Here is a 45,287-nt window from a genome sequence, read left to right as displayed (position 1 = left end):
AGTAGGCAGTAGGCAGTAGGCAGTAGGCAGTAGGCAGTAGGCAGTAGGCAGTAGGCAGTAGGCAGTAGGCAGTAGGTCTATCTTCCCTATTGCCTACTGCCCAATCCCTACTGCCTATTTGAGCGCCTTGTAGACGGCGATGCCTGCGGCGAGATCCTCAAGTGCTGCGCCGACCGATTTGAACAGCGTGATCTCGCCGTCGGTTTGCCGGCCCTGTTTCTCGCCGCGGGCGAGCTCGTGCAGGTCGGCGACGATCGCTTCCGGCTTCAGCACGCCCGAGGCCAGCGGCTGGACGATGTCGCCGGCTTCCTTGGTGGCGCCGGCGCGGGTGTCGACATAGACGCGGGCGCGCTTGATCGCATCGTCATCGCTTTCGCGCATCGTCGGCGTGAAGCCGCCGACGAGATCGACATGGGCGCCCGGTTTCAGCAGCGCGCCCTTGACCAGCGGCGTGTTCGAGATGGTCGCGGAAGCGACGATATCGGCCTCGGCGAGCTCCGCGTCGAGATCGCCGGCGGCATTTGCCGGAAGGCCTTTGGCGCGCAAGGCGGCGGCCACCTTTTCGGCATTGGCCGGCGTGCGGTTCCAGATGCGGATGGATGTGATCGGCCTGACCGCAGAATGCGCCTTGGCAAGGAAGGGTGACAGCGCGCCGGCGCCGATCACCAGAAGCCGCGAGGCGTCCTTGCGCGCGAGATAGGAGGCGGCGAGCGCGGAGGCGCAGGCGGTGCGCCACTGGGTCAGTCGTTGGCCGTCGATCAGCGCTTGCGGCTCGCCGGTGACGCCGTCGAGCAAAAGATAAAGGCCCATGACCGCCGGCTTGCCGATGGCATTGTTGTCCGGCGACACGGTGACGATCTTGACGCCGATATGGCCTCCCTCGGAGGTGCCCGCGGCGTTGAAGTCGGTCCAGGCCGGCATCAAAAGCAAGGTCGAGGCGGCGCCGTCCGGCCGTTCGACGCCATGATGGTGGCGAACCGGCTGCACGGCGCCATCGCGAAAAGCCGTGTGCAATGTCTCGACAAGGCCGGGAAAGGTCAGCGCGCGGTCGACCTCGGCGGCCGAAATGGTCAACATTGAAAGCTCCGTGGTGTCGAAATGACGCTCGATTATCTTCTACGCAATTCCGGACGGAAAACCGCTACGCACTTTGCCTGGAATTGCTAAAGCGCGTCGTGCTGAACAGATTTCAGGCGACGCGCTTTAAGTCTTTGTTTTGATGCATGTCGTTGTCCCAGAACCGCGGCGCACTTCTGGGCGACATGCATTAGCTCGTCGGGCTGGGCAGCGCCGGTCCCTTGGGCGCCACGGGCGTGCGGCCCACCGCCTGGCGCAGGTTTTCCGCCTCGAGGCCGCGCTGGCGCGCGAGCTTGCGATAGCGCCCCTGCTTCACCCAGGTGGCCAGGCTTCCGACGACCATGCCGATGGCCAAAGCCAGGAACAGGAAGATGAAAAGCGGCAGGTTCAGCGTCAGCGCGGGATTGCCGGGATGAAATGGATCGAGCGTGAAGGCGACAGGGCCGCGATTGGCGACGGCGAGCGCGATCAGGATGACGGCCAGCGGCACGAAGACCACGACGAGGATGAAGCGATTGAACATCAAATCTCCATGGAGAGGCTTCTTGAAGCGCGCATGTCCTTGTCCTGAAACCGGTCTCCACTTTCGGGAGACATGCCTTTAGGCGCCAAGATGCCGTTTCGACCCGCCGCCCGGCGCCTATTTGCCGCCGTTCAGCCTTTCGCGCAACTCCTTGCCGGTCTTGAAGAACGGCACCCATTTCTCCTCGACCTCGACGGATTCGCCGGTGCGCGGGTTGCGGCCGGTGCGGGCCGGACGGTTCTTCACCGAAAAGGCGCCGAAACCGCGCAACTCGACCCGGTTGCCCTCCGCAAGCGCATCGGTGATCTCGTCAAAGATCGCGCCGACGATGTTTTCGACATCGCGCAGGAAAAGGTGCGGGTTGCGTGCAGCAATGATCTGCACAAGTTCGGATTTGATCATAGAACATTCCCCGTAAAACCACTGCAACCGATTATCAGGATGATTTTATTGCTTTTTCGGCTCGTCCCAACGGCACCTTAAGGGTGCCAGACCGAAACGAGACCGTCAAGAAACAAGCGGTCGGCGCCGAGTTCGTGAATGATATCGCCGCCGGCATCCGGCAGGCCGAGCGCCTTGGCCGCCACTTTTGCCATCGACTGGGAAAACAAGAAACCGCCACGCCTGTCCTTGTCCTTCCACTCGACGACCTTGAGCTTGCTGTCCACGCCCTTCGTCGCCAGCCAGTCGATCGCCTCCTGCTCGCCGCCGACGGCGTCGACCAGGTGGTTGGCCAAAGCCTGGCGACCGGTGAAGATCGAACCGTCGGCCAGCGCCAGCGCCTGCTCATGCGTCATTTTGCGGCGGTCTGCGACAATGCCGACGAACCAGTCGTAACTGTCGAGAATCAACTTGCGCACCATGGCGCGCTCATCGTCATTGGTCGGCTTGAAGGGCGAGGGCGAAGCCTTGAGCGGCGACGATTTCACCTCCTCCAGCTTTATGCCGAGCTTGTCCATGAGACCGCTGACGTCAGGATACTGGATCAGTACGCCGATCGAGCCGACGATCGATGTCTTGCGGGCGACGATGTGGTCGGCAGCGCTCGCGATCATATAGCCGGCCGATGCCGCCAGCGTGCCGACTTCGGCCACCACCGGCTTGTCGCCGGCAAGCTTGCGCACGGCGTCGAATGTGGACTCGCCGCCGACCGTGGTGCCTCCCGGCGAATCGATCGACAGGATGACGCCCTTTACCTCCGGCGACTTGCGGATCGCTTCCAGCCTTTTGAGCAGCTCCTCGTCCTCGGTGATGGTGCCCTCGATCTTGACTTTGGCGATGTGGGGGAGCGCCCGGCCGGTAAAATTGTCGTCATAGACCCAGGTCGAGAAGGCGATGATCGCTGCCGCCAGAACCAGAAACGCGACCACGCGCCAGAACGTCAGCTTGCGGCGCAAGCGGCGGCGGTCGATCAGGTCGTCGGCTCTCATTGCCATTGTCAGCCTCATGGGTGGTGGGAAAGCACGCTTTTAAAGCAAGCTTCTACACACGGCTACCGTTTCCTGGCGCGGGTCATCCGCTTCACAGAACGGTGACCCCTCTACTTTCTTGTCCTGATGCAATTCCTGTCGGAAACCGCTCGCAGCTTTCCCGGAACTGTTCCGAAAGGCCCCGGCTTCGGGCCTCCGGCGTTGACGCCGGGCTCACGAAAAATTAACGCAAGCAGTCCGTATCTGCTATGAAGTACAGGCCGTCTCGCCGAATTCCTTTCGATTTTGCGGGCGGCAGCTGTCACATTTTTGCAGTTTTCCTCCGCTTGTGCTTGCTTGTAGGTGCCGGCATACCACCTATAGGCGGTGTTTGGGCGGGCAAAGGTCCATTAGAAAAGTCATGTTGGCGCGATCTGACGAAACGAGCGATGCCGGTGAGGCATCGGCTCCCGCGAACCAAGGCGGCACGCGTGGCGATGCGTTCAACCGCGCCCAGCGGCACTCGCGCCGCGTCCGCGTGCTGAAATTCGCGGTGCCGCTGCTCGCGGTCGCGATCGCCGTCGCCTTTCCGGTCTATTCCTATCTCAAGGCGCCCGTGTCCGTATCGGTGCAGGCCGACGGCACGGCGTTTTCCAACGGCAAGCTGGTGATGGCCAATCCGAAGCTCAACGGCTTCACCAAGCAGAAGCTGCCATATTCGCTGACGGCGACAAGGGCGACGCAGGATGTGGGCCAGCAGGCCGTCATCGACCTCGAAGGCATCAACGCCAAACTGCCGGTGGCCACCGACAACATCGTGTCGGTCGATGCCGCGCACGGTATCTACAATCGCGACGCCAACACGATGGATCTGACCAGCGACGTCAGCGTGACGACGACGGACGGCCTGGTGGCGAAGTTCAAATCGATCTTCCTAGACATGGGCAAAGGCTCTATGAAGACGAGCAATCCGGTCGACGTCAGCCGTGGCGGGTCGCGCATCACCGCGGACGCGATGTCGGTCGAGGACAATGGCAGGCTCGTGGTCTTCGAGAACCGGGTTCGCGTCAACATAGATCCTGCTGCGCTGAAGGCAGCGGGGGTAAACGGTGGAGAACAGAATGCGTCGCAGTAAATCCGCATGGCTTCCGGGCGCTGCTTCCGCATTGCTGTTTTTGGCAACGGCGCATTCTCTCGCGCAGTCGAGCGCGACCAGCCAGATTCCCGGGCTCAAGCTGTCGGGCGACCAGCCGATCCAGATCGAAAGCGACAAGCTCGAGGTTCGCCAGGCCGACAGCATGGCCGTATTCAGCGGCAATGTGACCGTGAATCAGGGGCCGACCCTGCTCAAGGCCGGCAAGATGACGGTCTACTATGTCAAGGATGCCAATGCCGGCAAAAGCGCCGCGGCCGGCGCGTCGGCGATGACGGGCTCCGCCAATATCGACCACCTCGAGGTCGAGAACAAAGTCTACATCAAATCGAACGACCAGATCGCTACCGGCGACACCGGCAAATTCGACATGAAGACACAGGTGCTGGTGCTTTCCGGCAAGGAAGTGGTGCTCTCGCAGGGCGACAATGTGCTCAAGGGCTGCAAGCTCACCGTGCAGATGAAGAGCGGCCTCGGCAATGTCGAAGGCTGTCCTCGCGTCATCATGATGTTCAAGCCGCAGAAACAGGACGCGCAGCAGCAGGGAGCGTCGAGCAAGTAATGGCCGGTGTGACTTCGCTGCTGGCCCGCCTTCCGGGACGGGCAGCCGCACAACCCGCTGCGCCGGCGACGGTCAGCGCCGACAAGGCGAAGTTCAAGGGCACCCTGATCGCCAAGGGGCTGACCAAGAGCTACAAGGGCCGCAAGGTGGTGAGCGGGGTGACGCTGGGCGTGCGCGCCGGTGAGGCCGTCGGCCTGCTCGGCCCCAACGGCGCTGGCAAGACCACCTGTTTCTACATGGTCACCGGCCTTGTTCCCGTCGACGAAGGTTCGATCGAGATCGACGGCTTCGATGTCACCTCGATGCCGATGTACCGGCGGGCCCGCCTCGGCATAGGCTATCTGCCGCAGGAAGCGTCGATCTTCCGCGGCCTGAATGTCGAGCAGAACATCCGGGCCGTGCTGGAGGTGGTGGAAAAGAGCCGCAAGGAACGCGAGCGCACGCTCGACGAACTGCTCGAGGAGTTCCACATCAGCCATCTGCGCAAGGCGCCGTCGATGTCGCTGTCGGGCGGCGAACGGCGCCGCCTCGAAATCGCGCGGGCGCTGGCGACGCGGCCTGCCTATATGCTGCTCGACGAGCCTTTCGCCGGCATCGACCCGATCGCCGTCGCTGACATCCAGCAGCTCGTTCGCCATCTCACGGCGCGCGGCATCGGCGTCTTGATCACCGACCACAATGTGCGCGAGACGCTCGGCCTGATCGACCGCGCCTACATCATCCATGCCGGTCAGGTGCTGACGCATGGCCGCGCCGACGAGATCGTCGCCAACGCCGATGTGCGGCGTCTCTATCTCGGCGAGGGTTTCACGCTCTGACCGCGGATTTCGACGCGGTTTCGATGGCCTCGTCACGGCTTTCGGTTATTTTAGCGATCGATAACGCTCCGGTAAGCCGCAGCTGATAGCGTTTTGCTTGACAAGCAAAAGCCGGGCCAGTTTCTATGCCCGACCGAAAAACAGTCGACGCGTAGACGAGGCGTTTGAATTCCATCATGGCGCTGGCAGCCAAACTGCAGCTCAGACAATCCCAGTCGCTGGTGATGACGCCGCAGCTGATGCAGTCGATCCGGCTGCTGCAGCTCACTCATATCGAGCTCGAGCGCTTCATCGACGAGGAGATCGAGCGCAACCCGCTGCTGGAACGGGCCGAACCGCAGGACGACGCCGCCGGCGATCTATCCCAGAAAAGCGAGGCGTCGCCGGAAAAGGACACCGAAGGCGACTGGTTCGCGGGCGAGATGGAGTGGAGCGCGGAAGCGATCTCGCAAAAGCTCGATTCTTCCCTGGAGAACCTGTTTCCCGACGATCCAGGCACCAGCGAGAGGCTGGGGCCGGATCTCACGGCGCAATGGAAGTCGGCCGCCGGGGGCGGCGCGGGCGCGGCATCGTCCGAGGGGTTCGACGTCGGCGACATGGCCGCGGCCGCCATCACGCTGCGCGACCATGTCGGCGAGCAGATCGCGCTTGCCTCCCTGCGCCCCGGCGAACGCCTTATCGCGGGTGAGCTGGCCGAAGGGCTCGACGAAGCCGGGTACCTGCGCACCGAACTCGACGAGATCGCGGTCCGGCTCGGCACGGATGGCGCGACGGTGGCGCGGGTGCTTGGCGTCTGCCAGACCTTCGAGCCGGCAGGACTTTTCGCGCGCGACCTTGCCGAGTGCCTGTCGTTGCAACTGTCGGTACGCGACCGGCTCGATCCGGCGATGGAGGCGCTGGTCGCCAACCTCGAGCTTCTGGCGCGGCGGGATTTCCAGATGCTGAAACGCATCTGCGGCGTCGATGAGGAGGACCTGCTCGACATGCTGGCCGAGATCCGCGCGCTCGATCCGCGGCCCGGCCTGGCGTTTTCGGGCGGCGCGAGCGATGCGATTGTCGCCGATGTCGAGGTGCGCGCCGCCAATGACGGCAGCTGGGCGGTCGAGCTCAATGCCGATACGCTGCCGCGCGTGCTGGTGGACAATGTCTATTTCGCCCGCATTTCGAGCCACGCCAAGGACCAGGCGGAAAAAGAGTTTCTCGCCGAATGCCTGCAGAACGCCAACTGGCTGACGCGCAGTCTCGACCAACGGGCCAAGACCATCCTCAAGGTGGCGTCCGAGATCGTGCGACAACAGGACGCTTTCCTCGTCCATGGCGTGCGTCACCTCAAGCCGCTCAACCTGCGTACGGTGGCCGACGCCATCGGCATGCATGAATCGACGGTCAGCCGCGTCACCGCCAACAAATATATGCTGACGCCGCGCGGCGTCTTCGAGCTGCGCTATTTCTTCACTGCGTCGATTGCCTCCGCGGAAGGCGGCGAAGCGCATTCGTCGGAGGCCGTGCGCGACCGCATCAAGCAGATGATCGACGAGGAAAAGCCCATCGACGTGCTTTCCGATGACGCCATTGTCGACATGCTCAAGGAAAGCGGGGTCGACATCGCGCGCCGCACCGTCGCGAAATATCGCGAGGGCATGAACATCCCATCGTCGGTGCAGCGGCGGCGGGAAAAGCGGGCGCTCGCGAACGCCGGCCGCTAGGCCTGGTCCGAATCCCGGCAAGCCCTGGCCGGTGCGGCAAGTGCTGATTTTCCACAATTCCCAAGTTTCATTGACAAGCCGCAATGAAGTGTCTAGAAGCCCGCCCGCATGGAGCAGGGCGGTAATGCCCGCTTGCGAATGGGTCCGTCAGACACGGCCATGGACGGCCAAGAAGGCGACTTGTGATCAACCGGAAAGTTCGGGTCTAAAATCGGCGCGCATGCCGCTGCAAAGCTTGTGCGCGCGCACCACGGGTATAAACTCGGGAACAGTTTGAAGCCTGAGCAAGGAAGGTCAGTTTTCAGATGAATCTACGCATTTCGGGAAAACACATGGACATCGGCGATGCGTTCCGCACACGCATCAATGACCGGGTCGGCGAGGCGATCGAGAAATATTTCGATCGGGGTTTTTCAGGACATGTCACGGTCATCAAATCGGGGTCGCGTTTCTCCGCCGACTGCATGGTCCGGCTCGATTCCGGCGCTTCTTTGCAGGCGACCGGCGACGCCCAGGACCCGACGCTTGCCTTCGAGGCGGCGGCCGACCGCCTGGAAACGCGGCTGCGGCGCTACAAGCGCCGACTGAAGTCGCGCAACACCGGCAACGGCAATGGCGAAGAGCCGACCGACATCGCCTACACCGTGATGGCTCCCCTCGCCGACGACGAGGAAGACATTCCGGAGGACTTCGCTCCGGTCATCGTCGCCGAATCAAGCGTGACGCTGCGGACCATGTCGGTGGCTTCGGCAGTCATCGAGCTCGACAACAGCGACAGCCCGGTCTTCCTGTTCCGCAACGCCGGAACCGACCATCTCAACATCGTCTACCGCCGGCCGGATGGCAACATCGGCTGGATCGATCCATCGACGACCAAAGTCGCGCAAGGATAAAAAGCCAGCCGCGCAAGGGGGCGACGACTGGCGCGGCAGGCGAGCAAGGGATTTTTCAAGCATGGATCTCAGCGATCTCATCAGCGTTCCGGCGATCATGCCGGCGTTGAAGGCGAATTCCAAAAAGCAGCTTCTGCAATTGCTGTCGGAGAGGGCGGCGGCGATTTCGGGGATTCCGGAGCGGGAGGTGTTCGACACCATCCTGCAGCGCGAGCGGCTGGGCTCGACCGGCGTCGGCAACGGCATTGCCATTCCGCATGGCAAGCTCGCCGGCGTGAAGCGGATCGCCGGCGTCTTCGCCCGGCTGGAGACGCCGGTCGATTTCGAGGCGCTGGACGATCAGCCGGTCGACCTGGTGTTCCTGCTGCTTGCGCCGGAAGGTGCCGGCGCCGACCATCTCAAGGCGCTGTCGCGCATCGCGCGCGTGCTGCGCGATGCCGACACGGTGGCCAAGATCAGGGGCACGCGCGACGCGGTGGCGATCCACGCGTTGTTGTCGGATGCGCAGGCCTCGCACGCGGCCTGACGTTTTTCGGTTCTTGGCTTAAATCTCTCGAGAGCCGCCGGGGGCGGCCCTTTCGATTCCAGACATCACAGTCGCTATTTCAATCGACATTTCCCGAAAACAGGTTCCCACCTTCGGGATCATCGTCTGATTAGTGGATCGCGACGGTGGTGAGGTCGTTCTCCAGCGCGCCCGCCAGTGCCCGGTCGCGGGCGTCGGAAAGCAGGATCGGCTGGCCGTTGGCGGCAAACAGCGCCCACAGCTCCAGGCCGGGCGCGATCTCGCCAAGGCCGGGGAAGCGGCCGCGCAGGTCGTCACTCGACACTTTCCTGAGATAAGCGACCGAACCTTCGCCGAGATGGGCGAGTTCGCCGCTGGTCATGGTGATCGTTTCGTCAGTTCTGGTCATTTCAAGCCTCCTTGGCGCGAGGACGCCAGGATCGGCCGCCTCGCATAGAGCCATCGGCAAAGGTCAGTCTTTCACCGATATGTTTATTTTCCGTACCATCCGCTCGGACTCCGGCCGATCGAGATCGATCGACAGCAGACCGTTCTTCAGTTCCGCCGCGATCACCCGCATGCCGTCGGCCAGCACGAAGCAGCGCTGGAACTGGCGCGCGGCGATGCCACGGTGCAGGAATTCGCGCTCGGTGTCGTCGGTCTGGCGACCGCGCACGATCAGCTGGTTTTCCTCCGTGGTGACATCGAGGTCGCTTTCTGCAAAACCGGCAACGGCCAGCGTGATGCGCAGCCTTTCGGCCTTGCCGTCGGCGGCATTGAGGCGCTCGATGTTATACGGAGGGTAGCTGTCGCCGGACTTCGCCAGACGCTCAAGCGTCTTTTCCATGGCATCAAAACCCAGGAGAAGCGGGCTGGAGAAAGGCGTCATTCGACTCATTGTTACACTGTCCTCTGAAGAGCGACACAAACTGGAAAAACCCGGATGGCATTTTTCCCGATGGTCTTGATATGGTCCGTCGCGCGATCAAGTTCAAGCCGCCAAACCAGGATGACGTTTCGTCGAACCGTCATCTTCATCCAGCCTTTCATTGGAGCATGATTTCGTCCGAAAACCGGTTCCCACTTTTTGGGAACCATGCTCTAAAACCCGCCCAAAAAGACTTCCCAAAAGGAATTGAAATGCCCCAGTCCAGAAAGATCATCATCGACACGGATCCCGGCCAGGACGATGCCGTCGCCATATTGCTGGCGCTCGGCAGTTCCGAGCTGGAGATCGTCGGCATCACCGCTGTTGCCGGCAACGTGCCGCTGAATCTGACCCAGAACAACGCCCGCAAGATATGCGAGCTGGCCGGCCGCCCAGACGTCAAGGTCTATGCCGGTGCCATCCGGCCGCTGGCGCGCGAACTCGTCACCGCCGAGGAAGTGCACGGCAAGACCGGCCTGAACGGCCCGCAACTGCCCGAGCCGACGATGCCGTTGCAGGAACAATATGCCGTCGATTTCATCGTCGAGACGCTGATGCGCGAGGAAAGCGGCACCATCACGCTCTGCCCGCTTGGACCGCTCACCAACATCGCGCTGGCGCTGATCCGAGAGCCCAGGATCGCGCCGCGCATCAAGGAAATCGTGTTGATGGGCGGCGGCTTCTTCGAGGGCGGCAACGTCACGCCGGCGGCCGAATTCAACGTCTATGTCGACCCGCAGGCCGCCGACCTGGTGTTCAAATCAGGCATTCCGATCGTGATGATGCCGCTCGACGTCACCCACAAGGCGCTGACCACGTCCCAGCGCATCCAGGCCTTCCGCAAGCTCGGCACCAAGGTCGGCACAGCGACCGCCGAGATGCTGGAGTTCTTCGAGCGCTATGACGAGGAAAAATACGGCACCGATGGCGGGCCGCTGCACGATCCGTGCGTTATCGCCTATCTGATCAAGCCGGAACTGTTCAAGGGCCGCCGCTGCAATGTCAGCGTCGAAACCGTGTCGGAGCTCACCATGGGCATGACGGTGATCGACTGGTGGGGCGTCACCAAGCGCACAAAGAACGCCATGGTGATGCGCGACATCGACCATGACGGCTTCTTCGCACTGCTGGTGGAGCGGCTGGGACGGCTTTAGCGCCTCTCCTTCCCCCCTTGTGGGGGAAGGTGGCCGAGCGAAGCTCGGTCGGATGAGGGGTGTTCCAGGGTAAGCCGGCGCCTCGCTCCGCTGGAACACCCCTCATCCGTCTCGGCGCTATCGCGCCGATCCACCTTCTCCCACAAGGGGAGAAGGGAGAGGTGCTATTTCGCCTTCGAGAACGCCAGCCACAGTCCGCCGCCGACCAGGAAGCTGCCGCTGATGCGCGACATCAGCTTGACGCGGCTGGCCGACAGAACGCGCCCGGCGCGGCCTGCGGCAAGGGCATAGGTCGAGTCCGACATGGCGGCGAAGATCATGGCAGTGAGGCCCATCACGACGATCTGCAGCGTATAATTGCCCTGCGGCGCGATGAACTGCGGGAAGAAAGCGCCGAAAAAGACCAAGGTCTTCGGATTTGAGATCGCCACCAGAAAACCCTGCAGGAAGAAGCCGCCGCGCGGCTTTTTGGCCGAGCCGTCGGGGTTCAGCGTACCCTTGGCGCGGAACATCTGCACGCCCATCCAGATCAGATAAGCGGCGCCGATCAGCCGCACCCATTCGAACCAGTGGCCCATGCCGGCGATCAGCGTGTTGAGGCCGATGCCGACGATGGCGATCATGATGGCAAGGCCGGCCTGAGTGCCGGCGACGTTGGCCAATCCCGCGCGCGAGCCGTGGCGGATGCTGTTGGCGATGATCAGCGTGACCGTGGGTCCCGGCACCAGGATAATGACGATGCAGGCGACGACATAGGTGGCGTAGAGTTCCAGCGACATCATTTCCCTCGAACAGGACAGCGCCGACTTGGGCGGACCGCGATCAATGCACGGGATCGACGCCGGCGCAAGCTGGTCGGGCAGGGCGGTCACGCAGCCCCCGCCGCCCAAGGCAGTGTCGCCTCGTAGGCTGCGCCGGCCTTGAGCACGGCGAGGTCGCCGCGCGGGCGGCCGATCAACTGCATGCCCATCGGCCGGCCCCTCTCGTCGAAGCCGGCCGGCACGTTGAGCGCCGGGCAGCCGCCCAGCGTGGCGAAGGCGGAGACCTGCATCCAGCGGTGATAGCTGTCCATGGTCCGCCCCGCGACCTCGCGCGGCCAGTGGGTGGTCACGTCGAAGGGGAAGACCTGGGCGGTGGGCAGCGCAATCAGGTCGAAGCGCTCGAACAGCGCAAGCAGCGCCCTGTGCCAGGAGGTGCGCAGGACGGTCGCGGCATGGATCTGCGGAGCGGTCAGGCGCATCGCCTGCTCCACTTCCCAGATAGCCTCAGGCTTCAGAAGCCCGCGTTTTGCCGGTTCGTCGTAGTGCGCCTTCAGCCCGCAGCCGCTGCTCGCCTGGCGCAAGGTGACAAAAGCCTGCCACAGCGCCTCGAAGTCGACATCCGGCACCAAGGCCTCGCTGTGGAAGGAAGCATCGGCGAAGCGGGCAAGCGCGGCCTCGCAAAGGCCGAGCACGCCGGGCTCCGTCGGCAGGCGGCCGCCGAGGTCGCCCAGCCAGGCGATGCGGCCGCCTGACGCTTTGGTCCGCAAACCTTCAAGGAACGAGCCCGCCTTGTCGTGCGAAAGCGGTGCATGCGGGTGATAGCCGGCCTGTTCGTCGAGCAGCAGTGCGATGTCGCGAATGTTGCGGCCCATCGGCCCCTCGACGCCCATCTGCGAATGGAAGACATCGACGTCCGGGCCTGCAGGCACAAGACCCTGCGAGGGACGGAAGCCGTAGACATTGTTATAGGCCGCCGGATTGCGCAGCGAACCGCCGAAATCGCTGCCGTCGGCGACCGGCACCATGTCGAGCGCCAGCGCCACAGCCGCGCCGCCGCTCGAGCCGCCGGCGGTCAGCGCCGGGTCGAAGGCGTTGAGTGTCGGCCCGAAAACCGGATTGTAGGTGTTGGAGCCGAGCCCGAATTCCGGGACATTGGTCTTGCCGATGATGATGGCGCCGGCCTTGCGGATGCGCTCGACGAAGAAGTCGTCCGTGTCGGGAATGAAATCGGCAAAGATCGGCGAGCCGAAGGTGGTTCTGAGCCCCTTGGTCAGGGCAAGGTCCTTGATGGCGATGGGCAGGCCGTACAGCGATCCGGCCTCGCCGCTTTGCGCCAGATCGGCATCGGCCCTGTCGGCCTCGGCAAGGACATCGGCGCGCTCGCGCAGCGAGACGATGGCGTTGACCAGCGGGTTCACCGCCTCGATGCGGTCTAGGAAGGCGCCGGCCACCTCGCGCACCGACAAACGGCGCTGCCTGATCTCGCCCGCGAGCTCGACGGCGGAGAGGCGGCAGATATCGCCGGCCGGCGGCACTGCATGCTTCGTTATCGGACGCATGGCCGCTACCGCGCCGCCGCCAAGGCGGCGTCGACATCCTTTGCCAACGGAATCGCCGGCTGCGCGCCGGGTTTCAGACAGGCGAGCGAGCCGGCTACGGCGGCGCGGGCAAGCGCTTCCTCAAGCGACTGGCCGGACGACAGGCCGGCGCCGAAATAGCCGCAGAATGTGTCGCCGGCACCGACCGTGTCGACCGGCGTGATCTTCAGCGCGGGGATTGCAAGGAAATCGCCCGGCGTGGCGGCCAGCACTCCGTCGCCACCGAGCGTGACGACGATGATGCGGCCCGTCTTTTTGGCATAGTCGCGCATGCGGGCCGGGCGGTCGCGTCCCGAAAGCGACAGCGCCTCGCCATAGAGATCGAACTCGGTTTCGTTGGCGACCGCATAGTCGGCCTTGCCGAGGAGGCCGGCGGCTTCGGCACGGAAGGGGGCGGTGTTGAGCACGCTGACGGCGCCCGCCGCGCGCGCCGCGTCGAGTGTGGCCTCGACCGTCTGCAACGGGATCTCGTGTTGCAAGAGAACGACGTCGCCTTTCTTGAGATAGGCCTTTGCGACATCGCCCGGCACCACCGAATCATTGGCGCCCGGCACGACGGCGATGACGTTTTCCCCGTCGGCGCCGACCAGGATCAACGCCGTGCCGGTGGAGGCGAAGCTCTGGCCGACACCGGACAGATCGACATTGCCGGCCTTGAGAAGGGCGAGCGCCTCGGCGGCAAAACTATCCTTGCCGACCGCGCCCACCATGCGCACTTGCGCGCCGGCGCGCGCCGCGGCCAGCGCCTGGTTGGCGCCCTTGCCGCCGGGCGCGGTGGCGAAGCCGGAGCCGCGCACCGTCTCGCCGGGTTCCGGCAAGCGGTCGACATTGGCGATGAGGTCGAGGTTGATCGAGCCGACAACGATAATCAAAAAACTGCCTCCCGGTGAAGCGGTCAGCCCGTGCTGAAAGGCGGACCTGCTCCAAGACTTCTGCTTTTTTGCGCAATTCCAGGGGAAAATACATGGAGTGTTTTCCCCGGAATTGCGGGCTGGGCGCGAAGCTAGCCGCAAAGCCCGCCGGTTGCCAGATCATGTCGTCGTTGGCGCGGTCTGGCCCACAGCATCATTCGCAACGCACAGTGACCTCCGCCTGGTAACTGCCCGCCGGGAAGATGCCCGGCGACTTCGTGGCGGTCAGATCGACCTGGATCGTATGGGTGCCGTTGGTCAGCTTTTGCGGCGAGCTGCCCGGGTTATCCAATCCCGAGCCGTCGAGGCGGAAGACGGAGGCGAAAGAGACGTCGGTGTCGCCGCCGCTCGGAGCCGAGGTGAAGGCGATCGGAGCCGGCGCGGAGACGGTATAGCAGTCTAGCAGGTTCAGGATCGAACACAGCGTCGAGTTCGCGATGATGGTGGCGCCGGCGCTCGACCCGCCCGCCTGCCTGGAACCGAATATGTTGATAGAGGGGTTCGACTTCATCATTCCCGAGGCACCGATCATGATGGTGCAGGTGCCGATGATCGCCGCCTGTGCCGGGAGACAGAAGCCGGCAAGCGCTGCCATCGTAAGCAGCGCGCGGCTATTTCCGCTTCTTTTTCGTTTCATTGCCGGTTGTGCCTCTGATGCTCCAGCCTTCGTTGGCCCATCCTGCCGATGCGGCCGAGCGAGCCGTAGGAGCCTCGGAAGCCGTGGCAGCGGTGCTCGTCGTGCTCCCCGTTGTCTGACCATCGGCGCCAAGGCCCATTTTCAGGAGCTTCAATTCAAGCTGCAGGCGCTCGACTTCCAGCTCGTAGAGGCGGCTGCAATCGACGCGTTTCGGCGTCCGCCCGATCGGGATCACCACGCGGCCGTATGTGGCGATGTCGCTATTGGCCTGGTTGCTGCTGTTGTTGCCCCGGATGATACCGAGGTCGAGATAGGCGCCGCTGCCGGAGACGGCTGAGCGGCAGGTCGTGCCGTCGCTGGCATGAACCTCGTCCTGGCCCTGAGGCAGGCTGACGCCGGGCAGGCTGAAACCGGTCTGGTTCTGATTCAGGTTCAGGATGTCCTCGGCAAGCCCCTGACTTACGACAGCCAAGGCGGACAGCAGGGACAAGGTCAGAACCTGCGATGCCCGAAAAACTTTCCGCATATCTGTGCCTTTATCTGGGTCTGCTCGCTTGGAAAGGGGATACTCTCGGTACAGATACGCACTTTACGCTCGTTCGCGCCGTCGAACGGGACGACCACCAGAACCGGACGCGACGCCTGGCCGGCCAGAAGGAAGGCGCTTGGCGTGATCTTGGCGTCGACCGGCTGGAAATCCTGGTCATAGACATGAACCTCGACACGTATGCGCTGGTTATATGGGTTGCCTGGGAAGACACGAACGGCGAAGGCATCCGCGAAGGATCGCACCTCGCCCCGCATCGGCGTCATCGACTGGCTGGTCGCGGCGATGGGAAACAGCACGGCAGTCAGACCCGCCGCCAGAATTGCAATCGTTCTCAAGGATCACTCCTTTCGCGACAAGACTATTCACAGCGCAGCGTCACCGTTGCTTGGTAGTTGCCGGCGGAGAAGCGGTTCGTGCCGCTCTTGGTGCCGGCAAGATTGACGGCGACCGTGGATGTGCCTGGCACCGTCAGGGCCGTCGCAGTGCCGGTTTCGGCAATCGTCTGAGCGCCGGAAGTGGCGAAGGTGGGGGTCCATGTCGTCGCCGTAACGTCCGAGGCCGGCACGGTCGTGGTGGTTACCGGGTCTACGCTGAGCGAGACGCCGCCCGTGGTATCGACCTGAGCGCTACCGGCTGAGCCGCCGGCATTATGCGAGCTCAGCGACTGAAGATTGCTGCTGACGGTCATCGTGCCGTTGGAGTTGATCGTGACCGTGCAGGTCGCGGTGATCGTACCATTGAACAGCACATTTCCGGTGGTGGCCGCCGATGCTGCCTGGCCGGCGCAGGCGGCGAGCACGCTCGCAGCCATGACGGCGCGAAAGAACTTCATTGAGACCCCGCTTTCGAGCCGGATAATGCGGCTCAATGTGGGGTTATCTTCTCTTTATCGTGGTTAATTTAGCGTTAAGTGAAATAACAACGGAAAGCAACTTCAAAGCAAGCCGGCAATAACCAGAGGTTGTCGCCGGTTGCATTTCATGAACAAGGCTGTTTATTTGTTTGGCTTGTGCCGCTTTATATTTTGATACGCGGTTTTTCGCAAGGGGGCGCGAAAAAATCGATTGTTTTCAGGATGTCACTTGTCCCGCTTCCCAACCGAGGATGGCGCGCTTGCGCGTCAGGCCCCAGTGATAGCCGGTGAGCGCGCCGGACTTGCCCAACGCCCGGTGGCAGGGCACCACGAACGACATCGGGTTGGCGCCCACCGCCGCGCCCACGGCCCGGCTCGCGCTTGGCGCGCCGATGCTTGCCGCGATCGAGGAATAGGTACAGGCCCTGCCCATCGGGATGCGCAGCAGCGCTTCCCAGACGCGCAGCTGGAAATCGGTGCCGATCATCACCACGCGCAGCGGCTGGTCGGCGCGCCATTGCGTCGGGTCGAAGACCCGCGCGGCATAAGCCTGGGTGGCGGACATGTCCTCGACATAGGTCGCGTTTGGCCAGCGGCCGGACATGTCGGCGAAGGCAGCCCGCTCGCCGCCGGCGTCACAGAAGGCGAGGCCGGCGAGGCCCCGGTCGGTGACCATGATCAGCGCGATGCCGAAAGGCGAGATGTGATAGCCGTAGCGGATGGTGAGACCCGCGCCCCGGGTTTTATAGTCGCCGGGCGACATCGCCTCATGGGTGACGAAGAGGTCGTGCAGCCGGCCGGGACCGGACATGCCGAGCTCGAACGAGGTCTCCAGGAGCGGCATGCCTGAATCCAGCAGCCTGCGCGCGTGGTCGAGCGTCACCGCCTGCAGGAAGGCTTTGGGCGACAGTCCGGCCCAGCGCGTGAACAGTTTCTGCAGGCCGGTCGGCGTCTCGCCGACTTCCTCGGCCAGGACCTCGAGCGAGGGCTGGTCGCGATAGTCGAGGCTGATCTTCTCGATGGCGCGGCGCACGACGTCATAGTCGCTGCCTTCCGGCGTGATGTCGTTCTCAAGGATCGCGGTTGGTTTCATCCGCGTATTCATGGTCATCTGGGCGTTCATGGCAATATCTCCTTGATCGCGAATATCGGTCCTCCAGAGCTTTGCCACCACCCGAAACTTGCCTTCCCGCCATCCGCACCCAGATAGAGTCAGCTTCGCGCCGAAGAGGACGATCATGGCCGTCGAAAAGGTTGATCTGACCGGGGCAAGGGAGACCTTGCTGATGACACTCTACGGCAAGGCGTTGGAGAGCCGGCTGCCCAATTCGCTGCTCCAGGATCACTTCGCCGACGAGGCGGTGCGCAGGATCGACTATGATTTCTCAAGGCTCAAGGTCGACGGCAATCTCGGGCTGGGATTTGCAATCAGGGCGAAGACACTGGACGTCCGCGTCCGCGATTTCCTTGCGCGATATCCGGATGCGATCGTGCTGCATCTGGGATGCGGGCTCGATACGCGGATCTTCCGGGTCGATCCACTGCCAGGCGTCGATTGGTTCGACGTCGATTATCCCGACGTCGTCGCGCTTAGGCGCAGGCTTTATCCGTATAGGGACCAGTATCATCTGATCGCTTCGTCGGTTACCGAACCGGGCTGGCTGGCCGAGGTGCCGCGCAATCGCCCGGCAATGATCGTGGCCGAGGGGCTGACGCCGTATCTCGCCGCCGACGAGGGGCCGCGGCTGTTTGCGCGCCTTGTCTCGCATCTGGCCGGCGGCGAGTTGATGTTCGACGCCTACAGCCATTTCGGACTGAAGCTGATGCGTCTCAGCCCTGCCTTGAAGGCAACGGGCGCAGAAGTCCATTGGGCCATTGAGGATCCGCGCGAACTGGAGCGAGCCATCCCGAAACTTCGCTTCATCGGCGAGGTTCCGTCCTACAAGCCGGAGCAAGGGGCGCGCCTGGGCTGGTCCGCGCGTCTGTTCGTTGGCCTCTGGAGGCTTATTCCCGCGATGCGCAAGGTCGGCAGGCTGCTGCGCTACCGGTTCTGAAACGCTTACGCATCAGCGCGTCTTGGCGGTCGCCAGCGCGCGCGAAAAGGCGGTAGCAAAACTTTCGCGGTCGTCGGGATTGAGGAAGCCGCCAATCGCGACACTCTTGCCTTGCGCCTCGACGGCCATCTTGGTGATGCCGATCTCGCTGTGGCGGGCGATCGAGAACCGCGTCCAGAACGGGTTGAAGCGATGGTTTTCCGAGCGGCCGGAAGGCGCTGTCTTGCGAATGTCGAGACTGGTGCGCGAGACCGAGATTTCCTCGCGGGCGCGCGCAGCCCGGTAATTGGCGCGGAAAGCGATGTAGACGGCGACCACGTCGAGGCCGAAGAAGCCGAACACCGGCCATGCGCCATGCGCCAGGAAGAAAGCGCCGGTGACCGCCCAGCCGAACAGAAGCGCTCCCATCAGGATCAGGAAGCCGGTGCGGCCGAGCGAGCGGTGCGGCGTCAGCAAGGCCTGGAAAAATGGCTCGTCGGCCTGGAACGAGGCGTTTGTGTCGCTCATGAGGGAATATTATAGGAGGGAAATGGCGCCTCCCAAGTCGAAAAAATCCGCAGCTGTCAAAAAACCTCGGCCCACTATCCCGGGCGGCGGCCGGGCGCCTGGCCGACGGCCGCGAAAAGCCGCCACGCGGTCGCTCTACAGTCCCGCCGAGGTGCATGAGATCTTCCGGCGCTTTTCCGTGCAGCGGCCTGAGCCGAAAGGCGAGCTCGACTATGTCAACGCCTTCACTCTGCTGGTCGCAGTGGTGCTGTCGGCGCAAGCGACGGACGCCGGCGTCAACAAGGCGACGAAGCCGCTGTTCGCCGCGGCCGACACGCCGGCCAAGATGCTGGCATTGGGCGAGGCCAAGGTCGGCGACTATATCCGCACCATCGGTCTGTGGCGCAACAAGGCCAAGAACGTGATCGCGCTGTCGAAGGCGTTGATCGAAGACCATGCGGGCGAGGTGCCGCAGGATCGCGACGAGTTGGTGAAGCTGCCGGGCGTCGGGCGCAAGACCGCCAATGTCGTGCTCAACGTCGCCTTCGGCCAGCATACGATGGCGGTCGACACGCATATCTTTCGTATCGGCAACCGGATCGGGCTGGCGCCCGGCAAGACGCCGGAACAGGTCGAGCAGGGGCTGCTCAAGGTCATCCCCGCCGACTATATGCGCCATGCGCATCATTGGCTGATCCTGCATGGCCGCTATGTCTGCAAGGCGCGCAAGCCCGATTGCCCGGCTTGCGTCATCGCCGACATCTGCAAGTCAAAGGAAAAGACCACCGACGTGCCCGCCCCGCTGGTGCCGATCGCGCCGCTGGATGAGACGTTTCCGGTCGAGGCCGTCTGACTCAGTAAAGTTTTAATATCCGTAGCCGCGCGCCATGGCCGCTGCGAAAACCGGAATGAGCAGGAAGATAAAGCCCTCGGCGCGGACATAGTTCTTCACCGAGGCCAGTTCCGCCGCCGGCACCGCGAAAGACGGATTGCCGCTCGCCTGCCTGTTCCAGGAGAGGAAGCGCATGGTCGGCACAATCGACAGCAGGCCGACGATGACGAAGGCCGCCATCTTTGCCCAGAACACCCAATTGTAGACGTAGAATTCCCAGCCTTTCAGACCGAAGAACACCCGGCAGATGCCGACGATGACGATCAGCGCGGCGATGATGCCGTAGTGGCGGTCGATGCCGGCAAGGCGCTTCAGCGTCGCCGCTGCCAGATCGCCGCGCACAAGCACGAACTCGGCGCCGATGATGCCGGCCAGCGAGAACACCAGAAGGTGATGCGCGATCGCCAGCAACAGGTCTGTGGTGTCCATGGTTCTTCCTTCGGTCGATTTGCGTTTCTGGTCGGCTTCGCGCGCAAACTAGCATCGCCGGGCGAAAAGCCCATAGCGATGCAGCCGTGCCATGGCCGTTATGGCTGGAAGAGCCAACGCATTGGCCTGGCTCTTGATCGAGCGTGCTGTTTTGCTAAGCGCTGTCGCGTCGATGGAGGGCAATGCCATGAGCATCAAGACGGAAGCCGGCGTGCCGCTTCTCGAAACGGCGCGCACCGTTTTACGGCCGCACAGGCTGGACGATTTTGAAACCTATGCCGCCATGTGGGCGGAGCCCGCCGTCACCCGTTTCATCGGCGGCAAGCCGCGCACGCGCGAGGAGAGCTGGATGCGCTTCCTGCGCCATGCCGGCCTATGGTCGCTGATCGGCTATGGATTCTGGGCGATCGAGGGCAAGGCGACGGGGCGCTTCATCGGCGAGGCCGGCTTCCACGACCTGAAGCGCGAGATCGTGCCGTCTCTCGAAGGCGTGCCGGAGGCCGGCTGGGCGCTGGCCTCGGAGGCGCATGGCCAAGGGCTTGCGAGCGAAGTCGTGGGGCGGATCGTCGCCTGGAGCGACGAGACGTTCGGACAGGCAAGAACGGTCTGCATCATCGATCCGGAAAACGGCGCTTCGCAGAAGGTGGCCGAAAGGAACGGCTACAAAGAGATTTTGCGGACCACCTATCACGAGAAGCCGACGATCCTGTTGGAACGGCGGGCCGGATCCGGAAAAGGAAGCGCTTAACCCGCCTTGCGGCGCAACGCCCCTGACACTCCGTTCCACGCGTCCGCCTTTGCACCTGGACGGCCGCCCAGCACCGTCGTCGCATCGAATGGCTGGGGCCTCGCTATGGCATAGCCCTGCGCATAATCGACGCCGATCGCCTTCAAGGCTTCGACGATGCCATCGCTTTCGACGAATTCGGCGATGGTGCGTTTTCCCGTCACCTTGCCGATGTGATGGATCATCTCGACCATCGCGCGGTCGATGCGGTCGTCGAGCATGTCCTTGACGAAGCCGCCGTCGATCTTGAGGTAGTCGACCGGCAGATGCTTCAGATAGGCGAAGGACGACATGCCGGAGCCGAAATCGTCGAGCGCGAAGCGGCAGCCCAATCCGCGCAGGTCGGCAATGAAGCGCATGGCGTCGGTCAGATTGGCGATGGCGCTGGTCTCGGTGATCTCCAGGCAGATCGTCTCGGGCGCAATGGCGTGCGCGGCGAACTGCTCGCGCATGAAGCCGAGAAATGTCTCGTCGCCGAAAGTGGCGCCGGAGAGATTGATCGCGCAGGTGGATATCGGCGTCGCGCGCGGATCGGTGCGTCGCGACGCCAATATGGCGAAGGCGTTGCGTATCACCCAGCGGTCGATCGCCGGCATCAGTCCATAGCGCTCCGCCGCCGGGATGAAGCTCTGCGGGGTGACGAAGCTGCCGTCCTCGTCGGTCAGCCTGAGCAGGATTTCGACATGCGCGCCCGGCTCGGCAGCATCGTCCCGCAGCGGCGCGATTTCCTGCGCATGCAGCCGGAAGCGGTTCTCATCCAGCGCGGCATGCAGGCGCTGCACCCAGGCCATCTCGCCGAAGCGCTCGCGCAGCGCCCTGTCGCCGTCGCTGTGGAGCTGGACGCGGTTGCGGCCCTTTTCCTTGGCCATGTAGCAGGCGACGTCTGCGGCGCGCAGCACTTCCTCCAGCGTCATGCCGACATTGGCGACCTCGACCATGCCGATGCTGACGCTGATGTTGAAGGGACGTCCTTCCCAGGAAAAGTGCAGATCCTGGACCGTGGCGCGCAACCGTTCGGCGGTGGCGGCGGCGCAATCGGCATCGCAATCAAAGAGCAGCACGCCGAACTCGTCGCCGCCCAGTCTCGCCAGGATGTCGCCGGGCGGCAGCTCGTTGGCGAGCAGCGTCGAGATCTGGCGCAGCAGCTGGTCGCCGGCGGCATGGCCGCAGGTATCGTTGACCAGCTTGAACTGATCGAGGTCGAGATACATCAGCGCGTGCCGGCGCGACCTTTCCGGCGCTTCGGAGATCGCGCTCGCCAGACGTTTCTCGAAGTCGCGGCGGTTGACGAGACCGGTCAGCGCATCATGCGATGCCTGCCACGACAGGCGCTCGATATAGTCCTGCTCGCGCGTCATGTCGTGCAAGGCCAGGACGCAACCCAGGATCGAGCCGGAAACGATCAGCGGAGCGCCGTTCAGCGCCACCGGCACGACCGAACCGTCGGGGCGCTCCAGAAGCTGCGGGCGAACATTGGAGCGGCGCGGCTCGCCCGCCAGCAGGCGCGGGATCAGATCGGTCTCCTCGACGCCGCTGTCCTTGTCGACGAGCCGGAACAACGAGGCGACCGACCTGCCTTTGGCGGCGGCTAAAGAGCAGGCAAGCAGCCTTTCCGCCCCGGCATTCATATAGTCCAGCCGCCCCTCGGCATCGGTGCTGATGACGGCCTGGCCGATCGAGGCCAATGTGATCTGAGCCCGCTCGCGCTCGGCGCTGAGGGCTGTCTGAAATGCCTGGCGCTGTTTCATCAGCTTTCGCGTGCGCCAGACGGCGAGCAGGATAAGCAGCGCGGCTGTCGCGAGATTGGCCGCCGTCAGCGCCGTCTTGATGAAGCGCGACCCCTCGCCGAGACTGTCGGAGAAGGCCTTGGCGAGCGGCCCGATCTGGTGGTCGATCTGGTGGATTTGTACTTTCCAGAGAGCGATCTCGGCTGACGATGGCGGCCCTTTTTCGAGCCTGCGATGCATGTCGTCGCCAAGCCTTTCGATGGCGAGGATCATCACGTCGGCATCCGTCCAGTGGCGGATCGCGGTGTCGAGATAGCTGACTCCGCGGAAATTCCGGAACAGCCAGATCAGGCCGGGGACATCGTCGGGATGATTGTTGCCGCCGAGAAAGCCGAGCCTGGCCGCATTCGTGTCGGGCTCAGCCTGTTCGAGCGCAAGCCGCGCGGCTCGATCGGCCAGCGGCACGGCGATGGCCTGACGATATTCGCTGAAATACTCCTCCCGGCCGGTGTCGGCATAAAGGCTGAGGAAATAGATGGCGTGCTTCTGCCCCTTCGACCATTGGCTTTCGCCGCCGACATAGGCGCGGACAGCTGACAACGTGTGGAGGCTGAGGGTCGCAACCAGCGCCTGGATCAGCACGACCGCGACGAAGGGCCAGACCAGCCCGATGAGGCGCGGGGCAGCATCGGTCGATGAGAGCTTCATCCCATTCCCATGGCGCGTGCGCAGGCCCCCTCGGTGTCTGTCCGACTGGCTCATCCGCCGGTTGAGACGATGTTCTTCCCCACATGCCGTCCGGTTACTGGCGACATAAATCCAAATAACGTGCCTGGATTAACAGTCGATAAATTTGCCCAGTATTTGTTTCATGAGTTATTGCGCAGCAACAGAAGGACGCTTACGCGCTTGGTGCCGATATTTCGTGCATAATATCGATTTACGGTGCGAGGGCGCGGAAGAAAAAGCCGGCAACATCAATCCGATAGCGCCGCGCGACAGTCGCGTCTCAGCGCTTGGTCTTGGATTTGTTGAGGGCCACGGCCTCGCGGACGAGCGACTTCAGGGCGTCGGCGTCGATGTTGTCGCCTTCCTTGAAATCGATGGCGCGCCGGGTGTTGCCTTCTAGGCTGGAGTTGAAGAGCTTCTTGGGATCTGGCAGCGCCGCGCCTTTGGCGAAGGTCAGCTTGACGACAGCCTTGTAAGTCTCGCCGGTGCAGATCATGCCGGCATCCTCCCAGACCGGCACGCCGCGCCATTTCCATGTCTCGACGACTTCGGGCGCTGCCTCCCTGATAAGAGCGCGGAGCCGGGCAAGCGTCTCGCCCCGCCAATCGCCCAGCTCCTTGATTCGTCCGTCGATCAGTTCGGACGCAGACTTGCCGTCCTGTATGTCGCCTTGTTGCATGTCCGGTTCTCCTCGATGCTGGATAGAGATCGCCACCTTGGCCCTTTCGGGGGAGACGGCGCTTGATTTTTCGTGCGCTTACATCCGTTCGCCGGGCAGCTGGCTCGCCTGCTTCACCCAAGAAACGAATTGCTCCTCGTCGAACCGGTCGTTCTCGTGGATGTGGAAATAGCGTGTGTCCTTGCTCTTGGATTCGACAGGCGGCACGGGCTTCAGCGACAGGCCGCGGAAGAACGCCACCTTGATATATTTGGCGAAGCAGTGAATGCCGAGGAACCAGCCTTCGCCTTCCATGCCGTAGAAGGGAGAGTTCCATTTGACGGCCTTTTGCACCCCAGGGACGGCCTGCATGATGAGCTGGTCGAGCCGGCGTCCGACCTCGCTCTTCCAGCCCGGCATCGCCGCGATATAGGCCTGCACCGGAGCATCGCCGTAGCCCTTGGCGATCTGCGGGTTGCCGCCTGAAAGCAGGACAGGTTTGGCGTCCGCGGATCCGGCAGCCTTCGATTTCGTCTTTGCCATCAGGCCGATCCCGCGCGCTCGCCCGCCGGCTCCCCGCGCCATCTGGCGGCATAGGGCAGCACGAACATATAGAGGCCGCTGAACAGCAGCAGGAAAAGCGGAATCAACGGCGAATAGACGATCCAGGCGGGCGGCGGGCCCATGGCCATGGCAGCGAAATTGGCAATGACGGTGACGGTGAAGATGATCGAAAGCCAGCGGTGAAGCTGCCTGATCCACTTGCTCCAGTTCAATATAACCTCCCTTGCAAATGACGATACGGATCGAGTTGCCTACCAGCGCGCCAGCTGCGAAAGCTGAATGAGGTTGCCGCAGGTGTCGTTGAGCTGCGCGATGGTCGCGCCGGTCACCGCGGTCGGCGCCATGGCAAAACTGCCGCCATTCGCCTTGATGCGCTCATGATCGCTCTTGATGTCGTCGGTGAACAACATCAGCGCCGGCTGGCCTTGCTTGAAGATGGCCTGCTGATAAGTCTTTGCCGCCGGATTGTCGTTGAGGGCCAGCTGCAGTTCGGTGCCGTCCGGATCGTCAGGCGAGACGACAGTCAGCCAGCGAAACGGCCCATTGGTGAAGTCGGCCTTTTTGGTGAAGCCCAGAATTTCGGTATAGAAGCCAAGAGCCTTTTCCTGGTCGTCGACATAGATGCTGGTCAGCTTGATCTTCATTTTCGTGCCTCCATTGCTTACGCTCGCGTTTTGCCGCCCCGCCGGGACCGTGTCTGTGTTTTGAGGCTTCGGCGGACGTCAATCGATCCGCGAAAGCAGCTGCTCCAGGGCCGTGAAGTTGCGCTTCCAGCCCACCGTGGCGCCGCGGTAATACGGCTCCTGGTCGGTGCGGAAGCCGACCTGCTCCATGCGCAAATGCGTGCCCTTGCCCGTCGGGGTGAGCGTCCAGGTGACCACGCTCTCGAGATCCTTGGTGTCCCAGCTGTAGGACAGGGTCCGGTTGGGCTCGACCGTCCGCACCTGGCAGTCGACGCCGCCCCATTCGGCGCTCATATTGAAGCGATGGTCCACGACCGGCTTGAAGCTGTTCTTCATCAGCCACTCCTCGATGAGATGCGGTTGGGTGAGCGCGCGCCAGATCTTTTCCGGCGGAAAAGGTATCTCGCGCTCGACGATGACGGAGCGCGTTGCGGCCTCATTCATTGATCCATCCTTTTGAGCAGGTCTTCCAGATCGTCGAAGCGGCTTTCCCAAAACCCCGCCATGTGGCGCGTCCAGTCCATCAGCGGCGCGAGCGCCTTGAGCTGGGCGCTGTAATGGGTCTGGCGGCCCTCATGGCGGTCGCGCACCAGTCCCGCCTCCTTGAGGACGCCCAGATGCTTCGACACCGCCGGCTGCGACACCCCGGCCTGGGCGGTCAGGGCTCCGACCGTCTGCTCGCCCTGGCGGCAGAGCCGTTCGAAGATGGCGCGTCGCGTCGGATCGGCGAGCGTCCTGAACAGCATATCATGCGCGGTCGTCATTTCTAACCGATAACCCGTTGGCTATTGATTGACGTATAACCATTGGGATATGCATGAGTCAAGCAGCGAATGAGGTCGCGCATCCGAAGCCGCGGCCGTGGGCCGGCACGGCCGGACGCTACTGAATAGATGGTTGCTTATGCTGCGTTTGCTGACGGAACGGTCAAATCCCTCAGCAGCGTGGAAAGGTCCGGTTCGTCAATGAGCAGGGCGGCGTCGTCCGCCGGAAGCCATGCGCGCTGCCGGTTCGCGGCTTCCTGCCACTCGACAAGCTCCTCGGCGACCTCGAGCAGATAGACCACAACGTCGACGCGAATGAAGCCGTCGGGCATGCGTTTCCAATAGGAATAGGTGCCGGCAGGCTGCTTCAGCGTCCTGCCGAGCACGCCGGCTTCCTCACGGGCTTCGATCGTTGCCGCCCTGCGCCCGCTCTTGCCCTTCATCGGCCAGCCTTTTGGCACGATGAAGCGCCGCGTGGTGCGTGAGGTGACCAGCAACACTTCGAGATTGCCGTCTTCTCGCACCCGATACGGAATGGCCGCCACCTGGCGGATCCGTTGGCCTTTCCTGGCTCTGCGGACTGCTTTCTTCTTGGTTGTTGCCATCCCAAATTCCGGTCAGACCAGCATCCCTGCCATACGCTATCCGCGTAGGCAAAAACCTGTTCTCCTGCAAACCCTGGAGCGTTTCACCGTTTCACGGAAACGGCGACCCGCTTTATCTCTTTTTGACGCAATTCCCGACGGAAAACCGTGTCACACTTTTCCTGGAATTGCCCAGAACCACCGCCCTTGCAATCCGGCATTTTGCCAGTAAGTAAGTCGGCTAATAAACTGAAAAGAATAAAATGTCAGCGGCAAACCCTGGAAATAATGTTGCCGACCGATTCCATCCGACAGGTGTTGCCATATACCGGCACATCAGGTTGGCGCCTGGGCGGGGCCGGCCGGTCGAGCTCGCGATAGATTTGCTGCTGCTGCTGGTATTGCTGCCGCTGCAAGCGGTTCTGCAACTGCTGCAGCTCATTCTGCTGCACCAATGCGTTGCGATTCGTCGGGACGACGATCTGCGCATAAGACGGCGTAATCAGACAAACCGAGGCGGCCAGCACGGCGCCTGCCAGAACAACCGGTCGAAGCATCCGCAAGGCTCCCATACGAAAAACCATGCGTTTCATATAGTGCGGATGGCCAATAACGCTATGGGCAACTGCGAAACGTGATGCGGCTCACGCAAGCCGCGCGATAGACTATGGCGCGACGCCGGCGCTGGAGATCGGGGCCGACATCCCGGTCAGCGCCATCGCCAGTTCCCGCATCTACGGAAAGGCCGGCGTCGAGTTCTCCACCAAGCAGTGGGAGATCGAGGGGCGTTTCGCCGCCGCCGAGAATCTGCCCGGCAATCCGGCATTGCACTTGACGGAAGCCATCGATTCGCCGCTCTATCGGGTCGGCGCCGGGCTGGAGCTCGATGGCGTCAACGGCGTCGGGTTGGCTGTCAGGTACAACGACGCCTTTCGGCAAACGGTCAAGCAGAATGCGGTCAGCGCGTCTCTGAAGGTCAGCTTTTAGCTGACGCGGGCGGCGGCTAAGAAGGGATCTCATGAGGACGAAATACGCGTATCTCGCGGCGATGATGGCAACCGCCTGCATCGCCGGTGTGCCGGCGGCGGGACTTGCCGCGCAGAATAAGACCGACAAGGTGGCTCCAGCGGCCCAGCCCACCGGCGCGGCGGCCAAGCCGCAACTGCCGGGCGGCGCCTCGGCGCTGTCGGAAACGCATGGCGACTGGACGGTCAACTGCCAGGTCACCGGCACCAACAAGGTCTGCAGCCTGTCGCATCAGCAGTTCAACAAGCAGAGCGGCCAGCGGCTGCTGGCGATCGAATTGACGACCAAGACCGGCCAGGACGCCGCCGGCACGCTGGCGCTGCCCTTCGGGCTCGCCTTGGCCAACGGGATCTCGTTCGAAATCGACGACAAGAAGCTGGACGGCACGTTGCAGTTCAACACCTGCCAGGCGGTAGGTTGCCTGGTACCGGTGACGTTCGATGCCAATATCACGCCGTTGCTGCAGAACGGCACCACGCTGAAGGTCAACGCCACGGCGGCCGACACTGCGCAGCCGATCTCCTTCACCATCTCGCTCAACGGTTTTGGCAGTGCGCTCGCCCGGACGGCGGACCTGTCGGCGGACTAGCTGTGGGGATCGCTGCTGTGTGTGAGCGTGCGCGCATGCAGGGATTTCACTCAAACGCCCGTCGCGATCGTCATCCTATGGCGGAGCAAGGAGCGAAGCGACGCGCGCAGACCATAGGATCCATGCCGTGACCTCGAAGCGCTGTAACGGTGCAGGTTCTGCTCCGCAGCACTCCTTGGCCGGCGTAACGGCATGGATCCTCGGGTCTACGCGTCCGCTTCGCTCCCGCTCCGCCCGTGGATGACGACCCTGAGATGCTTCGGCCAACCACCACGGCTTGCCTCAGCTACTCCACCTCGCGCAACCGATAGCCGACGCCGGTCTCGGTGATGATGTAGCGCGGCTGGTCCGGCGTTTTCTCGATTTTTTGCCGCAGCTGGCGCACATAGACCCTGAGATACTGGACGTCGGTCGAGTCGTTCCAGATCTGCTTCATCAGGAACTGATGGGTCAGCACCTTGCCGGCATACTGCACGAGCATGCGCAGGATGTCATATTCCTTGGGCGACAGTTTCACTTCCTTGTCCTCGACCTTGACGATACGCTTCACAAGGTCGACCGAAAGGTCGCCGGTGTGGAACACCGGCTTCTCGCCCTGTTGCTGGAATTTGTGGCGCAGCGCCACGCGGATGCGCGCGACCAGCTCGTTCATGCCGAAGGGCTTGGTCAAATAGTCGTCGGCGCCGAGCTCGAGCGCTGCGACGATACCGGCCTCGTCGGTGCGGCTGGAGAGGATGACGACCGGAACGTCGAGCCCGTCGGCCCGCCATTTGCCGAGCAGCTCGAGGCCGCTCACGCCGGGCAGTCCGAGATCGAGCAGGATAAGGTCGGGTCGTTCGGCCTCGACGAGTTCGAGGGCCGCCTTGGCATTCGGCGCCTCGGAGACCGCATAGCCCTGGCTGCCGAGGCCGACGCGCAGCAATTTTCGGATCGGTGGCTCGTCGTCGACGACCAGAATGGAGACGGTCTGATTTGTCATGCCGCATCGTCTGTAAGGGGTGCGCCGAGCGCCGGCAACTCAGCCGGCACCGGCATGCGGATGGTGAAGATCGCGCCTGGACGGTCGGTGCGGTTGGCCGCCGCGACCGTGCCGCCCATCGCCTCGATGAAGCCGCGACTGATCGACAGTCCGAGACCCGTGCCGGCGCGCACCTGGTCGCGCTTGCGCACGCGGTAGAAGGTATCGAATATCCGCTCCAGATCGTCCGGCGGGATGCCCGGCCCCTCATCCATCACCTGCAGGATGACGGCGCCGCTGTCCACCCAGGCCTGCAGCCGGATGGCCGAGCCCGGCAAGGCGTATTTGGCGGCATTGTCGAGCAGGTTGAACAATGCCTGCTCGAACAGAACCGGATCGAGCCGCAGCATCGGCAGGTCGGCCGGGATGTCGGTCTCTATTTTGTGCTCGGCGGTGATCTTCTGCGCCCGGTTCAACGCTGAGCCGACGACATCGCCGATATAATTGAGCGCATAATTCGGTTCCATCGCGCCCGACTCGATCCTGGTCATGTCGAGCAGATTGGCGATGAAGCGGTTCAGCCGCTCGGACTCGCTGACGACGGTCGCCAGAAGCTCCGCGCGATCCTGTTCCGGCAGCGCCGGCGCGAATTCCTTCAGCGTGCCGGCCGCGCCCATGATCGCGGCAAGCGGCGTCTTCAGGTCATGCGAGATCGAGGTGAGCAGCGCCGAGCGCAGCCGGTCCGCTTCCGCGGCCAGCCTGGCGCGGTCGACATCGGCGACGAGCTGGACGCGTTCGATGGCGACGGCGGCCTGGTCGGCCAAGGCGTCGAGCAAACGTTGCTGCTCGGGCGTCAGCAGCGGGCCCTGCTTGTCATTATCGAGACCGACCACGCCGATCGCTGTCCGTCCGGTGCGCAAGGGGAGATAGAGACGTTTTGCGCCGGGCAAGGTGTCGGCGCCGCGGCCGGCCGGCCGATTGTGCTCCCAGGCCCAGCGCGCGGCGGCGATATCGGCTTCGGCCAAGGTGTCGTCCGGCGGATAGCCGGCCTTCACGGTGATGGTGCCGTTTTCCGGCAAAAGCAGCACGACACGGACCTTCAGCATCGAAGCGATCTGGAAGGCGGTGGCCCATAAGACGTCGTCGAGCGTGCCGGCGCCGGCGAGCTTCCTGGAAAAGGAATAGATGTCCCCGGTGGCGCGCGCCCGCGAGCGGGCGGCGACGGCCTGGCGCTGCACGCGTGCCGTCAGATTGCTGGCGATCACGGCGACGACGAGGAAAACGGTAAAGGCAACGATGCTCTCCGGGTCCCTGATCGTCAGCGTGTAACGCGGCTCGAGGAAGAAGAAATTGAAGGCAAGCGCGCAGAGGAAACAGGCATAGAGCGCCGGCCAGAGCCCGAAGGTCACGGCCGAGGTCAGCACGGCCAGAAGCAGGACGCTGGCGAGATTGCGCACGTCGAAGAACTGGTCGAGGATCGAGCTGGCGGCCAGCGCCCCGGCGACATAGGCCGTCGAAAACAAATAGGGCCAGATCTGGAAAGGCTTCTGCTCGGGCGCGGCTTTCACCCGCGCCGACGGCGCGTCGCCATCGCGCCCGGCGCCCGAAATGACATGGACGCTGATGTCGCCGGCATTGCGGATCAGATCATAGGTGAGCGAGCCCTCGATCAGCTCGCGCCAGCGCGAGCGGGTCGGCCGGCCGACGACGATATGGGTGAAGTTGTTCGCCGTCGCGTGACGCACGATGTCCTGGGCGACGTTCTGGCCGGGAATGGTGGCGATCTCGGCGCCGAGCTGCTCGGCAAGACGCAGGTTCCTGGCCAGGCGGTCCTTGTCTTCCTCGGACAGTCCGGCGAGCCGTGGCGTGTCGACATGCAGCGCCGTCCAGGGCGCGCGCAGCCGGTCGGCGAGCCTGCGTGCGTAGCGGATGCGGGCCGCTCCGCCAGGCTGTGAGTCGACGCAGACGAGCACCCGCTCGCCGGCCGCCCACGGCCCCGGAATGGCGTGCGACTGCATGTGATTGAGCAGTTGCTCATCGACGCGCTGGGCGGTACGGCGCAGCGCCAGCTCGCGCAGCGCCGTCAGATTGCCCGGCGAAAAATAATTCTCGATCGCGCGCTGCGCGGTATTCGGGAAATAGACCTTGCCGTCCTGCAGCCTCTTGATCAGATCGTCGGGCGTGAGGTCGATGATCTCGATGTCGTCGGCCTCGTCGATGATCGAATCGGGAACAGTCTCGCGCACCCTGACCCGTGTGATCTGGGCCACGACGTCGTTCAGGCTTTCGACATGCTGGATGTTGAGCGTGGTGTAGACGTCGATGCCTTGCGCCAGGATCTCCTGCACGTCGAGATAGCGTTTGGGATGCCGGCTGCCGGGCGCGTTGGTATGGGCAAGCTCATCGACCAGGACCAGCGCAGGGCGCCGCTTCAGGATAGCGTCGATGTCCATCTCGTCGAGGATCTGGCCGCGATAGTCGACCAGGCGGCGCGGTATCACCTCATAGTTGTCGACCAAGGCCTGAGTTTCCTTGCGGCCGTGCGTCTCGACGATGCCGATCACGACGTCGATGCCGTCGGCGTGGCGGGCGCGGCCGGCCATCAACATCTCGTAGGTCTTGCCGACGCCGGGCGCGGCGCCGAGGAATATGCGCAGCCGGCCACGGCCCTCGCGCTCGGCATGCTCCAGCAGCGCGTCGGGGGAGGGTCGGTTCTTGGGGTTGGTCCTGTCGTCCGGCATCAGGTCCAATCATGAATTGCGCCGGGGATCGTGTCGATCCCCGGGCGCGGGCGGGTTACTTCAGGCCGTCCAGCGCCAGGTTCAGCGCCAGCACGTTGACCACCGGCTCGCCGAGGACGCCGAGCTCGCGCTCCTCGACATGGCTGTCGACGAGCGCCTTCACCTTGGCCTCGTCCACGCCGCGGGCCCTGGCGACGCGCGGCACCTGGAAATAGGCGGCGTCCGGGCTGATGTCGGGATCGAGACCGCTGCCCGAGGTGGTGACGAGGTTCATCGGCACCGGCGCATTCGGGTTTTCGGCCTTGAGCTTCTCGGCGTCGCCCTTGACGCGCTCGATGAGCTTGGGATTGGTCGGACCGAGATTCGAGCCGCCGGAGGCGGCGTCGTCGTAGCCTTCACCGGCTGCCGACGGCCGGCCGCGGAAATAGCGGTCGGCGGCGAAAGCCTGGCCGATCAGGCTGGAGCCGATGACCTTGCCGTCTTTTTCGACAAGGCTGCCATTGGCCTGGTTCGGAAACAGCGCCTGGGCGATGCCGGTCATCCCGATCGGATAGATGAGACCGGTTAGCACCGTGAAGAAGACGATCATGACCAAAGCGGGTCTGAGTTGCTTGAACATCGAGGCAAATCCTTATGCGAGGCCGAGGGCCATGACGATCAGGTCGATCGCCTTGATGCCGACGAACGGCACGACGATGCCGCCGAGGCCGTAGATGAGCAGGTTGCGAGTGAGCAGCGAACCGGCGCCGATGGCTCGGTACTTCACGCCCTTCAGCGACAGCGGGATCAGCGCGATGATGATCAGCGCGTTGAAGATGATGGCCGACAAAATGGCGCTCTGCGGCGTCGCCAGATGCATGATGTTGAGCGCCTGCAGCGGACCGCTGGGCTGGCCGGGCGCGACGTAGAAGACCGCGAACATCGCCGGGATGATCGCGAAATACTTGGCCACGTCATTGGCGATCGAGAAGGTGGTCAGCGAACCGCGCGTCATCAGGAGCGCCTTGCCGATCTCGACGATCTCGATCAGCTTGGTCGGGTCGCTGTCGAGGTCGACCATGTTGCCGGCCTCGCGCGCGGCGACGGTGCCGGTGTTCATGGCGACGCCGACATCGGCCTGGGCCAGCGCCGGCGCGTCGTTGGTGCCGTCGCCGCACATGGCGACCAGCTTGCCCTTGGCCTGCTCCTCGCGGATCAGCGACAGCTTGTTCTCCGGCGTTGCCTGGGCGAGGAAGTCGTCGACGCCGGCTTCGGCGGCAATTGCCGCGGCGGTAAGCGGATTGTCGCCGGTGATCATCACCGTGCGGATGCCCATCTTGCGCAGCTCGGCGAAACGCTCGCGGATGCCGCCCTTGACGATGTCCTTGAGGTGGACGACGCCAAGCAGGCGGCCGTCGCGCTCGACCGCCAGCGGCGTTCCGCCGGCCTTGGCGATCTCGTCGGCGATCGCCTGCAGGTCGCGGATGGTTTCGGTCATCGGGCGCGCGCCGTGGGTGGCGACGGTCGACCGGTTCACGTGATTAAGCACCGCATCGACCGCGCCCTTGCGCACCGACGAGCCGTCGATGTCGACGCCGCTCATGCGGGTCTGCGCGGTGAATGGCACGAAGGTCGCGTGCAAGGTTGCCATGTCGCGGGCGCGGATGGCGTATTTCTCCTTGGCCAGTACGACGATCGAGCGGCCTTCCGGGGTCTCGTCGGCCAGCGATGCAAGCTGGGCCGCGTCGGCCAGCTCCTGCTCGGTGACGCCCTTGACCGGGCGGAACTCGGTGGCCTGGCGGTTGCCGAGCGTGATGGTGCCGGTCTTGTCGAGCAGCAGCGTGTCGACGTCGCCGGCGGCCTCGACGGCGCGGCCGGACATGGCAAGCACGTTGAAGCGCACCAGGCGGTCCATGCCTGCAATGCCGATGGCCGACAGCAGCGCGCCGATCGTGGTCGGGATCAGCGTCACGAACAGCGCGACGAGGATCGTCACCGGGATATAGCCGCCCGAATAGGAAGCGAAGCTCGGGATGGTCGCGGTCGCCAGCACGAAGATCAGCGTCATGCCGACGAGCAGGATGTTGAGTGCGATCTCGTTCGGCGTCTTCTGGCGCTCGGCTCCTTCGACCAGCGAGATCATGCGGTCGAGGAAGGTCTGGCCGGAAGCGGCGGAAATGCGCACGCGGATCCAGTCGGACAGCACCTGCGTGCCGCCGGTGACGGCCGAACGGTCGCCGCCGGATTCGCGGATGACGGGCGCGGATTCGCCGGTGATCGCGGCTTCGTTGACGGAGGCCACGCCCTCGATCACCTCACCGTCGGAAGGGATGATGTCGCCGGCCTCGACCAGCACGACATCGCCGACCTTCAGGCTGGTGCCGGGAACCAGCTTGAATTTCGAGCGGTCCTCGCCGTTGGTGAGCAGCTTGGCCTGGGTCTCGGTGCGCGCCTTGCGCAGCGAGTCGGCTTGCGCCTTGCCGCGGCCTTCGGCGACGGCCTCGGCGAAATTGGCGAACAGCACGGTGAACCAGAGCCAGATGATGATCTGCAGCGTGAAGCCGAGATCGCCGCCGCCGACAATCAGGTCGCGGATGAAAAGCACGGTGGTGAGAGCCGAGACGACCGCGACGACGAACATCACCGGGTTCCTGGCCAGCGTGCGCGGATCAAGCTTGCGCAAGGCGCCGCCGAGGGCAGGCACCAGGATGCGCGCATCCATGATAACAGCGGATTTGGACTGGCTCATTTTTGGGTTCCGGTGTCGGTTACGTTGGACGGCGCCGGGTGTTCGGTCTTCGGGAGCAGGTGCGGCAGGCCGGTGGCCAGCAGCCACAACACGAACAGCGCGGCCGCCATGCCGAGAAAGGTTGAAAGCGTCGGGAAAGGACGAGGCTTCTCCTCCCTTCCGTCGTCGGGCGCTCCGTCACCGGTCGGGGGACGGTCGTTGCGTCGTATGTCGTTGAAGCGGGGCATGGGTCACCTCAGAAGGTCTGTCCATGAATCATCGCCAGATGCTCGACGATCGGACCGACGGCGAGCGCCGGGAAGAAGGTGAGGCCGCCGACGATGACGATAACGCCCACCAGGAGGCCGACGAACAGCGTGCCGTCGGTCGGGAAGGTGCCGGCGGAGGCGGGCACGGTCTTCTTCGCGGCCAGCGAGCCCGCGATGGCCAAAGCCGGGATGATGACCAGGAAGCGGCCTATCAATATGCCGATGCCGATGGTGATGTTGTACCAGGGCGTGTTGCCGGTGAGGCCGCCGAAGGCCGAGCCGTTGTTCGCGGCCGCCGAGGTATAGGCATAAAGCACCTCGGTGAAGCCGTGCGGGCCGCCATTGGCCATCGAGGCCACGGCGCTCGGCAGAACCACGGCGATGGCCGTGAAGATCAGCATCGCCAGCGGCAGGCACAGGATCGCCAGCATCGCCATCTTGACCTCCTTGGCCTCTATCTTCTTGCCGAGATATTCGGGCGTGCGGCCGACCATCAGGCCGGCGACAAAGACGGCGAGCACGACGAACATCAGGATGCCGTAGAAGCCGGCGCCGACACCGCCGACAATGACTTCGCCGAGCTGCATGTTGATCAGCGGGATCATGCCGCCGAGCGCGGTGAAGCTATCATGCATGGCGTTGACGGCACCGCAGGAGGCGGCCGTGGTGATCACGGCGAAGAGAGCCGACAAGGCGATGCCGAAGCGCGTCTCCTTGCCTTCCATGTTGCCGCCGTCGATGCCGAGCGCATGGACGAGCGGGTTGCCGGCGGCTTCCGCCCAGTAGCAGACGGCAACGCCAACGACGAACAGCACGCCCATCGAGGCAAGGATCGCCCAGCCCTGGCGCTCACTGCCGACCATGCGGCCGAAGACGTTGGTGAGACCGGCGCCGAGCGCGAAGATCGACAGCATCTGTATCAGGTTGGAGATCGCGCCCGGGTTCTCGAACGGATGCGCCGAGTTGGCATTGAAGAAGCCGCCGCCATTGGTGCCGAGCATCTTTATGGCGAGCTGCGAGGCCACCGGGCCGAGCGCGATCGTCTGCTTGGCGCCTTCCAGCGTGGTGGCGTCGACATAGGCGCCGAGCGTTTGCGGCACGCCCAGCCAGACATAGGCAAGCGTCAGCACGATACAGATCGGCAGGAGCACGTAGAGCGTGCAGCGGGTGAGGTCGACCCAGAAATTGCCGATCGACTTGCCGGACGCGCGGGCGAAGCCGCGGATCAAGGCAATGGCGATGGCAATGCCGGTGGCGGCCGAGACGAAATTCTGAACGGTGAGGCCGGCCATCTGCACGAGGTAGGACATCGTGCTTTCGCCGCCGTAATTCTGCCAGTTGGTGTTGGTGATGAAGCTGGCGGCGGTGTTGAAGGCAAGCTCAGGGTCGACCGCGGTCATCCCGGCCGGATTGTAGGGCAGGGCGCCCTGCAGCCGCTGCAGCGCATAAAGGACGATGAAGCCAGCGAGGTTGAAGAGCAGCATGCCGGTCGCATAGACGGCCCAATGCTGTTCTTCCTTTTCGCTCGTTCCGGCGAGGCGATAGAGCCCGCGCTCGATCGGCACGAGCAGTGGCGACAGCAACGTGCGGTCGCCGCTGAAGACGCGTTGCATATAGAAGCCGAGCGGCTTCACGAGCAAAGCCAGGATCCCGCAATAGACGAGGATCTGTATCCAGCCATTTATAGTCATGATGGGCTCTCCGCGTGCCGGTCAGAAGCGCTCTGGGCGGATGAGCGCATAGGTAAGGTAGGCAAGCAGGAACAAGGTCACCGCGCCGCCGAGGATGTAGTCGAAAAGCATGGTACGGTCCCTTGCTCAGATTCTGTCGCAGGCTTTGACGTAGGCTAAGGACAAGGCGAAGAATAAAATCCCGATCCCGAGAACTATGAGGTCCATGGCAGGCGTTCCTTGTTTTCCACCTTGCGCTTCCGGCTCGCAGTGGCGGGCTCAAAACTATACGCGGACGCACGTCGCCTTGTCGGCGATGGCGGTTCGCAGCGTTTTTTCGAAGGAGAATATGGGCCCGATCGCCATAAAGGTTCGAGACGGAGCGGGTGGGAAAGATATAGGAATTCTATAGGGATTTTGACTTGGCGCGCTTTGGGCGCGGGAGCGCGCTATGCGTTGCCGGAGCCCCGTCTGGCCGCGAAAATCCGCCTGTAACCATGCAAAAAAGGAACGAAGAAAAATGCTCGACATCGCACCATCGCAACAGGCGGCAACCTGGCTAGGCTCATTCGGCCGGGCGCTAGCGGCCGGCGATATCGAGGCGGCGACGAACCTCTTCGCGCAGGATTGCTACTGGCGCGATCTCTTGACCTTCACCTGGAACATCAAAACCATGGAAGGACAGGCGGCGATCCGCGACATGCTGGAGGCCACGCAGCCATCGGCGCAGCCATCGCACTGGCGGATGTCCGGGGAGCCCAGGGTCGACGACGGCACCGTCGAAGCCTGGTTCACATTCGAGACGGCGGTGGCGCGCGGCGAGGGGATCCTGCGGCTCAAGGGCGGCCGCTGCCGCACGCTGTTCACGGCGATGAGCGAGCTCAAGGGGTTCGAGGAGCGGAAGGGGCCGGCGCGGCCGCTCGGCATCCGCCACAAGGCCGATCCCGGGCGCGAGACCTGGGCGGAAGCACGGGCGCGCGAGGCGCGCGATCTCGGCGTGCACGAGCAGCCCTACTGCCTGGTGATCGGCGGCGGGCAGGGCGGCATCATGCTGGGCGCCCGGCTGCGCCAGCTCGGCGTTCCGACGCTGATCATCGAGAAGAACGCGCGCGCCGGCGATTCCTGGCGCAACCGCTACCGCTCGCTCGTGCTGCACGACCCGGTCTGGTACGATCATCTGCCCTATGTTCCGTTCCCGGAAAACTGGCCGGTCTTCACGCCCAAGGACAAGATGGGCGACTGGCTGGAGATGTATACACGCGTCATGGAGCTGAACTATTGGGTCGCAACCAAATGCATCAACGCCGCCTATGACGAGGCCGAGAAGGCCTGGACCGTCGTAGTCGACCGGGTCGGCCAGCGTGTCACGCTGAAGCCCAAGCACATCGTCTTCGCCACCGGCGCATACGGGCCGCCGCGGCGGATCGAATTGCCCGGCGCCGACAGCTTCAAGGGCGAGCTTTTGCATTCCAGCCAGTATTCGACCGGCGAGAAATTCCGCGGCAAGCGCGTCGCGGTGATAGGTGCTGCAAGCTCAGGCCACGATGTCAGCGTCGATCTGTGGGAAGCGGGCGCCAAGGTCACCATGGTGCAGCGCTCGCCGACGACGGTGGTGAAGTCCGACACGCTGATGGATGTCGGCTTCGAGATATTCTCGGAGAAGGCGCTGGCGCGCGGCATCACCACCGACAAGGCCGACATGATCGTCGCCTCCACGCCCTTCGCGCTGGTGCCGGAGGGCCAGCGCGCGCTCTATGATGTGATCCGGGCGCGCGACGCGGATTTCTACCAGCGCCTCAGCGACAGCGGCTTTGCCATCGACTTCGGCGACGACGAAACCGGGCTGTTGATGAAGGCCTACCGGACAGGCTCCGGCTACTATATCGATGTCGGCGCCTGCGAGCTGATCCTGAACGGCGAGATCAAGGTGAAAAGCGGCGTCGGCATCAAGTCGCTGACGCCGGACGGCATTCTGTTCGAGGACTGCAGCGAGCTCGCCGTCGACGCGATCGTCTGCTGCACCGGCTACCAGTCGATGAACGAGACGGTTGCGGGCATCGTCTCGCGCGAGGTCGCCGACAAGGTCGGCCCGTGCTGGGGCCTGGGCTCCGGCGTGAAGGGCGATCCGGGTCCGTGGCAGGGCGAATTGCGCAACATGTGGAAACCGACGGCGCAGGAAGCGCTGTGGTTCCACGGCGGCAATCTGGCGCTGTCGAGGTTCTATTCGAAGTTCGTTGCGCTGCAGCTCAAGGCGCGGATGGAGGGGATTGCGACGCCGGTTTATGGAGAGCCGAGTAATGCGAGAACCTAGCGGTCGTCATCCTAGGGCGGAGCAAGGAGCGAAGCGACGCGCGCAGACCCTAGGATACATGCCGTGACATTCGTGGCGTGTGCAAGCGGACCAGAACGGGATTCTTCGCCGGGATCGTCTCAAACCCCATTCTACACCGCTGCATTCTTCGGCGACAGTCACGGAATGGATTCTAGGGTCTGCGCTCCGCTTCGCGTCGCTCCGCCCTAGAATGACGACGATGATGGGCCAAAATGCCCCGCAGCCACATCCACATGCGTATGGTGCGCATGCGCCTCGAAGCGCTCCGTCTCATTGTGGTCGGGCGCTTCGTTCGGCCACCATTTGCCGCCGATGACAATGCCGTTGGAGACCAGCCGCTGATCCGCGATCAATGACGCCCCGACCGCGTCAACGAAAGTGAAGCGGCCGGGCTGCAGCTTCAACACGGCGACGTCGCCGGCGCCGCCGACCTTCAGCGTGCCGAGCTCCGGCCTTGCGATCGCCTCCGCCGGCCGCTGCGTCGCCGCGCGCAGAACCTCGACCAGCGGCATGCCGAGCGCCATGAGCTTCGACATGCAGACCAGGATGTCGAAGGCCGGACCGTCGACGCAGTAGAGATGCACGTCGCTGGAGATGACGTCGGGCGCGAGGCCCTCGGCAAGCATCGCCTTCGCCACCTCGAAGTCGAAGGAACCCATGCCGTGGCCGATGTCGAAGATGACGCCGCGCTCGCGCGCCAGCCGCATGTCCGGCCGCACCGCTCCGGAGGCGAAGACCGGCGCGTTGGGAAACGGCCGGAAGCAATGGGTGAGAATGTCGCCGCGGCGCAGCCTGGGCAGCACTTCCGAGCGGCCGGGCGGCGGCTCGTCGATATGCGCCCATCAGCGGCAGGCCGGCCTTGTCGGCGGCTTCGAGCGCGAGGTCGACCGGCGCGATGCCGCTCGAGCCGCCGGCATGCTTGCCGGAGCGGACCTTGACGCCGACGACGATATCGGCGTGCTCGCGCACCGCGGCAACCGTCTCGCGCGGCTCGCAAAGCCTGAGGTCGCCGCATTCGCCGACCGACACTGTCTTGGCGAAGCCGAATATGCCTGCAAAGGAGATGTTGACGTAAGCGAGGATGCGGACCTTCGAGCGCTCGATGACGTGGCGGCGGAAGCCCAGGAAATTGCCGGCGCCGGCGCTGCCGGCATCGATAAAGGTGGTGGTTCCGCTCTTGGCGGCGAGCCGGTCGGCATCGACGCCGAGCGAGGTGCCGCCCCAGTAGACGTGGCTGTGAAGGTCGATGAGGCCGGGCGTGACGATGCAATCCCTGGCGTCGACGACTTCACCCGCCGCCTCGGCGTCGATGGCGGCATCGATCGAAGCGACGCGGCCATCGGCAATGGCAACATCGCGTGGCGCGTTCAGGCCCGATGCGGGATCGATGAGGCGCCCGCCCTTGATCAGGAGATCGAACTGCATCGGTGCCCTCGCTGTTTGTTCGTTTCACGCAATTCCGGACGGAAGGCTACGGCGAAGTCGCCGAACATAACCGCTAAGCACTTTTCCTGGAATTGCTTCAAGCGATCCGACCGGGCGATCAGACCGGCCGATAGGCGACGGCTTCGACTTCGATCTTGATGTCGATCATCAGGCGCGATTCGACCGTGGTGCGCGCTGGCGGATCCTTCGGGAAATGTTTTGCATAAACGGTGTTGAATGTGCCGAAATCGCGTGCGTCCTCCAGCCAGACGGTGGTCTTCACCACATCGTCCATGGTGCAGCCGGCGAGCGCCAGGGCCGCCTTGACGTTCTGCAGCACCTCCTCGGCCTGCTCGGCGATGCCGCCCTTGACCACGAGCCCGTCGCTGCCCACCGGCACCTGGCCGGAGATATAGACGAAATCGCCGGCGCGGACGGCGGGCGAGAGCGGAACGTGGGATTTCCCAAAGCACTGCTTGGACAAGGGGAGCCTCCTTCTATCGACTGACGGGAACGGGGTTACATAGCCGTCTACGCCTGTCGGCACGATCCTCCTAGAGCCAATGTCGGAAAGCAACATTCTTTCGAAATCCATGTTGCTTTATTACAGAAGCCTGAGCATCTTGCGCTCGACGCGGCTTGAAATCGGCCGCGCATATGAGGGAGATCCGGCATGACCTTCGACAAGAATCCGTTTCCGGAAGGCGATGCCGACCGCCACGCGCTGTGGGAAATGCTGGTGCGGCGCGACATCGATGCCTTCCTCGGTCAGGACTGGTCGATGGTCGAGGACGATTTCATCGCGGAAAGCTTCTTCGGCATGCATGCGCATTTCCTTGCCAACGCAGATGCCTGGCGGCTGCAGTTCCCCAGGCTGGATGTCTATCGCGACGAATGGCTGCGGCAGGCCAAGGAAACCGCGGCGACGAAATTCGCCGAGCCGCTGCGCGAAGCGCTGTTTCGCGTCACCAACATGCGCGACATCGACATCGACGGCGACCGCGCGGTGCTGCACAAGAAGTTTGACGGCTCGGTCGCCAAGGCCGACGGCGGCGTCGACCGGCTCAAATGGCAGACGCTCTACTTCTGCCGCAAGGTCGGCGGACGCTGGAAGATTGCCGGCTTTGTCGGCTACATGCCGCATCCGCTAGGTAGCTAGTGGCACTGCACAGGGATTTTGACCGGTCGGCTCTGTTTTGCGTTGGTGGCATGCGTGGAGATTGCCGAAACGCCATCGCGATCGTCATTCCAGGGCGGAGCAGGAGCGAAGCTCCGTCGCGAAGACCCTGGAATCCATGCCGTTACCTTCGCCAAGGCGTGCAACGGAGCAAAATTCTGCACTGAGGCGGCGCCTCCAAGTCACGGAATGGATTCTATGGTCTGCGCCGCGTCGCTGCGCTCCTTGCTCCGCCATAGAATGACGAGGTTGGGGCGGCTTCAACCAATCCCCGGCGGTTTGTGCTGGTTTCACGGAAATGAACGGAAAATCTTGCACCAAGACAAACGGCAACCTTTCAAAATCCCTGTGTCGGAGAACTAGCAGGGGTCTATCGGCCGCCGCCTGCGTTGGCAAATCGTCCTTGTGGAGCTTAGCCGAAGCGCCTGTTGGTTCGTCTGCACCACTGCGACGCCTCGAAGTCACGGAAATGAGTCCACGGGCGTGCGCGCGTCGCTTCGCTCCCCGCTCCGCCCGTGAATGGCGACGTTAGAAGGCTTCAGCCGACGGGCTCGCTAGGAAAGACGTGGCAACCGCTCATCGGGCGAGCGGTGGTCGAACACGACGCCCATGGTCTTACCAACCGCGGCCATGACGATCAGTTCGATCAGATGGTCGTCGCTATCCTGGCAGGCCGGGTCGGATCGGCGTATGGCGTCGAGCATCGCCCGGGTCGAGACGGTATCGCCGGCGCGAAATTTCGAAAGAGCAGATGAAACAAGGTCTTGCACCGTCGGATCCATGACGGGCACTTCCGCAGTGACGTTCATCGGCCTCCTCCTGCCATGAACCCTCCCGCAAAAGATGATACGCCAACGGCTGGAATGTGCCAGCAAAATGGTGGTCCGACCAGTGGGCTGGCGACAACCCCCGTGATTCAAGCGCAGATGTGGACACCTGCTGGCTAACGGCAGCGTAAGCTCGACGCACCGCGCTCAGGTTGGTAAGCCCGTCGCGCGCAGGGAGACGATCCGAGTCGAGAACATGACCGTTGCAATCGAGATGGGACAGACGAGCGCAGGCGCGCCGGCGGCCCTCGACCTTGAGGAGTTGCTGGCGACCCGCCTGCTGGTGCAGGGCAATTCGGGCTCGGGAAAGTCGCATCTGCTGCGCCGCCTTCTGGAGCAGAGCGCGCCCTGGGTGCAGCAGACCATCATCGACCCCGAAGGCGACTTCGTGTCTCTGGGCGAACGCTTTGGACATCTGGTGATCGATGCCGAGGAACATACCGAGCGCGGCCTGCAAGCGGCCGGCGAGCGGGCGCGCATCCACCGCGTCTCGACAGTGCTCAACCTCGAAGGGCTCGATGCCGAGAACCAGATGCGGCGCGCCGCGGCATTCCTCGGCGGGCTGTTCGAGGTCGCGCGCGACCACTGGTATCCGATACTGGTGGTCGTCGACGAGGCGCAGCTCTTCGCGCCCGCCGCCGCCGGCGAGGTTTCGGACGAGGCACGCAAGCTCTCGCTGGGCGCCATGACTAATCTGATGTGCCGCGGCCGCAAGCGCGGGCTTGCCGGCATCATCGCCACGCAGCGGCTGGCGAAGCTCGCCAAGAACGTCGCGGCGGAAGCCTCCAACTTCCTGATGGGCCGGACTTTCCTCGACATCGACATGGCGCGCGCCGCCGACCTGCTCGGCATGGAACGGCGTCAGGCCGAAGCTTTCCGCGACCTGGAGCGCGGGCATTTCATGGCGCTCGGTCCTGCCTTGTCGCGCCGTCCGCTCGGCGTGCGCATCGGCCAGACCGAAACCAGCCCGCGCAACGGCACGCCGCGGCTGATGCCGATGCCGGGAGCCGCGCTCGAAGATGCGCGCGCGATCATTCTTGCCGCGCCGCCGCCGGAGACGGTCAGGCCGCAGCGCCGGCCTTCGCCCGACCTGCTTGACCAATTGATGGCGGCCAAGGCCGCGCCGCTGGACATGCGCCCCGAGCCGGCGGAGGCGCAGCCAAGCGCCGAGGATCTGGCAGAGCGGCGCGAGCGGATGGACCGCATACTGCGCGCCATCCTGGCGGAGCCGGATGCCGGGTTCCGCGTCATCGGCGTGCTCTACCAGGAATTCGTGGTCCGCTGCCGCATCGAAGGGCTCGCCTCCGTGGTGCCCGACCTTTCGGAGTTCCGCCGCATGCTGACGCGCGCCCGCGCGGGCGTCGGCTCCGACATCGCCGAGGACGACGCCTGGCGCGACGTTTCCGTGCGCGCCTCGCTGCTGCCCGAGGACATGCAGGGCGTGTTCATGATGATCGCGCGCGCCGCCAAGGAAGGCTGGCCCTGCCCGAGCGACGCGGCGATCGCGCGGGCTTACGGTTCGCATTCGCTGCGCCGCGCGCGCCGGCTGCTCGACTATATCGAGGAGCAGGGCCTCATCGTCTGCCAGGTCGACGGCGTGGGCCGGCGCACGGTGACGCTGGTCGAGCTCGCCTGGGCGACGGCGCCGGGCGACCCGAACGCCTTGGAGCAGGACAGCCTGGCTGGCTGACATCGGAAGACGCTGGCGACCGGGCTCTGGCGGCCTTTGCGCCATTGGTTGACGGCGAGCCTGCTTTGTCGGTTGCGCGCAGCGCTACATGTTCCGATAAAATTTCCAACAGAAATGCCAGCGACCGAGCGATGGCGAAGTCAACGCTGCGCCATCAAATGACGCTGCGCCGAAACGGACTCAGGCCGTGCACTTTAAGTCTTTGTTTTGATGCATATCATTCCCTCCAAATCGCAGCTCACTTTGGGAGACACAGGCATCAATCGATGGGGTGGCAGATTTGTTAAGTGTTTAATGAATCGTTAACATTACGCGGCAATATATATTCCGTTATGGTTTCCAAATCGTAAAAAGCTAATATACCTGAATATAGGTATGCTTGTCCCGCGATTGCGGCGACCGAGGGGGGCACGCCAGCTAGGAACGTTGGGTGCGAGCGTGCAAGCGCTCTGGGGTGGGGTTTTGTCTCTCGGCGAGAGAAGTCTTTACGTTCAATCAGAGTGGCTTGGTCCTGACCAACCGCCGCGGGCGGAAGCATCCGCTTGCGTCGTCCGCACCAGGATCAGCAGTAACCGTTGGGGCGAACACTTTGGTCGTTCGCAAAGGGATCACAGGGGGTAATTGGCAATGGCGACCACAACAGTTTCAGGCTCGACCGTCACGTTTTCGAATTCGGGCGCGGCAGCCAATCTGACGCAATCCGGCAGCGAGGACGGCAGCCTTCAGTTCACGTTCGACGTGCTTGCGGCAAGCGGTGGCGGGACCAAGACGACGATTTATTCGGTGGATGACGGCACCAAGAACGACGACGGAGGGGCCAGCATCACAGTCACGAACAAGGCCTTCGCCGATTATAACAAGGATCTCCTGATACAGGATCAAGCGGGAATTCAATTCGCCGAAACCAGCACAAATGGCGCGAAATTCTGGATCGGAAGTGACAACAAGATTCATTACGACGCGACTGGGTTGAGTGGGCAGATCAACGCACTTGCGGCCGGACAGACATTCAACGATACGATTCAGTACACCATCAAGATGTCAAATGGCACGCTCAGCGTGGGTACGCTGTCGGTGGTGATCACAGGCACCAACGACGCGGTGACGATCACCGGCGCGACCGACACCGGCACGGTCAAGGAGGACGGCACGCAGACGGCCTCGGGCCAGCTCGGCTTCAGCGACGTCGACCTCAGCGACAGCCACACCTGGAGCATCGACGGTGTCAACGGCAGCGCCTACGGCTCGATTGCGGTCGACCAGACCGGCAAATGGACCTACACGCTCGACAACGCGGCGGCGCAGTCGCTCGGCGCCGGCGACCACCTGACCGAGACCTACACGGTGAAAGTGGACGACGGCCACGGCAGCACCGACACCCGCACCGTCACCATCCATATCGACGGCACCAACGACGCGGTGACGATCACCGGCGCGACCGACACCGGCACGGTCAAGGAGGACGGCACGCAGACGGCCTC

At 63.6% G+C, this 45,287-nt stretch carries 50 protein-coding genes and 1 pseudogene; 16 read left to right on the top strand and 35 right to left on the bottom strand.

Annotated features, from left to right (window positions below):
- Nucleotides 1–114: 114 nt before the first annotated feature.
- From FJW05_RS26550 to sppA, 4 genes are all read right to left on the bottom strand, one after another.
- On the bottom strand, nt 115–1,077 hold the full coding sequence (locus tag FJW05_RS26550) for an ornithine cyclodeaminase family protein (RefSeq protein WP_140636958.1): 963 nt from the start codon (nt 1,075–1,077) through the stop codon (nt 115–117).
- Between the two features lie 190 nt (nt 1,078–1,267).
- Nucleotides 1,268–1,600, bottom strand: coding sequence for a LapA family protein (locus tag FJW05_RS26545; RefSeq protein WP_140636956.1), 333 nt, complete (start codon nt 1,598–1,600; stop codon nt 1,268–1,270).
- A 117-nt stretch (nt 1,601–1,717) separates the two neighbouring features.
- Nucleotides 1,718–2,002, bottom strand: coding sequence for an integration host factor subunit beta (locus tag FJW05_RS26540; RefSeq protein ID WP_027165368.1), 285 nt, complete (start codon nt 2,000–2,002; stop codon nt 1,718–1,720).
- Nucleotides 2,003–2,079: 77 nt separating this feature from the next.
- Complete coding sequence (gene sppA, locus FJW05_RS26535; protein WP_140546449.1) at nt 2,080–3,036, bottom strand: signal peptide peptidase SppA; 957 nt, start codon at nt 3,034–3,036, stop codon at nt 2,080–2,082.
- A 394-nt stretch (nt 3,037–3,430) separates the two neighbouring features.
- Here sppA and lptC point away from each other — a divergent pair, with 394 nt between their 5' ends.
- The 6 genes from lptC (at nt 3,431) to ptsN (ending at nt 8,667) form a co-directional block, all read left to right on the top strand.
- Nucleotides 3,431–4,144, top strand: coding sequence for an LPS export ABC transporter periplasmic protein LptC (gene lptC, locus FJW05_RS26530; protein WP_140546448.1), 714 nt, complete (start codon nt 3,431–3,433; stop codon nt 4,142–4,144).
- Nucleotides 4,131–4,724, top strand: a complete 594-nt coding sequence (locus FJW05_RS26525) for an LptA/OstA family protein (RefSeq protein ID WP_140636954.1) — start codon at nt 4,131–4,133, stop codon at nt 4,722–4,724. The genes lptC and FJW05_RS26525 overlap by 14 nt, the downstream gene beginning before the upstream one ends.
- Nucleotides 4,724–5,542, top strand: a complete 819-nt coding sequence (gene lptB / locus FJW05_RS26520; protein ID WP_140636952.1) for an LPS export ABC transporter ATP-binding protein — start codon at nt 4,724–4,726, stop codon at nt 5,540–5,542. Before FJW05_RS26525 ends, lptB begins: the two co-directional genes overlap by 1 nt.
- Nucleotides 5,543–5,718: 176 nt before the next feature.
- Nucleotides 5,719–7,248, top strand: a complete 1,530-nt coding sequence (rpoN, locus tag FJW05_RS26515) for an RNA polymerase factor sigma-54 (RefSeq protein ID WP_140636950.1) — start codon at nt 5,719–5,721, stop codon at nt 7,246–7,248.
- A gap of 305 nt (nt 7,249–7,553) precedes the next feature.
- Nucleotides 7,554–8,141 (top strand): ribosome-associated translation inhibitor RaiA, encoded by a 588-nt coding sequence (gene raiA / locus FJW05_RS26510; RefSeq protein WP_140546445.1) that lies wholly within the window; start codon nt 7,554–7,556, stop codon nt 8,139–8,141.
- A 61-nt stretch (nt 8,142–8,202) separates the two neighbouring features.
- Nucleotides 8,203–8,667, top strand: a complete 465-nt coding sequence (gene ptsN / locus FJW05_RS26505; RefSeq protein WP_140546444.1) for a PTS IIA-like nitrogen regulatory protein PtsN — start codon at nt 8,203–8,205, stop codon at nt 8,665–8,667.
- Between the two features lie 130 nt (nt 8,668–8,797).
- Here ptsN and FJW05_RS26500 read toward each other — a convergent pair whose 3' ends face one another.
- Both FJW05_RS26500 and FJW05_RS26495 read right to left on the bottom strand, forming a co-directional pair.
- Nucleotides 8,798–9,055 (bottom strand): DUF1150 family protein, encoded by a 258-nt coding sequence (locus tag FJW05_RS26500; RefSeq protein WP_036257920.1) that lies wholly within the window; start codon nt 9,053–9,055, stop codon nt 8,798–8,800.
- A gap of 63 nt (nt 9,056–9,118) precedes the next feature.
- On the bottom strand, nt 9,119–9,544 hold the full coding sequence (locus FJW05_RS26495) for an Hsp20 family protein (RefSeq protein WP_095769269.1): 426 nt from the start codon (nt 9,542–9,544) through the stop codon (nt 9,119–9,121).
- Between the two features lie 242 nt (nt 9,545–9,786).
- Between FJW05_RS26495 and FJW05_RS26490 the strand changes: the two genes are divergently transcribed.
- The gene (locus FJW05_RS26490; RefSeq protein WP_140636948.1) at nt 9,787–10,728 is read left to right on the top strand and encodes a nucleoside hydrolase; all 942 of its coding nucleotides are present in this window, start codon (nt 9,787–9,789) and stop codon (nt 10,726–10,728) included.
- Between the two features lie 164 nt (nt 10,729–10,892).
- On the opposite strand, the gene FJW05_RS26485 is transcribed toward FJW05_RS26490, so the two are convergent.
- The 8 genes from FJW05_RS26485 to FJW05_RS26450 form a co-directional block, all read right to left on the bottom strand.
- Nucleotides 10,893–11,507: a LysE family translocator gene (locus FJW05_RS26485; protein ID WP_140636961.1), complete on the bottom strand. Its 615-nt coding sequence runs from the start codon at nt 11,505–11,507 to the stop codon at nt 10,893–10,895.
- 89 nt (nt 11,508–11,596) lie between these two features.
- A complete protein-coding gene (locus FJW05_RS26480; protein ID WP_140636946.1) occupies nt 11,597–13,048 on the bottom strand; it encodes an amidase in 1,452 nt (483 codons plus the stop codon).
- Nucleotides 13,049–13,053: 5 nt separating this feature from the next.
- Entirely contained in the window at nt 13,054–13,959 is a 906-nt protein-coding gene (locus FJW05_RS26475; RefSeq protein ID WP_140636944.1) for a ribokinase, read from the bottom strand.
- 193 nt (nt 13,960–14,152) lie between these two features.
- A complete protein-coding gene (locus FJW05_RS26470) occupies nt 14,153–14,635 on the bottom strand; it encodes a hypothetical protein (protein ID WP_140636942.1) in 483 nt (160 codons plus the stop codon).
- Entirely contained in the window at nt 14,610–15,161 is a 552-nt protein-coding gene (locus tag FJW05_RS26465; RefSeq protein ID WP_140636940.1) for a hypothetical protein, read from the bottom strand. Before FJW05_RS26465 ends, FJW05_RS26470 begins: the two co-directional genes overlap by 26 nt.
- A complete protein-coding gene (locus FJW05_RS26460; protein WP_140636938.1) occupies nt 15,128–15,520 on the bottom strand; it encodes a hypothetical protein in 393 nt (130 codons plus the stop codon). The genes FJW05_RS26465 and FJW05_RS26460 overlap by 34 nt, the downstream gene beginning before the upstream one ends.
- A 23-nt stretch (nt 15,521–15,543) precedes the next feature.
- On the bottom strand, nt 15,544–16,017 hold the full coding sequence (locus FJW05_RS26455) for a hypothetical protein (RefSeq protein ID WP_140546268.1): 474 nt from the start codon (nt 16,015–16,017) through the stop codon (nt 15,544–15,546).
- A 238-nt stretch (nt 16,018–16,255) separates the two neighbouring features.
- Nucleotides 16,256–17,161, bottom strand: a complete 906-nt coding sequence (locus tag FJW05_RS26450; protein WP_176477139.1) for a methylated-DNA--[protein]-cysteine S-methyltransferase — start codon at nt 17,159–17,161, stop codon at nt 16,256–16,258.
- Between the two features lie 115 nt (nt 17,162–17,276).
- Here FJW05_RS26450 and FJW05_RS26445 point away from each other — a divergent pair, with 115 nt between their 5' ends.
- On the top strand, nt 17,277–18,092 hold the full coding sequence (locus FJW05_RS26445; RefSeq protein ID WP_140636936.1) for a class I SAM-dependent methyltransferase: 816 nt from the start codon (nt 17,277–17,279) through the stop codon (nt 18,090–18,092).
- Nucleotides 18,093–18,104: 12 nt separating this feature from the next.
- Here FJW05_RS26445 and FJW05_RS26440 read toward each other — a convergent pair whose 3' ends face one another.
- Nucleotides 18,105–18,599, bottom strand: coding sequence for a DUF2244 domain-containing protein (locus FJW05_RS26440; RefSeq protein WP_140636934.1), 495 nt, complete (start codon nt 18,597–18,599; stop codon nt 18,105–18,107).
- Nucleotides 18,600–18,621: 22 nt separating this feature from the next.
- Between FJW05_RS26440 and nth the strand changes: the two genes are divergently transcribed.
- Nucleotides 18,622–19,431, top strand: a complete 810-nt coding sequence (nth, locus tag FJW05_RS26435; RefSeq protein ID WP_140636932.1) for an endonuclease III — start codon at nt 18,622–18,624, stop codon at nt 19,429–19,431.
- Nucleotides 19,432–19,443: 12 nt separating this feature from the next.
- Here the strand turns inward: nth and FJW05_RS26430 are convergent, their stop codons facing one another.
- Nucleotides 19,444–19,899 (bottom strand): DUF2214 family protein, encoded by a 456-nt coding sequence (locus FJW05_RS26430; RefSeq protein WP_140636930.1) that lies wholly within the window; start codon nt 19,897–19,899, stop codon nt 19,444–19,446.
- A 187-nt stretch (nt 19,900–20,086) separates the two neighbouring features.
- On the opposite strand from FJW05_RS26430, the gene FJW05_RS26425 reads away from it, so the two are divergent.
- Nucleotides 20,087–20,647: a GNAT family N-acetyltransferase gene (locus FJW05_RS26425; RefSeq protein WP_140636928.1), complete on the top strand. Its 561-nt coding sequence runs from the start codon at nt 20,087–20,089 to the stop codon at nt 20,645–20,647.
- Here the strand turns inward: FJW05_RS26425 and FJW05_RS26420 are convergent.
- The 9 genes from FJW05_RS26420 to FJW05_RS26380 form a co-directional block, all read right to left on the bottom strand.
- The gene (locus tag FJW05_RS26420; protein WP_140636927.1) at nt 20,644–23,121 is read right to left on the bottom strand and encodes an EAL domain-containing protein; all 2,478 of its coding nucleotides are present in this window, start codon (nt 23,119–23,121) and stop codon (nt 20,644–20,646) included. The genes FJW05_RS26425 and FJW05_RS26420 overlap by 4 nt on opposite strands.
- Nucleotides 23,122–23,422: 301 nt before the next feature.
- Complete coding sequence (locus tag FJW05_RS26415; protein ID WP_140636925.1) at nt 23,423–23,821, bottom strand: DUF1801 domain-containing protein; 399 nt, start codon at nt 23,819–23,821, stop codon at nt 23,423–23,425.
- A 78-nt stretch (nt 23,822–23,899) separates the two neighbouring features.
- On the bottom strand, nt 23,900–24,343 hold the full coding sequence (locus FJW05_RS26410) for a DUF1801 domain-containing protein (protein WP_181165088.1): 444 nt from the start codon (nt 24,341–24,343) through the stop codon (nt 23,900–23,902).
- Nucleotides 24,343–24,576, bottom strand: coding sequence for a hypothetical protein (locus tag FJW05_RS26405; RefSeq protein WP_140546259.1), 234 nt, complete (start codon nt 24,574–24,576; stop codon nt 24,343–24,345). The genes FJW05_RS26410 and FJW05_RS26405 overlap by 1 nt, the downstream gene beginning before the upstream one ends.
- Before the next feature lie 39 nt (nt 24,577–24,615).
- Nucleotides 24,616–25,008 (bottom strand): VOC family protein, encoded by a 393-nt coding sequence (locus FJW05_RS26400; RefSeq protein ID WP_140546258.1) that lies wholly within the window; start codon nt 25,006–25,008, stop codon nt 24,616–24,618.
- Between the two features lie 78 nt (nt 25,009–25,086).
- A complete protein-coding gene (locus FJW05_RS26395) occupies nt 25,087–25,491 on the bottom strand; it encodes an SRPBCC domain-containing protein (RefSeq protein ID WP_095769285.1) in 405 nt (134 codons plus the stop codon).
- Nucleotides 25,488–25,811, bottom strand: a complete 324-nt coding sequence (locus FJW05_RS26390) for a metalloregulator ArsR/SmtB family transcription factor (protein WP_140636921.1) — start codon at nt 25,809–25,811, stop codon at nt 25,488–25,490. Before FJW05_RS26390 ends, FJW05_RS26395 begins: the two co-directional genes overlap by 4 nt.
- 137 nt (nt 25,812–25,948) lie before the next feature.
- The gene (locus FJW05_RS26385) at nt 25,949–26,416 is read right to left on the bottom strand and encodes an NUDIX hydrolase (protein ID WP_140636919.1); all 468 of its coding nucleotides are present in this window, start codon (nt 26,414–26,416) and stop codon (nt 25,949–25,951) included.
- A 245-nt stretch (nt 26,417–26,661) separates the two neighbouring features.
- Entirely contained in the window at nt 26,662–26,952 is a 291-nt protein-coding gene (locus FJW05_RS26380; RefSeq protein WP_246673640.1) for a hypothetical protein, read from the bottom strand.
- Nucleotides 26,953–27,226: 274 nt separating this feature from the next.
- Between FJW05_RS26380 and FJW05_RS27565 the strand changes: the two genes are divergently transcribed.
- Both FJW05_RS27565 and FJW05_RS26375 read left to right on the top strand, forming a co-directional pair.
- Complete coding sequence (locus tag FJW05_RS27565) at nt 27,227–27,382, top strand: hypothetical protein (RefSeq protein ID WP_181165087.1); 156 nt, start codon at nt 27,227–27,229, stop codon at nt 27,380–27,382.
- Nucleotides 27,383–27,413: 31 nt separating this feature from the next.
- Nucleotides 27,414–28,010: an invasion associated locus B family protein gene (locus FJW05_RS26375; RefSeq protein ID WP_140546256.1), complete on the top strand. Its 597-nt coding sequence runs from the start codon at nt 27,414–27,416 to the stop codon at nt 28,008–28,010.
- Nucleotides 28,011–28,296: 286 nt separating this feature from the next.
- On the opposite strand, the gene FJW05_RS26370 is transcribed toward FJW05_RS26375, so the two are convergent.
- From FJW05_RS26370 to FJW05_RS26340, 7 genes are read right to left on the bottom strand one after another with little or no spacing between them, the layout of a single operon-like run.
- Complete coding sequence (locus FJW05_RS26370; protein WP_140636917.1) at nt 28,297–28,989, bottom strand: response regulator transcription factor; 693 nt, start codon at nt 28,987–28,989, stop codon at nt 28,297–28,299.
- Nucleotides 28,986–31,709 carry a sensor histidine kinase KdpD gene (locus tag FJW05_RS26365; RefSeq protein WP_140636915.1) on the bottom strand — a complete coding sequence of 908 codons (2,724 nt, stop codon included), beginning with the start codon at nt 31,707–31,709 and terminating at the stop codon, nt 28,986–28,988. The genes FJW05_RS26370 and FJW05_RS26365 overlap by 4 nt, the downstream gene beginning before the upstream one ends.
- Before the next feature lie 55 nt (nt 31,710–31,764).
- Nucleotides 31,765–32,328: a potassium-transporting ATPase subunit KdpC gene (gene kdpC, locus FJW05_RS26360; RefSeq protein WP_140636913.1), complete on the bottom strand. Its 564-nt coding sequence runs from the start codon at nt 32,326–32,328 to the stop codon at nt 31,765–31,767.
- A 12-nt stretch (nt 32,329–32,340) separates the two neighbouring features.
- Nucleotides 32,341–34,437 carry a potassium-transporting ATPase subunit KdpB gene (gene kdpB, locus FJW05_RS26355; protein ID WP_140636911.1) on the bottom strand — a complete coding sequence of 699 codons (2,097 nt, stop codon included), beginning with the start codon at nt 34,435–34,437 and terminating at the stop codon, nt 32,341–32,343.
- Nucleotides 34,434–34,664: a hypothetical protein gene (locus tag FJW05_RS26350; protein WP_140636909.1), complete on the bottom strand. Its 231-nt coding sequence runs from the start codon at nt 34,662–34,664 to the stop codon at nt 34,434–34,436. Before FJW05_RS26350 ends, kdpB begins: the two co-directional genes overlap by 4 nt.
- An 8-nt stretch (nt 34,665–34,672) precedes the next feature.
- A complete protein-coding gene (kdpA, locus tag FJW05_RS26345) occupies nt 34,673–36,376 on the bottom strand; it encodes a potassium-transporting ATPase subunit KdpA (RefSeq protein ID WP_140636907.1) in 1,704 nt (567 codons plus the stop codon).
- Between the two features lie 21 nt (nt 36,377–36,397).
- Nucleotides 36,398–36,487, bottom strand: a complete 90-nt coding sequence (locus FJW05_RS26340) for a K(+)-transporting ATPase subunit F (RefSeq protein ID WP_036257910.1) — start codon at nt 36,485–36,487, stop codon at nt 36,398–36,400.
- 388 nt (nt 36,488–36,875) lie between these two features.
- On the opposite strand from FJW05_RS26340, the gene FJW05_RS26335 reads away from it, so the two are divergent.
- Nucleotides 36,876–38,666 carry an NAD(P)/FAD-dependent oxidoreductase gene (locus FJW05_RS26335; protein WP_140636905.1) on the top strand — a complete coding sequence of 597 codons (1,791 nt, stop codon included), beginning with the start codon at nt 36,876–36,878 and terminating at the stop codon, nt 38,664–38,666.
- A gap of 206 nt (nt 38,667–38,872) precedes the next feature.
- Here the strand turns inward: FJW05_RS26335 and FJW05_RS26330 are convergent.
- A pseudogene (locus FJW05_RS26330) lies at nt 38,873–40,112 on the bottom strand (amidohydrolase/deacetylase family metallohydrolase).
- 118 nt (nt 40,113–40,230) lie between these two features.
- Nucleotides 40,231–40,596 (bottom strand): RidA family protein, encoded by a 366-nt coding sequence (locus FJW05_RS26325; protein ID WP_140636903.1) that lies wholly within the window; start codon nt 40,594–40,596, stop codon nt 40,231–40,233.
- A 189-nt stretch (nt 40,597–40,785) separates the two neighbouring features.
- On the opposite strand from FJW05_RS26325, the gene FJW05_RS26320 reads away from it, so the two are divergent.
- Nucleotides 40,786–41,271, top strand: a complete 486-nt coding sequence (locus tag FJW05_RS26320; protein ID WP_140546656.1) for a hypothetical protein — start codon at nt 40,786–40,788, stop codon at nt 41,269–41,271.
- A gap of 572 nt (nt 41,272–41,843) precedes the next feature.
- Here the strand turns inward: FJW05_RS26320 and FJW05_RS26315 are convergent.
- Nucleotides 41,844–42,098: a hypothetical protein gene (locus FJW05_RS26315; protein ID WP_140636901.1), complete on the bottom strand. Its 255-nt coding sequence runs from the start codon at nt 42,096–42,098 to the stop codon at nt 41,844–41,846.
- Nucleotides 42,099–42,312: 214 nt separating this feature from the next.
- On the opposite strand from FJW05_RS26315, the gene FJW05_RS26310 reads away from it, so the two are divergent.
- A complete protein-coding gene (locus FJW05_RS26310) occupies nt 42,313–43,806 on the top strand; it encodes an ATP-binding protein (RefSeq protein ID WP_140636899.1) in 1,494 nt (497 codons plus the stop codon).
- A gap of 627 nt (nt 43,807–44,433) precedes the next feature.
- A partial coding sequence (locus FJW05_RS26305) for a VCBS domain-containing protein (protein ID WP_210239113.1) occupies nt 44,434–45,287 on the top strand: 854 nt, incomplete at its 3' end.

The organism is Mesorhizobium sp. B2-9-1 (genome assembly GCF_006439455.1).
Classification (GTDB): Bacteria; Pseudomonadota; Alphaproteobacteria; order Rhizobiales; family Rhizobiaceae; genus Mesorhizobium.
This window is presented reverse-complemented; position numbering and strand designations above follow the sequence as displayed.

What these genes read in the sequence shown, in the direction of transcription:
- FJW05_RS26550 (WP_140636958.1), bottom strand. Translation starts at nt 1,077, where the DNA reads ATGTTGACCATTTCGGCCGCCGAGGTCGACCGCGCGCTGACCTTTCCC.
- FJW05_RS26545 (WP_140636956.1), bottom strand. Translation starts at nt 1,600, where the DNA reads ATGTTCAATCGCTTCATCCTCGTCGTGGTCTTCGTGCCGCTGGCCGTC.
- FJW05_RS26540 (WP_027165368.1), bottom strand. Translation starts at nt 2,002, where the DNA reads ATGATCAAATCCGAACTTGTGCAGATCATTGCTGCACGCAACCCGCAC.
- sppA (WP_140546449.1), bottom strand. Translation starts at nt 3,036, where the DNA reads ATGGCAATGAGAGCCGACGACCTGATCGACCGCCGCCGCTTGCGCCGC.
- lptC (WP_140546448.1), top strand. Translation starts at nt 3,431, where the DNA reads ATGTTGGCGCGATCTGACGAAACGAGCGATGCCGGTGAGGCATCGGCT.
- FJW05_RS26525 (WP_140636954.1), top strand. Translation starts at nt 4,131, where the DNA reads ATGCGTCGCAGTAAATCCGCATGGCTTCCGGGCGCTGCTTCCGCATTG.
- lptB (WP_140636952.1), top strand. Translation starts at nt 4,724, where the DNA reads ATGGCCGGTGTGACTTCGCTGCTGGCCCGCCTTCCGGGACGGGCAGCC.
- rpoN (WP_140636950.1), top strand. Translation starts at nt 5,719, where the DNA reads ATGGCGCTGGCAGCCAAACTGCAGCTCAGACAATCCCAGTCGCTGGTG.
- raiA (WP_140546445.1), top strand. Translation starts at nt 7,554, where the DNA reads ATGAATCTACGCATTTCGGGAAAACACATGGACATCGGCGATGCGTTC.
- ptsN (WP_140546444.1), top strand. Translation starts at nt 8,203, where the DNA reads ATGGATCTCAGCGATCTCATCAGCGTTCCGGCGATCATGCCGGCGTTG.
- FJW05_RS26500 (WP_036257920.1), bottom strand. Translation starts at nt 9,055, where the DNA reads ATGACCAGAACTGACGAAACGATCACCATGACCAGCGGCGAACTCGCC.
- FJW05_RS26495 (WP_095769269.1), bottom strand. Translation starts at nt 9,544, where the DNA reads ATGAGTCGAATGACGCCTTTCTCCAGCCCGCTTCTCCTGGGTTTTGAT.
- FJW05_RS26490 (WP_140636948.1), top strand. Translation starts at nt 9,787, where the DNA reads ATGCCCCAGTCCAGAAAGATCATCATCGACACGGATCCCGGCCAGGAC.
- FJW05_RS26485 (WP_140636961.1), bottom strand. Translation starts at nt 11,507, where the DNA reads ATGTCGCTGGAACTCTACGCCACCTATGTCGTCGCCTGCATCGTCATT.
- FJW05_RS26480 (WP_140636946.1), bottom strand. Translation starts at nt 13,048, where the DNA reads ATGCGTCCGATAACGAAGCATGCAGTGCCGCCGGCCGGCGATATCTGC.
- FJW05_RS26470 (WP_140636942.1), bottom strand. Translation starts at nt 14,635, where the DNA reads ATGAAACGAAAAAGAAGCGGAAATAGCCGCGCGCTGCTTACGATGGCA.
- FJW05_RS26465 (WP_140636940.1), bottom strand. Translation starts at nt 15,161, where the DNA reads ATGCGGAAAGTTTTTCGGGCATCGCAGGTTCTGACCTTGTCCCTGCTG.
- FJW05_RS26455 (WP_140546268.1), bottom strand. Translation starts at nt 16,017, where the DNA reads ATGAAGTTCTTTCGCGCCGTCATGGCTGCGAGCGTGCTCGCCGCCTGC.
- FJW05_RS26450 (WP_176477139.1), bottom strand. Translation starts at nt 17,161, where the DNA reads ATGAACGCCCAGATGACCATGAATACGCGGATGAAACCAACCGCGATC.
- FJW05_RS26445 (WP_140636936.1), top strand. Translation starts at nt 17,277, where the DNA reads ATGGCCGTCGAAAAGGTTGATCTGACCGGGGCAAGGGAGACCTTGCTG.
- FJW05_RS26440 (WP_140636934.1), bottom strand. Translation starts at nt 18,599, where the DNA reads ATGAGCGACACAAACGCCTCGTTCCAGGCCGACGAGCCATTTTTCCAG.
- nth (WP_140636932.1), top strand. Translation starts at nt 18,622, where the DNA reads ATGGCGCCTCCCAAGTCGAAAAAATCCGCAGCTGTCAAAAAACCTCGG.
- FJW05_RS26430 (WP_140636930.1), bottom strand. Translation starts at nt 19,899, where the DNA reads ATGGACACCACAGACCTGTTGCTGGCGATCGCGCATCACCTTCTGGTG.
- FJW05_RS26425 (WP_140636928.1), top strand. Translation starts at nt 20,087, where the DNA reads ATGAGCATCAAGACGGAAGCCGGCGTGCCGCTTCTCGAAACGGCGCGC.
- FJW05_RS26420 (WP_140636927.1), bottom strand. Translation starts at nt 23,121, where the DNA reads ATGAAGCTCTCATCGACCGATGCTGCCCCGCGCCTCATCGGGCTGGTC.
- FJW05_RS26415 (WP_140636925.1), bottom strand. Translation starts at nt 23,821, where the DNA reads ATGCAACAAGGCGACATACAGGACGGCAAGTCTGCGTCCGAACTGATC.
- FJW05_RS26410 (WP_181165088.1), bottom strand. Translation starts at nt 24,343, where the DNA reads ATGGCAAAGACGAAATCGAAGGCTGCCGGATCCGCGGACGCCAAACCT.
- FJW05_RS26400 (WP_140546258.1), bottom strand. Translation starts at nt 25,008, where the DNA reads ATGAAGATCAAGCTGACCAGCATCTATGTCGACGACCAGGAAAAGGCT.
- FJW05_RS26395 (WP_095769285.1), bottom strand. Translation starts at nt 25,491, where the DNA reads ATGAATGAGGCCGCAACGCGCTCCGTCATCGTCGAGCGCGAGATACCT.
- FJW05_RS26390 (WP_140636921.1), bottom strand. Translation starts at nt 25,811, where the DNA reads ATGACGACCGCGCATGATATGCTGTTCAGGACGCTCGCCGATCCGACG.
- FJW05_RS26385 (WP_140636919.1), bottom strand. Translation starts at nt 26,416, where the DNA reads ATGGCAACAACCAAGAAGAAAGCAGTCCGCAGAGCCAGGAAAGGCCAA.
- FJW05_RS26380 (WP_246673640.1), bottom strand. Translation starts at nt 26,952, where the DNA reads ATGCTTCGACCGGTTGTTCTGGCAGGCGCCGTGCTGGCCGCCTCGGTT.
- FJW05_RS26375 (WP_140546256.1), top strand. Translation starts at nt 27,414, where the DNA reads ATGAGGACGAAATACGCGTATCTCGCGGCGATGATGGCAACCGCCTGC.
- FJW05_RS26370 (WP_140636917.1), bottom strand. Translation starts at nt 28,989, where the DNA reads ATGACAAATCAGACCGTCTCCATTCTGGTCGTCGACGACGAGCCACCG.
- FJW05_RS26365 (WP_140636915.1), bottom strand. Translation starts at nt 31,709, where the DNA reads ATGCCGGACGACAGGACCAACCCCAAGAACCGACCCTCCCCCGACGCG.
- kdpC (WP_140636913.1), bottom strand. Translation starts at nt 32,328, where the DNA reads ATGTTCAAGCAACTCAGACCCGCTTTGGTCATGATCGTCTTCTTCACG.
- kdpB (WP_140636911.1), bottom strand. Translation starts at nt 34,437, where the DNA reads ATGAGCCAGTCCAAATCCGCTGTTATCATGGATGCGCGCATCCTGGTG.
- FJW05_RS26350 (WP_140636909.1), bottom strand. Translation starts at nt 34,664, where the DNA reads ATGCCCCGCTTCAACGACATACGACGCAACGACCGTCCCCCGACCGGT.
- kdpA (WP_140636907.1), bottom strand. Translation starts at nt 36,376, where the DNA reads ATGACTATAAATGGCTGGATACAGATCCTCGTCTATTGCGGGATCCTG.
- FJW05_RS26340 (WP_036257910.1), bottom strand. Translation starts at nt 36,487, where the DNA reads ATGCTTTTCGACTACATCCTCGGCGGCGCGGTGACCTTGTTCCTGCTT.
- FJW05_RS26335 (WP_140636905.1), top strand. Translation starts at nt 36,876, where the DNA reads ATGCTCGACATCGCACCATCGCAACAGGCGGCAACCTGGCTAGGCTCA.
- FJW05_RS26320 (WP_140546656.1), top strand. Translation starts at nt 40,786, where the DNA reads ATGACCTTCGACAAGAATCCGTTTCCGGAAGGCGATGCCGACCGCCAC.
- FJW05_RS26315 (WP_140636901.1), bottom strand. Translation starts at nt 42,098, where the DNA reads ATGAACGTCACTGCGGAAGTGCCCGTCATGGATCCGACGGTGCAAGAC.
- FJW05_RS26310 (WP_140636899.1), top strand. Translation starts at nt 42,313, where the DNA reads ATGACCGTTGCAATCGAGATGGGACAGACGAGCGCAGGCGCGCCGGCG.